General features: G+C 66.4%; 44 protein-coding genes and 3 pseudogenes (1 of these 47 running past the window's edge). 14 read left to right on the top strand and 33 right to left on the bottom strand.

What is annotated here, in order from left to right; genetic code table 11:
* Window positions 1–489: 489 nt before the first annotated feature.
* Window positions 490–1307, bottom strand: a protein-coding gene (locus FH609_RS24030; protein WP_405378942.1) for an IS5 family transposase whose coding sequence is annotated in 2 segments (ribosomal slippage) — window positions 490–965 and window positions 965–1307 — 819 coding nt in all. Because the reading frame shifts where the segments join, the coding sequence is not laid out codon by codon here.
* A 619-nt stretch (window positions 1308–1926) separates the two neighbouring features.
* Between FH609_RS24030 and FH609_RS24025 the strand changes: the two genes are divergently transcribed.
* Window positions 1927–2796: an IS5 family transposase gene (locus tag FH609_RS24025; protein ID WP_139667549.1), complete on the top strand. Its 870-nt coding sequence runs from the start codon at window positions 1927–1929 to the stop codon at window positions 2794–2796.
* A gap of 371 nt (window positions 2797–3167) precedes the next feature.
* Here the strand turns inward: FH609_RS24025 and galE are convergent, their stop codons facing one another.
* The 7 genes from galE to FH609_RS23990 form a co-directional block, all read right to left on the bottom strand.
* Entirely contained in the window at window positions 3168–4139 is a 972-nt protein-coding gene (gene galE / locus FH609_RS24020; RefSeq protein ID WP_139667548.1) for a UDP-glucose 4-epimerase GalE, read from the bottom strand.
* A gap of 148 nt (window positions 4140–4287) precedes the next feature.
* The gene (locus FH609_RS24015) at window positions 4288–6003 is read right to left on the bottom strand and encodes an ABC transporter ATP-binding protein (protein WP_226961903.1); all 1716 of its coding nucleotides are present in this window, start codon (window positions 6001–6003) and stop codon (window positions 4288–4290) included.
* A 71-nt stretch (window positions 6004–6074) separates the two neighbouring features.
* Window positions 6075–7835 carry an ABC transporter ATP-binding protein gene (locus FH609_RS24010; RefSeq protein ID WP_193317889.1) on the bottom strand — a complete coding sequence of 587 codons (1761 nt, stop codon included), beginning with the start codon at window positions 7833–7835 and terminating at the stop codon, window positions 6075–6077.
* Between the two features lie 692 nt (window positions 7836–8527).
* Window positions 8528–8743: a transposase gene (locus FH609_RS24005; protein ID WP_139667545.1), complete on the bottom strand. Its 216-nt coding sequence runs from the start codon at window positions 8741–8743 to the stop codon at window positions 8528–8530.
* Window positions 8744–9219: 476 nt separating this feature from the next.
* Window positions 9220–10029: a glycosyltransferase family 4 protein gene (locus FH609_RS32495; RefSeq protein ID WP_226961909.1), complete on the bottom strand. Its 810-nt coding sequence runs from the start codon at window positions 10027–10029 to the stop codon at window positions 9220–9222.
* A gap of 464 nt (window positions 10030–10493) precedes the next feature.
* Window positions 10494–11375 carry a glycosyltransferase family 8 protein gene (locus FH609_RS23995; protein WP_139667543.1) on the bottom strand — a complete coding sequence of 294 codons (882 nt, stop codon included), beginning with the start codon at window positions 11373–11375 and terminating at the stop codon, window positions 10494–10496.
* A gap of 82 nt (window positions 11376–11457) precedes the next feature.
* A complete protein-coding gene (locus FH609_RS23990; RefSeq protein ID WP_139667542.1) occupies window positions 11458–12450 on the bottom strand; it encodes a UDP-glucuronic acid decarboxylase family protein in 993 nt (330 codons plus the stop codon).
* A gap of 959 nt (window positions 12451–13409) precedes the next feature.
* Between FH609_RS23990 and FH609_RS23985 the strand changes: the two genes are divergently transcribed.
* The gene (locus FH609_RS23985) at window positions 13410–14186 is read left to right on the top strand and encodes a transposase (protein WP_139667541.1); all 777 of its coding nucleotides are present in this window, start codon (window positions 13410–13412) and stop codon (window positions 14184–14186) included.
* Window positions 14187–14320: 134 nt separating this feature from the next.
* Here the strand turns inward: FH609_RS23985 and FH609_RS23980 are convergent, their stop codons facing one another.
* From FH609_RS23980 to FH609_RS32325, 7 genes and pseudogenes are all read right to left on the bottom strand, one after another.
* Window positions 14321–15049 (bottom strand): class I SAM-dependent methyltransferase, encoded by a 729-nt coding sequence (locus FH609_RS23980; protein WP_264372765.1) that lies wholly within the window; start codon window positions 15047–15049, stop codon window positions 14321–14323.
* Window positions 15050–15174: 125 nt separating this feature from the next.
* On the bottom strand, window positions 15175–15855 hold the full coding sequence (locus FH609_RS23975; RefSeq protein ID WP_193317885.1) for an HAD family hydrolase: 681 nt from the start codon (window positions 15853–15855) through the stop codon (window positions 15175–15177).
* The gene (locus tag FH609_RS23970; protein WP_139667538.1) at window positions 15848–17008 is read right to left on the bottom strand and encodes a glycosyltransferase family 4 protein; all 1161 of its coding nucleotides are present in this window, start codon (window positions 17006–17008) and stop codon (window positions 15848–15850) included. The genes FH609_RS23975 and FH609_RS23970 overlap by 8 nt, the downstream gene beginning before the upstream one ends.
* 25 nt (window positions 17009–17033) lie before the next feature.
* Window positions 17034–18293 carry a galactosyltransferase-related protein gene (locus tag FH609_RS23965; protein ID WP_139667537.1) on the bottom strand — a complete coding sequence of 420 codons (1260 nt, stop codon included), beginning with the start codon at window positions 18291–18293 and terminating at the stop codon, window positions 17034–17036.
* Between the two features lie 3 nt (window positions 18294–18296).
* Window positions 18297–19139, bottom strand: a complete 843-nt coding sequence (locus tag FH609_RS23960; RefSeq protein ID WP_139667536.1) for a phytanoyl-CoA dioxygenase family protein — start codon at window positions 19137–19139, stop codon at window positions 18297–18299.
* A 271-nt stretch (window positions 19140–19410) separates the two neighbouring features.
* Window positions 19411–20082: an ROK family protein gene (locus FH609_RS23955; protein ID WP_193317884.1), complete on the bottom strand. Its 672-nt coding sequence runs from the start codon at window positions 20080–20082 to the stop codon at window positions 19411–19413.
* A 296-nt stretch (window positions 20083–20378) separates the two neighbouring features.
* Window positions 20379–20501: pseudogene (locus tag FH609_RS32325) on the bottom strand (IS5/IS1182 family transposase); the annotation flags it as partial.
* Between the two features lie 70 nt (window positions 20502–20571).
* Between FH609_RS32325 and FH609_RS23945 the strand changes: the two are divergent.
* From FH609_RS23945 to FH609_RS23935, 3 genes are all read left to right on the top strand, one after another.
* A complete protein-coding gene (locus FH609_RS23945) occupies window positions 20572–20790 on the top strand; it encodes a transposase (protein ID WP_193317883.1) in 219 nt (72 codons plus the stop codon).
* A gap of 86 nt (window positions 20791–20876) precedes the next feature.
* A complete protein-coding gene (locus FH609_RS23940; RefSeq protein WP_139667533.1) occupies window positions 20877–21278 on the top strand; it encodes an IS3 family transposase in 402 nt (133 codons plus the stop codon).
* Window positions 21209–21796: an IS3 family transposase gene (locus FH609_RS23935; RefSeq protein WP_226961908.1), complete on the top strand. Its 588-nt coding sequence runs from the start codon at window positions 21209–21211 to the stop codon at window positions 21794–21796. The genes FH609_RS23940 and FH609_RS23935 overlap by 70 nt, the downstream gene beginning before the upstream one ends.
* Window positions 21797–21826: 30 nt before the next feature.
* Here the strand turns inward: FH609_RS23935 and FH609_RS23930 are convergent.
* The 3 genes and pseudogenes from FH609_RS23930 to FH609_RS23920 all read right to left on the bottom strand — a co-directional run.
* Window positions 21827–22414: pseudogene (locus FH609_RS23930) on the bottom strand (IS5 family transposase); the annotation flags it as partial.
* A gap of 37 nt (window positions 22415–22451) precedes the next feature.
* On the bottom strand, window positions 22452–24125 hold the full coding sequence (locus FH609_RS23925; protein WP_139667531.1) for an XRE family transcriptional regulator: 1674 nt from the start codon (window positions 24123–24125) through the stop codon (window positions 22452–22454).
* A 571-nt stretch (window positions 24126–24696) separates the two neighbouring features.
* Window positions 24697–25428: a helix-turn-helix domain-containing protein gene (locus tag FH609_RS23920; protein ID WP_226961907.1), complete on the bottom strand. Its 732-nt coding sequence runs from the start codon at window positions 25426–25428 to the stop codon at window positions 24697–24699.
* A gap of 261 nt (window positions 25429–25689) precedes the next feature.
* On the opposite strand from FH609_RS23920, the gene FH609_RS23915 reads away from it, so the two are divergent.
* Window positions 25690–26124 carry a hypothetical protein gene (locus FH609_RS23915; protein WP_139667529.1) on the top strand — a complete coding sequence of 145 codons (435 nt, stop codon included), beginning with the start codon at window positions 25690–25692 and terminating at the stop codon, window positions 26122–26124.
* Between the two features lie 130 nt (window positions 26125–26254).
* Window positions 26255–27622 (top strand): glutamate--tRNA ligase, encoded by a 1368-nt coding sequence (gltX, locus tag FH609_RS23910; protein WP_264372764.1) that lies wholly within the window; start codon window positions 26255–26257, stop codon window positions 27620–27622.
* Here gltX and FH609_RS23905 read toward each other — a convergent pair whose 3' ends face one another.
* The 8 genes from FH609_RS23905 to FH609_RS23870 are packed head-to-tail and all read right to left on the bottom strand — an operon-like array spanning window position 27623 to window position 36289.
* Entirely contained in the window at window positions 27623–28609 is a 987-nt protein-coding gene (locus tag FH609_RS23905) for a glycosyltransferase (RefSeq protein WP_139667527.1), read from the bottom strand.
* Window positions 28606–29220: an HD domain-containing protein gene (locus FH609_RS23900; RefSeq protein ID WP_139667526.1), complete on the bottom strand. Its 615-nt coding sequence runs from the start codon at window positions 29218–29220 to the stop codon at window positions 28606–28608. Before FH609_RS23900 ends, FH609_RS23905 begins: the two co-directional genes overlap by 4 nt.
* Window positions 29217–30938, bottom strand: a complete 1722-nt coding sequence (locus FH609_RS23895; RefSeq protein ID WP_139667525.1) for a carbamoyltransferase C-terminal domain-containing protein — start codon at window positions 30936–30938, stop codon at window positions 29217–29219. The genes FH609_RS23900 and FH609_RS23895 overlap by 4 nt, the downstream gene beginning before the upstream one ends.
* A gap of 23 nt (window positions 30939–30961) precedes the next feature.
* Window positions 30962–31735: a radical SAM protein gene (locus FH609_RS23890; protein ID WP_139667524.1), complete on the bottom strand. Its 774-nt coding sequence runs from the start codon at window positions 31733–31735 to the stop codon at window positions 30962–30964.
* Window positions 31736–31750: 15 nt separating this feature from the next.
* Window positions 31751–32869 (bottom strand): hypothetical protein, encoded by a 1119-nt coding sequence (locus FH609_RS23885; RefSeq protein WP_139667523.1) that lies wholly within the window; start codon window positions 32867–32869, stop codon window positions 31751–31753.
* Window positions 32869–33978 (bottom strand): radical SAM protein, encoded by a 1110-nt coding sequence (locus FH609_RS23880; protein WP_139667522.1) that lies wholly within the window; start codon window positions 33976–33978, stop codon window positions 32869–32871. The genes FH609_RS23885 and FH609_RS23880 overlap by 1 nt, the downstream gene beginning before the upstream one ends.
* An 11-nt stretch (window positions 33979–33989) precedes the next feature.
* Complete coding sequence (locus tag FH609_RS23875; RefSeq protein ID WP_139667521.1) at window positions 33990–34979, bottom strand: D-2-hydroxyacid dehydrogenase; 990 nt, start codon at window positions 34977–34979, stop codon at window positions 33990–33992.
* Window positions 34976–36289 carry a glycosyltransferase family 4 protein gene (locus tag FH609_RS23870; RefSeq protein WP_139667520.1) on the bottom strand — a complete coding sequence of 438 codons (1314 nt, stop codon included), beginning with the start codon at window positions 36287–36289 and terminating at the stop codon, window positions 34976–34978. Before FH609_RS23870 ends, FH609_RS23875 begins: the two co-directional genes overlap by 4 nt.
* A 170-nt stretch (window positions 36290–36459) precedes the next feature.
* Here FH609_RS23870 and FH609_RS23865 point away from each other — a divergent pair, with 170 nt between their 5' ends.
* Window positions 36460–37428: a PepSY-associated TM helix domain-containing protein gene (locus FH609_RS23865; protein WP_139667519.1), complete on the top strand. Its 969-nt coding sequence runs from the start codon at window positions 36460–36462 to the stop codon at window positions 37426–37428.
* Window positions 37429–37489: 61 nt separating this feature from the next.
* Here FH609_RS23865 and FH609_RS23860 read toward each other — a convergent pair whose 3' ends face one another.
* Genes FH609_RS23860 through FH609_RS23850 form a run of 3 tightly spaced genes read right to left on the bottom strand, consistent with a single transcriptional unit; the run spans window position 37490 to window position 41082 of the window.
* Window positions 37490–38623: a bifunctional 2-methylcitrate synthase/citrate synthase gene (locus FH609_RS23860; RefSeq protein WP_139667518.1), complete on the bottom strand. Its 1134-nt coding sequence runs from the start codon at window positions 38621–38623 to the stop codon at window positions 37490–37492.
* A 21-nt stretch (window positions 38624–38644) separates the two neighbouring features.
* Window positions 38645–39550 (bottom strand): methylisocitrate lyase, encoded by a 906-nt coding sequence (prpB, locus tag FH609_RS23855; protein ID WP_139667517.1) that lies wholly within the window; start codon window positions 39548–39550, stop codon window positions 38645–38647.
* A complete protein-coding gene (locus tag FH609_RS23850) occupies window positions 39550–41082 on the bottom strand; it encodes an MmgE/PrpD family protein (protein ID WP_139667516.1) in 1533 nt (510 codons plus the stop codon). Before FH609_RS23850 ends, prpB begins: the two co-directional genes overlap by 1 nt.
* A gap of 217 nt (window positions 41083–41299) precedes the next feature.
* Between FH609_RS23850 and FH609_RS23845 the strand changes: the two genes are divergently transcribed.
* From FH609_RS23845 to FH609_RS23835, 3 genes are all read left to right on the top strand, one after another.
* Window positions 41300–42736 carry a short-chain fatty acyl-CoA regulator family protein gene (locus FH609_RS23845; protein ID WP_139667515.1) on the top strand — a complete coding sequence of 479 codons (1437 nt, stop codon included), beginning with the start codon at window positions 41300–41302 and terminating at the stop codon, window positions 42734–42736.
* Window positions 42737–43102: 366 nt separating this feature from the next.
* Entirely contained in the window at window positions 43103–44122 is a 1020-nt protein-coding gene (locus tag FH609_RS23840) for a glycoside hydrolase family 43 protein (protein WP_139667514.1), read from the top strand.
* A gap of 98 nt (window positions 44123–44220) precedes the next feature.
* Complete coding sequence (locus FH609_RS23835; RefSeq protein ID WP_139667513.1) at window positions 44221–45609, top strand: glycoside hydrolase family 43 protein; 1389 nt, start codon at window positions 44221–44223, stop codon at window positions 45607–45609.
* Between the two features lie 96 nt (window positions 45610–45705).
* On the opposite strand, the pseudogene FH609_RS23830 reads toward FH609_RS23835, so the two are convergent.
* Window positions 45706–47664, bottom strand: a pseudogene (locus FH609_RS23830) (heavy metal translocating P-type ATPase); the annotation flags it as partial.
* 92 nt (window positions 47665–47756) lie between these two features.
* Here FH609_RS23830 and FH609_RS23825 point away from each other — a divergent pair.
* A complete protein-coding gene (locus FH609_RS23825) occupies window positions 47757–48146 on the top strand; it encodes an ArsR/SmtB family transcription factor (protein ID WP_139667512.1) in 390 nt (129 codons plus the stop codon).
* A gap of 218 nt (window positions 48147–48364) precedes the next feature.
* On the opposite strand, the gene FH609_RS23820 is transcribed toward FH609_RS23825, so the two are convergent.
* Both FH609_RS23820 and FH609_RS23815 read right to left on the bottom strand, forming a co-directional pair.
* Window positions 48365–51679, bottom strand: a complete 3315-nt coding sequence (locus tag FH609_RS23820; RefSeq protein WP_193317882.1) for an NACHT domain-containing protein — start codon at window positions 51677–51679, stop codon at window positions 48365–48367.
* A 590-nt stretch (window positions 51680–52269) separates the two neighbouring features.
* On the bottom strand, window positions 52270–53346 hold the full coding sequence (locus FH609_RS23815) for a hypothetical protein (protein ID WP_139667510.1): 1077 nt from the start codon (window positions 53344–53346) through the stop codon (window positions 52270–52272).
* A gap of 306 nt (window positions 53347–53652) precedes the next feature.
* Between FH609_RS23815 and FH609_RS23810 the strand changes: the two genes are divergently transcribed.
* Together FH609_RS23810 and FH609_RS23805 are read left to right on the top strand one after the other, a co-directional pair.
* Window positions 53653–54981, top strand: coding sequence for a cytochrome P450 (locus tag FH609_RS23810; protein ID WP_139667509.1), 1329 nt, complete (start codon window positions 53653–53655; stop codon window positions 54979–54981).
* 82 nt (window positions 54982–55063) lie between these two features.
* Complete coding sequence (locus tag FH609_RS23805) at window positions 55064–56035, top strand: terpene synthase family protein (RefSeq protein ID WP_139667508.1); 972 nt, start codon at window positions 55064–55066, stop codon at window positions 56033–56035.
* 40 nt (window positions 56036–56075) lie between these two features.
* Here the strand turns inward: FH609_RS23805 and FH609_RS23800 are convergent, their stop codons facing one another.
* Window positions 56076–57671, bottom strand: partial view of a bifunctional nitrate reductase/sulfite reductase flavoprotein subunit alpha gene (locus tag FH609_RS23800; RefSeq protein ID WP_139667507.1) — the final stretch only. It continues 2634 nt past the right edge of the window; 1596 of the gene's 4230 nt are visible here — the last part of the coding sequence; its start codon lies beyond the right edge, outside the window — the gene reads right to left on this strand; its stop codon occupies window positions 56076–56078.

The raw sequence follows: 57671 nt of genomic DNA, 5'->3' as shown, positions 1-57671 counted from the left end.
GTCGGGGGAATGGCTCTCGCAGCTCGACAGAGATGAGGTCGGAAGAAGCCGCTGAAGCCCCGACATCCACGTCGATTCTCGACCATCATGTAGCCATGGAAGAACGGCGATCTCTTCAGAACAAGATGAGCGGCCAAATCGATGGACAGGCAGTTCAGGCCCAGACCATCCATGGCGGAGTGCGGATGTCGGGTCCTACCCATGTCGTGAACAGAATTAATGAAGTCCGTTCGTTGAACACCGCGAATACCTTGTATCGAGTACTCGCGTCCGTGGCGGGGTGTGCTGCCGCAGTCGGAGTCGACCAGGGTGGAACTCCTTTAGAAGGAGTTGCTGCGGTGTTCGATTACTTTGCCATCCCATCAGGGTGGACGACGCCGGTTGGGGAGTGGATTGCCGATCGCGCAGAATTCCTGGGGACGGTGGCTGCTTTCCTGCTCGTTATTGGGCTGTTCTCCCTGCCGGGGCCGCGCCAGCTTAGACCGTGTCCTACGTGGTGAGTCGGCGGAGGCGTTTGTAGCAGCACAGGGCTGCGGCGAGGCCGAGAAAGGCCAGGTAGTTGCGGGGGTGGCGTTCGCAGCGGGGTGACAGGCGGCGGTAGCCGGACAGCCAGGACATGGTCCGTTCGATCACCCATCTGTGTCGGCCGAGCCGCTGGCTGGACTCCACTCCCTTGCGGGCGACGCGGCAGGCGATGCGCCTGCCTCTCATCCATCTGCGCAGGTCGGGCTGGTCGTACGCCTTGTCGGCGTGGACCTTGCCCGGGCGGTAGTGCCGGCCGCGTTCGAGGTCGTGTCTCGATTGGAGACCGGCGAGGAGCGGCTTCAGGCCTTGGCTGTCGTGGACGTTGCCACCTGAGACAGCGACCACGACAGGCAGTCCGTTCGTATCGGACAGGATGTGCATCTTGGAACCGGGCTTACCCCGGTCCACGGGGCTCGCACCTGTGAGTTCGCCCCCTTTTTAGCCCGCACGTGAGCGGAGTCGAGAACCACCCGGGAGAGGTCGAGAAGCCCGCTGGCGGCGAGTTCGTCGAGCACCGCCCGGTGCAGGCGACCCCACACACCGGCCCGAGACCAGATCAGGAACCGGCGGTGCGCGGTGGACTTCGATATCCCGAAGCAGGGTGGCAGATGCCGCCAAGCGCACCCACTCGTCAACACGTAGACGATGGCCGCGAACACCGCCTCATCAGGCGCGTTCTGGGTCCCGCCGCCCTGCGGACGCACTCGCGAAGACGGCAGCAAGTCCCGTGCGATCTCCCACAAGCCGTCCGGAACGATCCATCCCCACCGCGAACTCCCCATGCCCAGCCAACGGCCGACTCACCACGTAGGACACGGTCTTAGAGGGGATCTCATGAGAACCCTGGAGTGGCGCGCGCCCTCAACGATGGTGCTTGGGCTCACCGTGATGATGCAGTGTGGATATCTATGGTCGTCAATCATCCCGATTCCCCTATGTGCGGCCATAAGAATCTGGATCGTCGGTTCGGCGACGGCTGATGACCCTGGCAGAGCCGAGCACGCATGGATCACGGTGTTCGCGATGGTTCTTGGTATTGCGTTCTTGCCGCTCTACCTGCTCGTCTGGTGCTATGCCGTGGACAGGCCTAAGACAATCCAACGGTCATGACATGTAGAGCGGGAGGCGGATTCCGCACCGGCTCCCGCTCTACACGAGTCTCAGCGGCTTAGAGGTCGTTTTCGCCTTTCGTGCCGTGCTATCTCCTGGTTTTTGGGGTCTGGGGACGTGGTGCTGCTGGGAGTGGTGGTGTGGGTCGGTCTTAGTGGTCGGGTGGGGTGACGGGTGAGGTGGGGGTCGGCTTGCGCCTGTCTCATCCCAAGGTGTCCGGAGCGAAGGCGTGACCCCGCGTCGGTGTCCGCACGCCTGGGCGCTCTCGCCCGCTGGCGGTATGTCGAGGTCATGGCTGAGCGTCGCCCGTATCCGAGTGATCTGTCCGATGCCCGTTGGGAGTTGATCGAACCGGTGCTGACCGCCTGGCGGGCCGAGCGGAGGCGGCACGCGCTGAACATCGGCCGCCCGCCCGAGCACGACCTACGCGAGATCATGAACGCGATCTTGTACGTGGACCGCACCGGAGTGCGGTGGCGCTACCTGCCGCACGACTTCCCGCACTGGAACACCGTCTACGGCTACTTCGCCAAGTGGGCGGACCAGGGTGTGTTCGCCCAGCTCAACGGCCTGCTCCGGCAACTGCTACGGGAGAAGGAAGGACGGGACGCCGAGCCGTCGGCCTGTGTGATCGACGCACAGAGCGTCAAGACCTCCACCAGCGTCCCCGTCGCCGGCCAGGGCATCGACGCCGGGAAGAAGATCGTCGGCAGGAAGCGGAACATCGTCACCGACACCCTCGGACTCCTCCTCGCCGTGCTGGTCACCGCAGCAAGCGTGCAGGACTCCACCGCCGGCGCCCGGCTCCTGAACCAGGTAGCCGCCGACCATCCCGGCATCCGCAAGGTGTGGGTCGACGGTGGCTATCGCCAGCACCTCGTCGAACACGCCGCTGTTCTCGGCATCGACATGGAAGTCACCGCTCGCGAACCCGGGACCAGGGGTTTCACTCCCATCCCGAAGCGGTGGGCGGCCGAACGGACCTATGGCTGGCTCATGCTGCACCGCCGCCTGGCCCGCGACTACGAAACCCTGCCCACCCGATCCGAAGCCGTGATCCACATTGCCATGACCGACCTCATGGCCCGCCGCCTCACCAGCGAGAACACCATCTCCTGGCGCGACCCGACACCACAGACCAAACAGCCGATCCCTGGATAAAAAACCGGGCGAAAACGACGTCTCACACCCGACCAACGACCCAGAACCCAATCCGTTTCGGAGCAATATCAAGGCATCCGCAAGACACACCTTCAGCACGGCCTGACCGGCATCGCGATCAACACCGAACGCCTTGCCTCACGCACAACTCGACACCCCCACCGCCCTCGCTCCCCCACGACCTTCCAGCAATACCTCAACACCAACGGCCTGAGTTGGGAAGGCTGGTGGCGACAAGGCAAATGAGGTCATGCTCAAGATCCCGACAGAGTCGCTCAGTGTCCGCGCTGCACGCGATGGCCGCCGGCTTCCTTCTCATCTCCCCTCAGCACACGCGAAATGGTCGAGACCTGCGGCGAGCTTCTGCCAACTCACAGAACCTTCCGATGGAAGTCCCAAGCGTCGGATATCATCTTGTTCAGATCCGGATACTGCGGTCGCCACCCCAACTCCTCCACAGCGCGAGCTGCTGAAGCCACGAGAATGGGTGGGTCACCACCACGCCGAGGACCCGTTACCTCCGGTATCGGCGAACCAGTAACCTCGCGAGCCGCTTCTATCACTTGACGAACGGAGAATCCGTTCCCGTTCCCGAGGTTATAAACTTTGTGCCCACCCGACACCAGAGAAGAAAGCGCCAGCGCGTGACCATTCGCGATGTCGGCAACATGCACATAGTCCCGAACGCAAGTGCCGTCGGGCGTGGGATAATCATTTCCGTGTACGGCTATACGCTCACGAACGCCCAAAGCAACCTGAAGCACTAATGGGATCAAATGGGATTCAGGGGAGTGACGTTCCCCGAGGTCGCGGTACGATCCGGCCACATTGAAGTACCTCAAAGAAACCGCAGCCAACCCATGGGCCTCGCACTCGTGATGGATCATGTGATCAACAGCTAACTTCGAAGCTCCATAAGCGTTGATGGGTCGTGTCGGACTATCCACAGAAAGGTGAGTTCCGGAGGCCTCACCGTAGACAGCGCAGCTGGAGGAGACCACGAGTCGCTTGACATTGGACCTTCGCATCGCTCGAAGTAAGTAGAAGGCCTCAATGACATTGTTCCGCCAGTATTTCTCTGGACGCAGCACCGACTCGGCGACTTCTGCGGAGGCGGCTAGATGGAAGACCGCGTCATACGACGAGTCCAGGACCTCGTGAACTTCCGCTACATCACAATCAACAAAAAGCGCATCAGAAGGAACAGACGCGCGGTGCCCCGTGGACAGATTGTCCACAACGGTTACGTCATACCCCTGGTCCAGCATCTGTCGGGCAACCACGGAACCGATGTAGCCAGCCCCGCCTGTAACTAGAATTTTTCCCATTCTTGACGATGTCATGTAAAATCCTCTTCCGCTGCGAAAATGCGATAGTGAATCCGAGGAGGGAGACAGCCGCCGTAGCACAGGGTGCGAATCCACACGGCGCGCACAATCGGCAGCCGGGAAAGTTCTCACCTGATTCACTTGTTACGAAACTCTCAAGGGTTCAGTCGTACTGGTCAGCTTGGAGACGGTACAACGAAGCATAGACACCATCTGCCGCGATGAGAGCAGCATGAGTCCCAGACTCGGCCACGGTATTGCCGGAAAGAACGATGATCAAGTCAGCCATCCTTACAGTGGAAAAACGGTGACTCACAAGAACTGTGACGGCCCCAGCACGTTCAGCCACTGTGCGGGCACTCTCTGCGTACTGCCTGAACAACTGGTATTCCGCTTGCGCGTCCAGTGCGGATGTCGGCTCGTCCAGAATTAGGAGCACCGGATGGCGACGCATCATGGTTCGTCCTAGAGCCATTTTTTGCCACTGTCCCCCAGAAAGCTCCGTACCATCCGAGAAAGATCGGCCGAGCCGAGTACCCAGTCCGTCAGGCAACTGGTCCACGATATCCGATGCCCGAGTACGATCGAGTGCCTCTTCGACGGCGCGCCGATCATCTAGCCGTGGCAGATCACCAACGCCGACAGTCCGGCCAGCGGTCAGCTCAAAGCGGGAGAAGTCCTGAAAACCAACCGAGATGGCGCTGTGCCATTCGAGCACATCCAATCGATGGATATCAGTGCCGTCCACCTCGATAACACCAGTACTCGGCGCATAGAAACGGCACAGCAGCTTGACGAGCGTCGACTTACCTGCACCGTTCTCTCCCACGATCCCAACCATCGCCCCTGCGGGAAGATGAAGATTCACATCACGCAGAACAGGAACGTCAGAGCCCTCATAATGGAATGACACATCCCGCAGCCGAAATCCGTCAATCAGCCTACTTGGCGCCTCGATAGTTGAGCAGCTCGATGGGCGCTGCCCCACCAACGCGCGTATCCAACGCAGATCAGCCAGTGTCTCCGCGAGACGCTGAAACTCTCGAAGAAGTGTGACGCCAGTCGTGGCCTGTTGATTCACCTGTGCGGCGAGCACGATGACCAGTACGACGTCGCCTACACTCGCTTCATCTTGCACCGCAGCCCGCACGACCAGCAGCGTTCCAGCAATGTAGGCCACAGCAAAGATCAGCTGCCCCGCGACGCGCAGCACCGTCGCACGGAGTTCAGCGAGCCAAAGGCCGCGCGTGATCTCACGCCAGCTCTCGGCATGCCGACTTTGCAACATGGAACGTAGCCCGAGGACGCGCAATTCCTTAGCTGAAGAGACACCCCTTGCCAAATCGATAATATGCTGGGCAGCGCGCGTGTGATGGGCCATCCTGTGACGACAGGAGCTGATGATCCTTTCTGCCTGCCTACCCAACAGGACAGGAGGAAACACAGCAAAAGGCAAGAAAAGCAGCCACGGATTGGTATCGACAAGCAGAGCAGTCGTACACACAACACCAATCGCAAGACTGATACTGTGCCACAGGGCCACCATGCTATTACTTGAAATTCTGTTGAGTTCCTGGTGTAGAACCGTGATGCGATCACTGTACTCGGCATTCTCATGATGAGCAATCCCGGCTGATCCGTTGGAGAGGTCGATCAGCTCCCGATCCAGACTCAAGAACGCCTGGGCACCAAGCTCGAAATAAAGCACGTGAGCAAAATGATTGCCGGTCAAACCGACGATGACAAGAAGTGAAACCAGCAGTCCTAGCTGTAATACCTCCGAGGCATGCGCTTCACTGACTGCTTCCGTGAGAGAACCGAGCACCAATGCGGTGACCGGAGCCGCAGCAGCCTCGGCGAGCATCAGCAAGAGCGCCACAACCAACTTCCGCCGGTCCGTTGTCCAGCAGAGTCGCGCTAACTCTCGAATTGCTTGCAATGTGTCTCGCATCATTGAGCTCCACCGAATCGTGCTGAATCTATTTCACCCTCAGCTGTCAGGCCTCGCGCAAAGCGCTCGGCTTGAAGATTGAATAGTCTTGCGTAGTCACCACCCATTGACATGAGTTCATCATGTGTCCCTTGCTCAACCACATGACCACCATCGATCACCACAATGCGATCCGCCCTACGAACACTCGAGAATCGATGACTGATCAACACAGAAGTGACGCCACGTGTCATCTCTACGAAGGAGTCAAAAAAGGCCGACTCTGCTCGAACATCCAGAGCGGATGTCGGTTCATCAAGAATGAGAAGCTGGGCTCCCTTGTCTAGTGCGTAGAGTGAGCGAGCAATCGCAATTCGCTGCCACTGCCCTCCTGAAAGCTCAACACCGCTCTCGTAGGACCGGGAGAGAACTGTGTCAAATCCATGAGGTAGAGCATCCAGAAAGTCCAGCAAGCCAACGCGTTGGATGGCGTCGCGAACTGCTGCCATGTCTTTTTCTTTGTGCACAGCACCAAAAGCTACGTTGTCCGCCACTGACATCTGATAGCGAACGAAATCTTGGAAGACAACACTGACCAGCCGCCGCCGGGTGTCTATGTCGAGGGCTCGCATATCAGTGCCGTCCAGCGTGATTCGACCAGCTATCGGCTCGTATAGACCGGTAAGGATCTTCACAAGGGTAGTTTTGCCGGCCCCGTTGAGTCCAACCACTGCAGTACACACCCCAGCCGGCAACTCAAGGTTCAGGTGGTCGAGGACGAGACGGTTAGATCCTGGATAGGAAAAGCTGACGTTCTCGAAGCATACGTTGCGTCGCAGGTTTGGGGTCGTATTCATGGCCTGACGGGAAGAAACGGATGAGACAGAACGCTCTACCTCCGCAATGCGCCTTTCGAACGTCTCTAAAGCTTCAAAGGCTCGTATGCCTACCAACGTTTGCGTGTCGGCCTCAGGGTATTGACTTCCCAAGAGAACCGCACCCGCAGCTGCCTGAAGTCCGATGGCTAGCTCAGCAAGTGAGATTCGCCCCTCCACGGCATCATTGGCGAGGAATACGTAAACCAGGGAAGTGCTTGCCAGGCCAACTGCCGTGTATCCCAGGTATGGCCAGAGATATACACGTCGTCGTTCTCGTACGACTTGGCGCTCAGCAGCAGAATAGCTCGCAGCATACTGCTCAGAAAACCACGCGGTTAACCCAAATATTCGCAGTTCCTTCGCGTCGCGAGGTCCCATGGCCACTTCCCTCAGGTAACGCGTGCGACGGAACACAGGGTTCACCTTGTCGAAAATTCTGATGAATATACGCAACCCGCCCCGCTGTCCAATCCGGAAGGTGATCACGGCGCTGCCAAGAGCCACCGCCAACCACAAGTGCGAAACCATGGTGATCAAGGCGAGCAATCCTATTAGCCTCAGGTAACGCGCAACCAGGGCAAGCATGCCAGCGCATGCCGCACCGGGGGTATCCATCCTCCTTTCGAAATATCGACTCACCTCGTCAAGAGCATCGAGTGCCGCTGGATCTTCGATTGGCCCAATACCCTCGCTCCGCAGGGCGACCGCAATGAGATTAGACTGCAGATGTCCATCGATTCTTCGGCTCATGAGCTCGCCCAACAGGGTTTGGACAGGCGTGAGTACCTCCTGAAGAATGAAGATGGCTGCCGCCAGAAGGAAGAACCGTGTCAAGGTATTCGTTGCGGACGAATCCCCTCCTCCAGCGACGGCATCCGGAACTTTTCCGATAACGGTGCTCATAGCGACGATGAATGCTACCGGGAGAAGCCCTAGGAGGATATTCACGGCCAGAAGGGCGAACGCTAGCTTGAGTCCGCCTTGCGGGATACATCGAATGACTCTTAGCCGTCCCAGTACAGCTTCTCGCCACCAGCGACTTATCTGTTTGCGAGGACCCGAGACAGCGAGAGATAGGCTGCTAGCCTCCTCAGTAGGGCCTGAGCCGCTCCTTCTGCTGAAAGGTTTTCTCGACCACCACATAGTGCCCTCCAGACCCGAAATTGAACGGAAGTCGCTGGCGGCCCCGCTTAAGGATCGTTACGCGATCATGGTGTGTGGTGTTTCAGGCGGCGCCAGCAGATGAGTCTGTTGGCGAGGGAAGCGAATGCGTTGTGCGGGAGAATGCGACGTTTCCGCGGTTCACGGGGACCGCAGTCGCTGACGTACCTCTGGTCGCCCAGGTAGGCGTGGCCGCTTGCGGGGGCGTCTCACCCGGCCGACGACGGGCGGGATACTGTAACGGCCAGGCGAGGGTCTGCGTGACGTCGTTGACGTTGGTGCAGTGGTGTCACATCCAGCGGTGTGCCCGTCCCCTCGCAGACGAGATAGTGCTTGCCACCGGTTCCGCCGCGGGGGACCGGCAACGGGCTGGTCGTCTCGCCCGTCTTCTCGCCTTCGCGGGGGACGTCCATGCGAGTAGGCGTCAAGGCGGTCTACGCGGCCACGTTCAGCTTGGCCAGCAGGATGCGGAGCAGCGTGTCCAGAACGCCGGCCTCGTGCCACAGGGCCACGACACGCTGGCAGGTCTGCCCCGAGCCGAAGTCGACTTGCAGGGGCAGTCGCCGCCAGGGGATCTCGGCGCACGAAACGAACAGGATGTCCTGCGTGCACCCACGATCGTCCACTGCGCGTGGAGGGCCCGTTGACAGCTCGGGCTACTTCGGCAGCAGCGGCTCGATCACCGCCCACAGCGCGTCGTCCAGGATCCATGGCCCGTTCTCACACCCTCACGAGCAACTAAATCCTCGTACCGGACACGGCCACCAGCACTGCACCACAAGATCGTGTTACGAGCTTTTGGAGTGCAACTGTCTCTCAGCGCCACCCCAGGTTCGAGCCGCAGGCTTTCACCGATGGTGATCACGCGTGGCGGCTGCGGCAGGTGACGCGAATGCCGGTCCAGCACCCAAGCTGGCAGCTGAAGTGACCGAAGAGATGAGCGGGCCCCTCGCTGACTTGTGCTCGAGCCCGGCTGATCGAGGGATTTCGAGAAACTCCACACATTCCTATCCATGCCGTCCTCTCATCGGTACTGGCCTGAACCGTCCACTTCTGTCCTGCATCCCAACCGCCTAGCAAGCAGGTGCGCGTCCGGCGTCAGCCGGCCTGGAAGCCATCGCACAGGTCAACTCGACCTTCTCTTGGAATCGCTCAGAACCCCCTCCACAGCTGAGACGAGGGCGTCCGTCGCACTCTTTGGTTGATAGTTTTTCTCATAGAGACTCAGCGCGGTCTTCGCCAGGTGCGTTCGCCGGTTAGTATCCAGGAGTAGTCGGACACATGCATCTGCGAAAGGTCCTGCGACGTCAGCGAGCTCCAGGTGCTCTCCCGCCACCACATCGAGTCCTTCTGCCCCGACGGACGTGGAAACGACGGCAACTCCGTGAGCGAAGGCCTCAAGGATCTTTATTCGGGTACCCGCACCGACTCTCAGAGGGACACAGACGACGTCTGCCTGTCGAACGACGAGCCCCATGTCCTCCACATCGTCGGTTACTTCAACGCCTGGGTGCCTAGCCAGTGCTCGTACACGATCCGAGCAACGGCCGGCAAGGACGACGCGAAGGTTCGGAACCTTTTCACGCACGAGCGGAGCGATATCCTCAACCAACCATCGAGCCGCGTCGACGTTGGGAGGGTATGTGAGGAAACCCTGAAAAAGAAGCACGGATGACCTCGGTCCCCCGGAACGGGGGGACGGAGAACCAGAAGGCGGAGCATAGGTGTTCGGGACCAGAGCCACTCTGGCCTTTCCGAAGCGAGTTCGGTCTCGGACGTTCGACAACACCAGTAAGTTCGCTCCACGCGATACTCGCCGATGCGCTGAACGCCACCATGCGATTTCACGCTCGATGCGCAGCCGCGAGACCGGCGACAGCGGTTCGGCACGTTCATTCTGCCGTACTTCGACCCAACGCCTGAGTAGGACATCCATGCAGTCGTCAACGTCCACGATGGAGGGGACGTCTATAGCACCATGACCTCTGAGCCAGTTGAACTCTCGGTTGTACCAGATCACATCGTAGGATGTGCCAGCTACCCATCGCCTTAGTTCGGCAACCATGGTACGCCGGGTGCGAAGAACCCGTCCGCCTGGCCGACCCAGCATTCCTTCGAGAAGTCCCTGTTTCAAGGAAAACCACGTCGCCGATTCGGGGACACAATGAAAGCGAGAAAGCACGGTGCCTGGCGGGGGTGCGCTGGGCTCTCCCACACCTGACATTACAAAGAGATCCACGGGCCCCAGAGTATTTAGTCCGCGCGTGACAGTGTTGAGGCGCTGGGCACCACCGCTGGGACTCACCCACGGCCATAAGTCACTCACTATAAGTGTGCGCATCAAAAACCTCCGACCTTGATATCACGAAGCCGTATTCAGCGGTCTCCCGGTTGACGTCTTCATGCGCTGGGACGCCACCCGGCCCAGTTTGTTCTGTCTAGATGATGAAAAAACAGATCGGGCCGGAGGTTCCTCTCTTCGTAGTAGCCCAAATCGTTCCAAGGCTTCTTAGCGCCGTTGTAGTGACGCACACGCGGGTGGCGCCAGATCTCAGAGCTCCCCGAGTTTCGCAGCTCTTTCCTCTCTGTTTCGTACCAGCAGTTCATGACATTCCACTGTGGATCTACTGGGTAGAAATTTCCGTTGACGACAGCATTCAAGGCATCCTGGTCCGCGAGCAGCATCTCGCTCCTATTCGCGGCGATGTACTCGAAGGATCTTTCCGAGACCCTATGCCTTTCCCACTCTTCCCTGTCGATCACCAATACACCTGCGTTGAAGTACCGAGCCTCGCCGTCCAGTCCCAAACTGCGCCATCCAGGTATCCCGTGATCACTCGAGATGAGTGGAGTATAGGGATCCTGGACCGCGCCGAATGGAAGGTTACCCAAAGGATGTGCCCAAAGCTCAGCCAAGGAGGCAACCGTTATGGTGTCCGTATCGAAATAGATGATCCGCTTCCAGTCGGAAGGAAGCAACTGGGGAATCAGGAGACGGGCATAGGTGGCAACGGTCAGATGCTTGTTTGCCCTGGAATGGGTAGGCAAACCGCGCAGTTCGTTTTCGTCGACTTCCAGCCAGACAATCTTCACAAGGGGATCACCCCAGGAAGCAAGCAGTTTTTCCTTCGATTCGGCTGAAATGCCGCAGGAGAGCACGGCTACCTCTACGCTGCTCCCGGGATCTTCGCCAGCATTATCGATAACGGAACGTACGCATGCCCCCATTGGCATCGCATAATTCTCATCTGCCGACACTACGAAACGCATAACCTCAGACATTCCGACCTCTCCTCTTCTGTCGTCACTACTCACCAGTGCTGCAATCTCTCACCCTGTACCGCTCTCCACTCTCGCCGATGGCTCAATCGAGTTGCCGGGCAGTCGCCTGAAACCATGCAATGGTATATGCGAGCCCAGTTTCGAGACTCACGGAAGGACACCATCCCAGTATCTCTCCAGCCAGCGATATATCGGGCTTACGCTGTGTTGGGTCATCCGTCGGACGTTCCACGAACTTCATCGACGAGGGAGAGTTACACATATCAATCACTGTTCGAGCCAGATCGACAATTGACCTCTCATCCGGATTCCCGAGGTTTATTGGACCAGAGTGTTTACTGACTGCTGCAGCAAGAATGCCCGTGACCATATCATCGATGTAACAGAACGACCTCGTCTGGCGACCGTTCCCGGCCACCGTGACATCCTCTCCGGCCAGAGCTTGCGCAATGAAATTCGGTATCGCCCGGCCATCGTTCACCCTCATCCTCGGTCCATAGGTGTTGAAGATGCGAACAATCGCAGTGTCCACGCCGTGAGTCGTGCGATATGCCATCGTCAGCGCCTCAGCAAAACGCTTCGCCTCGTCGTAAACACTTCTGGGCCCAATGGGATTGACATGACCCCAGTATGATTCGGGTTGAGGATGCTCCAGGGGATCCCCGTAGACCTCAGAAGTCGAGGCGAGCAAGAAGCGAGCACCATTCGCTCTCGCCAGCGAGATCAGGTTGAGTGTCACATGACTACCGGCTCTTAATGTCTCGATAGGCAGGCGCATATAGTCCTCCGGCGAGGCAGGGGAAGCGACATGGAAGACGGCATCGAGATCCTTCTCGGTCTTCAACTCATGTTCAGCGTCCTGGATGACCAGACTGAAACGGGAATCGTGCTGGAGATGAGAAATATTCGCATAGGAGCCCGTGCTCAGGTTATCCACACAGATGACCTCCACACCGTCTCGCAGTAGCGCGTCGCACAGATGCGAGCCGATGAAGCCTGCTCCCCCGGCGACAAGAACCCGGCGCAGGCGACTACACACTGCCTTCTTCAACAACTCGCCGTAAGACTCTGGCATAGTTTGTTACCTTTCTTGATCGCGGGTTCGTTCCTGGTCGTTCGCAGAATCGAAGGAATCCAGGGACATCAGGTGTGGCGGCCATAGTTCTGCCGCAGGTAGCTCAGAGTGACTGGCCGCCCGGTGCCCGCGACGACTCGGTCATGGATCGGGATATGCGAAGTAGACCGTTGTGTAACGACACGCCGGCGATTTCATCTGCTGGGACCATGGACAAATCGTCGACGGAGACGCACTACTGCCCCACATCCCCGCTCCACGGTCCACCACCCTCCGGCTCGTCGGACTTCTTGGAGCTGACTGCGTGGCGTTCTCGGTGGCGGGCAGCAGTCATCGGCTTGAATGGCGTAGGCAAAGCGGCCGGTTGCCCGCGGGCAGGCGACAAGGAGACTGCAGCGAGGTCTCGATGGCGACGGGGATCGGCGTGTCCGGCTCGTCCCCGTGTAGGTCGGCAGCTCGAGGAGCGCGTTCAGATCGAGGTCATCGGTGGTCCTGGCCTTGGCGACGATGACTCCCTCTCCGTCGGCCAAGGCCATGTCGTGTTGATAACTGGCCCAGATGCCGCAGGTGACGGCCATTGCCTCGCTTACGTCCTCTCCGTCGGAGGTTGCCTGGTCGCACTCGTGCAGGAGGGCGGCCCTCTCCTGGGAGGGCTCAGCGCGCCGGCATCCGATTGGCCGTTCATCACCCCAGCGGCTGGCAGGGCTCTTCCTCCGCGGGGAAGCCCCGATGGCTCCCGGCTTGTGGAGAAACGACTTCTGCCGACGACTCGGCCCGCGATCACTGATCGTCGGCCACCCCAGGCCGGCGGAGCTCCTGGTGCCAACCACCAGGTACGGAAACAGGCGGGACGGTGCCGGGCCCCTCTGGTCAGAGAACTCCGAAGTCTGGGCCCGCATCAGAGCTCCGCATCGTCCCTGCGTGCCCACGAGACCCACATACGCCGCGACCTGCACCCGTTGCGGGCGGGAGGCGACATCGCGATCGACCTGCGCATCCCGACCCCCCGCCGCTACGACCTGACTGCCGACCGCATCCGCGCCAGGAACCGACGTCGCGTCCAGGTACTGAAGTGCCTTCCCGCCCTGGAACGTGCCTGCCGCTACAGCACCTCCGAGACCGCACTGGTCCTGCTCACGAAGTATCCGACGCCCGCTGCCCCGCGCCGCACGGGACGCAACCACCTGGCCAACTGCTTGAAGAACCGCAAGATCCGTAACTTGGAGAACGTCCCGGCCACTGCGATCGAGGCTGTCGAAGCTCGTTACACCACCATCCCCAGAAAGAAGCTGGCCGCCGCCATGGGTAGCATGACGGTGAGGAAGGCGATGGCCGTCGACGAGCAGAGCGCCAATATCGACAGCCTCGTCAGGGGCCGGTCTCGCAAGCACCGACACGCCGAAGTGACTACCAGTCTGCCCGGCATCGGCCCCGCGCTCGGCACCGAGTTCGTCGGCCTGACGGGCGGCGACATGAGCCTGTTCACCACCGACGACAGGCTTGCCGGCGTCGCGGACCCGGCGCCGGTGCCCATGGAGTCCGGACGTGTCACCGGCACCCTTGACCGCCCTCGGCATGACAGCTGCCGCTTGCTGCGGCTCCTCTGGCTCTCTCCTAAGTCCACCGCTCGTCCCCGCCCGGTCTCCAGGACGTTCCACGACCGTGAGGGCGTGGAAGACAAGGGCCTCAGGCAAGCCATCTCCGCCCTCTCCAGAAGGCGCCTGAACGTCGTGTAGGCGCTCATACGGGACGGCCGGGCGTTCGCCACCAGCCCTCGGGCCCTCGAAGCCGCAGCAGCATGACGCACTCACTAAGCGCCGCCAGTCCCACTTGACACGGCCATTGGGAATCCTCTCATGCATCACTTTTCTCAGTCATGGAATTGAGGTGATCCGCGCTTCCTCGAGATCACGATATCCTGGAAGTCGGTGAATGTAGACCCACCTCTCCATGATCCCCAGTGAATCTCTGCGATGAACAAACCGGCTTGACGATGCATGGAATGCACATCTGTTTCCTCGTAGTTCACTACATGCTCATCGCAATCGGCATGCTGCACCCGATAGCCGTCGCGCTGGTGCGGGAAATCGTATCGGGGCGGTGCAATCAGTTCCTCCTTCTCCTTCACTTCTTCTGGATTGAGGAAGAAGGTGCAGAATGCAATACCGCCGGGCATCAGCACTCGTTGAAACTCTGCTAGGTAATGGCCCACATCCCGCGGGAGCATGTGAGTGAAAACCGAATTCGCCATCACTATATCGAATGACATATCTGGCGCCGGCAGGGAAAAGCCGCCTGCCTCCGCCGAGTTGCCCGGTGTGTAGTAGCCATTCTTCACGTCTATGTGCTCAAACCGCAGCCTCTTATCACGGGATGTGAGATTCTGCGTGCACCAGTCAACTGCTTCTCTTCGAGGTTCGAGTCCAACATACTCTCCGTCCTGGAAGTAGTCGATAAATGGCCAAGCCTTTCTCCCTAAGCCGGAGCCGACGTCAAGAAGCCGACTGTTCGGAGTCAGTCCAGCCATTCTGGTCAGGTGATCGAGATAGGCTAAACCGTTTCGTCGGTAGACCCATCGGCTGGGAACACCTTCGTACATCACGGAACGAGGAGGGCAGGGCAGTTGCGGGTATCGCAAGAGAACGTATACATCGGCAACCTTGAGGAGAGCCCTAGTCAGACCAGTGGGCCTGCTGCTTTCCAATGAACGGGCAAAGAGTCGCATCAAGGCCTCCTGGTATCGTCGATTGCAGGACGAGACCCCGCCTTTTCTGCGTATCCGGATTCCTTGCTGTCAAGGACACGGAGCCTGTACAGTTCTTCTCTGAGGCTTTTCGCGGTAGTGAAGATCACTCCACGAACACCCATTCGCTGAGCGCTTTCGACATTCTCGGCCCTGTCATCGATAAGCAGGAGCTGCTCTCTCGCGACACCCGTCCTACGATGAGCTATAGCGAGTAGTTTCGGATCCGGCTTGGCGACGCCGTGCTCTCCAGATGTCACCGTGCTCTCGAAGTTCTCGAAGATGGGATAACGTGCCCGTAGTTTGGGCATCGCCCACACTGGGCTGTTGGTCACCAGGTGAAGAGGGAGACCGGCACGAGTAAGGTCCGAGACAATCTCCATGATTCCTGGAACTAAGTTCGGGACCATCTCTATCCATCGAGAATAGTATGCCTCGATGGCTAGGCGAAAGTCCGGATACCGTCGCACTTTCTCGTCTATCGCTCCGGCCACGTCCGCGCCGAGATTTAGTTCATGGTTCCACTGATAGTTGCAGCAGTCAGTGAGGAATCGGTTCCGCTCGTCAGCGCTGGGGATGACAGTACGATAGAGGTGCTCCGGATTCCAGTCGACCAGAACACCACCCACATCAAACAGGACGCAACGTATTCGTTCATACATGGAGCGGCTCCGGTGTGGGCTGGAGTGCCTCGTAGTAGAGCGCCAACGTCTCATCGATCATGCGTTCTGAGCTGAAATACCGACTCACCGTTCTCGGCCCTTCAGAGGCGAACCGATGACGCAATTCTGGCTCAGACAAGAGGACACGCAGTGACTCACTCATCGACTCCACGTCTCCAGACGGAAACAGCAGTCCATTCGTGCCGTCCTGAATGATCTCCCGGAAGGCGGGGATTGCAGACGCGGCAGTCGGTAAACCCGCTGCCAACGCTTCCAGCACTGCCAGCCCCAAGCCCTCCTCATAACTAGGCTGCACATAGACGTCAGACCGTTCCATCAGTGCAGGTACGTCCTCGTAACGTACACTCTGATCAATGGCAACCACATCAGTAAGCCCAAGCTGATCTATACTCGTCTGCAATTTCTCGGCATAAATCAGCGAGGCTGAGCTGCAAGTACCTGCGATCGTCATGGTGAACTCCACACCCTGGTTCTTCAGGTGAGATGCCGCCTCGACCAGTTCCATGAGTCCCTTACGCGCTTTCAAGCGCGCGAGGCATAGCACATGCGGTACCGATCCCTTACGAATCTCGGATTCGCGTATCCTCGGGAATCGGTCAACTTCCACACCATGATAGATGGTTCGAACTCTTTCAGGCGGTGCCCCGAACAAGAAAGCCTTGTCCTGGTAGACTCGGCTGCCGGCGATGATGAACCGGATGGGAAGGTGCTGGTAAACGAATCGGCACCGCCCACGCCCGAAGCCTTCTTCCTGCGGCCTCATTTCATGAAAAGTTGCAAGCAAGGGAACTTCGTATTCCGAAGCGAGCATCGAACCGACTATGGCACCCTCTTGGCCATTGGCATGTACCACATCAGGCGCATCTTCGGACGCGAGGATCTTTTCCATCTCGTCAAGCAGAGAGAACTGCATTTGCTGCCACCTGACCTTGTCCGGCCTCTCAAACGCCTCGACAAACTCGGTGAGCCGATGGACATCAGCTTCCGGCTCGGCATCAGTGACCCTCGTTCCATCGGTGACGACACGGACCACATTTCCGCGGTTACGGAGCCCATCGACCAGAGTGCGGGCATAGGTCTCGGCGCCACCGATCACAGGTGGGAATGTGGAGCACACAAATAGGATCTTCATGAAGTTACCCCCTCGGTGGCTGTGCTCAAGTGGTCTCGCCAGACCTATTTTTGTGTCCCTCTATGTCGTTCTGCGGATCTCTGTACTTCCCAAGGTCACCGATCCTCGTTTCTGACCAGTCTTCTCGACCAAGAAGCCATTCGTTCGAGCGCCTGCCCTCGACCTCCATACGAGGTCGTCCATGATTGAGGTGAAGCAGAGAACCCGACCCTGTTCGTGTCTCAGTGAAAGCTGAAACACGATAGAAGAAGTCGTTATCCTCGTCACCCCACCCTTGGTAGCGTTCGTCGAATCCATGGATCTGGTGGAAGACATCGGTCTTGACGAGGATCGAACCCCCTCTTGCCGGGATCCGGTATCCGAAGAATCGGCTCCTGTCTGGTGGCACACCACCTGCGGAGAATCGCTGCCTCAAAGCGATTTCGGTGGATACGTCGTCAAGGTACAGAACGCTGCTGTGCGGTAGATAGGCGCCAAGTTTCTGCCTGTCCAAGTCACTGATGACCTGTTCCAGATATCCGTGTTCCAATAGAACATCGGCATCGAGGAAGCAGAGATAGCGATCTTTTTTGCCAGCGCCGTGGACGGCTCCTACATTATGCGCCCAGCTACGGTTGTAGGGCCCCCAAGAAGGGGCATGTAAATACTGGTCACACAGATCACTGATATGAGACTGATTGCGCGGCTCCCCATCAGCCTCGACGCACACTATGCGATACCGGTCTCTCGCCAAAGATTGATCGTTGAGGGCGAGCAGCGATGCCGTCAAGTTGCGCAACCGTCCGGGCTCCCCTGCGGCAGCGCGAAAATCGATAACAGCGCATACATCTCGGGAGCCCGATCGGGATACTGGACGTGCGAGGTGGGACACCTGGTGAGGGCTCCACTTCGCGACGGTGTCACCCGAGCGGTACGCGGATCCCATCCACATGTCGAGTCGATTTCGCTGATTGAATACCTTTGAGGCTTCGACCAGTGCCATGAACCTTCCGTCATCCCCCGGAAGTACCTCCATGATGGTTCCGGCAAGCCTACGTTGCAAACCCACGTCACGCGGCGCCGTCTTCAAATCGTACAGGGCTTCTTCCAGCCTTTGATTCTGATACGTCGCCAACTGACGGATGAGTCGAGTAGCTAGTCGTTCAGAGCGTTTCCATAACGGTGCGCTAGTTCTGGCAAGAGGATCCGAGAGCAATACCGCTGCCTTAATGATGTTGCCGGCCACTACCACTCTCTCGGCGCTTTGTCCGTCCGAACCTTCGGGGGGATCCCACAGCGACTCCATCGGTCACGCTCCCCAGGGTTCAACGCCCAGAAGCTTCTTGCCGAGTTGGCTCATAACAGCAATCTGTCGATCGTTGTATCGAGTGGGGCCGATCACATCGGCTATGCCATATGGGTTGTCGAATCGGACCCACCGCAGAAATTGCACAACCCGCGCAGTCACGTTGCGGTTGTGGGTGGCAGCGTGAGGCGTGAGGTAGTGGAGAAGGATGAAATCTCCCGGTTCACCTGTCACTTCGACCGGATCCGGATACCCCTGCAGGTCGCCCCAATCCCGATACTTGTGTCGACCTAGGGCGTCCGCTGCGGCTTCCGCAGCTACGCGTCGATGGCCGCCAGGGACCACTGCGATCCCTCCCCCTCCGGACTCGACCTTACTGAAATAGAAGCAGCCGCCTATCTCCATTTCTGCCTGATCGAGCCGAAATGTATCAACACTCTTCGGAACGCTATTATCGATGTGTAGGCGCTGGCTTGTTTGGACCCTTGGCACCTCGAAGCTGCGTACCCCCGGCGAGCCTCCCCAGTCATGCCGCAGCGTGATACCAAGAGACCCATCGAAGGCTCTCAGACGCTCTGTGCCGAGAATCGTGGACGCAACGTTATAGAGTGTCTCGTTCTGGAACACAGGGATGAAGAACTCGTCATCGAACGTCTGATTACCATCCTCATGTAACGGCTTCAGCCGTCCATACCTCGACTCCCATTGCGCCGGGATCGCCAGGTCCGCCGGGACCATTTTAAGAATCTTCTGCCTGTAGCGATCCGCTTCCTCAGGATCGATGGCCTGCTTGATGACCGTGAAGCCGTCACGCTCAAAATTCGCCTTCATCTCCTGCAGGTTCACGCTTACCTCGCATGCATTTTGTGAAACGCCGGCTTAGTTTCGGCATTGATTGTGCGCCTCTGCTCAGGGGCGCACTGTTGCTCGTGATAGAGATCTGGAGAGTGGCGCGCCGGGCAGCTATTCCCAACAGTTATCGGCGTGAGACCTTGCCGCTGTGGAACAGCTCAGCTATCTCGGCCGCACTGCCGTCCTTTACATGCCGAGCGAGAAGAGTCGGTTCCGGCCGCGCCAATGATTTAGACGGCAGTTCCGAAAACGTGCAGAGTGGGCCTTAGGTGTCTTGCCTGGCAGGAGCCTCTGCCCGCCGAACCTCTGTCAGGCGTTCGAACAGCCCAACATAAGCGGCTGATTTTGCTGCCTTCGGTGCCGCCGAGGCTTCCACGGCAAAGACACCGTCCAACTGCTCCCTCAGGGCTCCTACGAGGTCCGGGTGTGAGCGCCGGACCAATCCACCTGCGAGCACCACAACCGTGTGCGGCGGGATCCGCGCGCCGTTGATGCCGGTCGCGAGCTGCTCAACGATTCGACGCTTGTCATGCTGGCTGAGATCGGTCGGCAGATACTGGCCTCCAATTTGGGCGTTCAAACACCCCTTGCGACAACCGTCACAGAGCGAATCTCCGAAGCCAAGTTGATGGCTGAGATCAACAGGCACGACCTCACCGTCAATGATCATGGCCCCACCCAAGCCGGTGCCAATCCCTGCGTACAGGAGACTGTTCGGTCGCTCTTCTCTGAGTAGCCATTCGCCCAGCGCAGCAGCCTCGGCATCGTTCATGGAGACGTCAGGACGGCGTCTATAGCCCAGCTCCCGCCACGCGTCGATGTCGTCCCATCCCACCTGGGTGGCGCCCCACACACGCCCGTCGATGACCAGGCCCGGCGAGGTGAAGGCGTAACCCTCACCAGATGCCTCTGGCACAGGGCCGTCGACGAAGGTCACCACCCCTGCCTCAAAGATGGCGCTCTGCACTGAGGACCCACCGACTTCGACAACATGCACAGCGGTCCCGGGTGTCGCGCAGTACGACGTCAATGTCTGGGCGAGGAGGGAAGGAAGCGTCATACTTACCTCTCTGGGCGACTCCGGGTCCGGCGACGTTCACGGCTGTACGTATGTCTGAACCATTAGAATGCTTTCCACCCGCGCCTCAGAGCGAACAGTGATCCTGCTCACAGCAGACCCCCGCGCCCCGTGCCTCTCAGAGCGTGTTTGAGACGTCGCTTTCGCCCGGTTTTTTATCCAGGTATCGGCTGTTTGGTCTGTGGTGTCGGGTCGCGCCAGGAGATGGTGTTCTCGCTGGTGAGGCGGCGGGCCATGAGGCCGGTCATGGCAATGTGGATCACGGCTTCGGATCGGGTGTGAGGTTCCCCCGAGCTGCGGGGATGGGTGACAGAGGGTCAGATGGGTTTCATGAGAGGAGCCCAGACGATGCCTGCGCCGAGGAAGTATCCGCTGGAGTTGCGTGAGCGTGCGGTACGGATGTACCGGGCCGCCGAGCCGAAGCCTGTGATCCGCCACATGGCCGAGGAACTCGGCGTGCACCACGAAGCCCTGCGTAACTGGATCCGCCAGGCCGAGGCTGGTGCCGGCGAGCGGGGCGACCTGCTCACCACCGCCGAGCGTGAGGAGCTTGCCGCGCTGCGCTAGGAGAATGCCCAGCTCAAGCGTGCGAATGAGGTCCTGCGGACGGCCTCGGCTTTTTTCGCGGCCCAGCTCGACCCGACCCGGCCCAGGTGACGGCGCTCATCAACGAGCACCCGCATCTGGGGGTCGAGCCCGTACTCCGGGAACTGAACATCCCCTCCTCCACCTACTACCGGTGGCGCCAGGCCGAGAAGGAACCGTGCGAACGGCGCCGCCGGGACGCCGAGCTGACGGACAGGATCCGGCAGGTCCACGACGAGTCCGGCGGGATCTACGGCTCACCCCGCGTGCACGCCGTCCTCAAGCGTGAGGGCGTCCACGTCGGCCGCAAGCGCGTCGAACGGCTCATGCGCCAGGCCGGCCTGGCCGGGATCAGCCCCGGCGGAGCAAGGGCTTCACCCGACGTGACCAGGACGCCGATCTGGCCCCTGACCTGGTACAACGCGGCTTCACCTCGAACGGGCCAAACCGGCTGTGGGTCACCGACTTGACCATGATCCCCACCGGGGAGGGGCCGTTGTGGCTCTCCGCGATCCGCGATGCGTTCTCCCGCCGGGTCGTGGCCTGGAAGACCTCCGCCCGCGCGGACGCCGACCTGGTCCTGGCCTCGCTGGAGTACGCCCTGGCCAGCCGCGAAGTCACCCCCGGTGAGCTCATCCACCACGCCGACCACGGCTGCCAGTACACGTCCGTGAAGCTCACAACACGCCTGGTCAGGGCTGGTATCCAGGCATCCATGGGCTCGGTCGGCGACTCGTACGACAACGCCCTAGCGGAGAACCTGGGGATGCTCATCAAGACCGAGTGCATCCGCGGACGCGTCTTCGCCACACGTGCCGAGGCGAACCTCGCGCTCTTCGAGTACATCGACGGCTTCTACAACCCCCGCCGCATCCAGAAACGCCTCGGCTACCTCAGCCCGATCGAATACGAGGAGAAGCACTACGCCAACCAGGCAACGACCGAACAAGTGAACCTGAAACCACGTCAACCCACTCTGACCAGCTAGTCAGCCACACCCGCACAGCGGGGGAACCTCAAGGTCAGGATGGTCGTACGCTTTGTCGGCGCGAACCTTGCCAGGGCGGTAGTGGCGGGCCGCGGTCGGGGTCGTGTCTCGATTGGAGGCCGGCGAGCAGGGGCTTCAGGCCCTGGCTGTCGTGGACGTTGCCACCTGAGACAGCGACCACGACAGGCAGCCCACTCGCATCGGACAGGATGTGCATCTTGGAATCGGGCTTGCCACCGTCCACGGGGCTCGGACCTGTGTGTTCGCCCCTTTTTTTGCCCTCACGTGGGCTGTGTCGAGGATGACGCGGGACAGGTCGAGAAGCCCGGCGGCGGCGAGTTCGTCGAGCACCGCCCGGTGAAGCCGGACCCACACCCCGGCCCTGGACCAATTCAGGAACCGACGGTGCGCGGTGGACTTCGATATCCCGAAGCACGGCGGCAGATGCCGCCAGGCGCAGCCGCTGGTCAGTACGCAGACGATGGCCGCGAGCACCGCCTCATCAGGCGTGTTCCACGTCCCGCCACCCTGGGGACGCACCCGCGAAGGCGGCAATAACGGCCGCGCGATCTCCCACAACCCGTCCGGAACGATCCACCCCCACCGCGAACTCCCCATGCCCCCACAACGGCCGACTCACCACATAGCACACGGTCTAAGCCCAATCGCCATCCGCCACGTGCGCGTGGGAGGCGTCCTGCTGGCGGGTGGTCCCCGCTTCGGCAACAGCATCTCCCGCCCGCGTTGCCCGCCGTTCGATCTCCCAAGTCGCCCGCCACTCGCTCGTCGGCCGGCGGTGCCTCGAACAGAACCAGAGCCGCAGCTCCCATGCTCCCGGCAGTCGATGATCCACCGCGAGCCGGGCCACGGTCGTGAAGTTCTCCGACTCCCGCTGGAACCACAGAGCCGCCTCTGCCGGGTTGCCGAACCTCTTGGGTTCGAGCGGTGGGCAGCTGGCCAACGACGGAAGTTGTCGGTTGCCGCCCATGACGTGGAGGGCCGCGTCCGCCGTGTGCACGTACCACTCCACCAGACGGCGCACCGCCCCGGCCCGCTCGGGCGCGGGGTCTTCCTCCTCCGCCAGCCGGGCCGCGTACACGCGCAGCAGGTCGTGGACCCCCCACCCGTCCCACGCGGTCTCCTCAGCCAGGTGCATACTCGCCAGCTGTTCGAGGAGCCCTCGTGCCACCCAGCTGGGGCGGTCCACCAGGGCGGCAGCCGCTTCAACCGCGATGTCGCTGCCGGGAAACAAGCCCAACAGCCGGAACGTCCTTCGCGCTTCGGGATCAAGATCGCGGTAGGAGCAGGAGAACGCTGACCGCACCGCCAACTCGTCCGCCGCCAAGACGTCCAGCCGTGCGCTATCCCGGATCAGGTCCGACGCCAGTTCGGCGACCCGGTGACGCGGAGACGCGACCACCCGCTCCGCCGCGATCCGCAGCGCGAGCGGCAGATGCCCGCACCGCTGCGCCAGGAGGCGCACGGACTCCGGCTCCAGGCGCGCCCGTTCCCCGATCGTCGCGGTCAACAGCTCGATCGAGCCCTCTGGAAGCATGGGCCCCAGCGCGATCCGCACCGCACCGTCGTTGACCGTCAACCCGCGCAGCCGCCGGCGGCTGGTGACCACGACTGCGCAACCGGCCGCTCCCAACAGCAGCGGCGCAACCTGCTCGTAGGTGCCCGCGTTGTCCACGACCACCAGCAACCGGCGGCCATCAGCAAGGCTGCGCATGAGCCCGGCACGTTGAGCGGTACTCGCCGGAATGCTCCCTGCCGCTACCCCGAGGGCGAGCAGGAACCCCTCCAAGACCTCTCCAGGATCGGCCCGCTCGCCGGACAGAGCGAACCCCTTCAAGTCCGCGAAAAGCACCCCGCCGTCAAAGCGGTGGCTCACCTGGTGGGCCCAGCGCACCGCCAGGGCGGTCTTCCCCGCTCCCGGAAGGCCATCGATCAGGACGGTCATCACCGTCCCGGCCCGAGCGGCCAACTCCAGAAGTTGATCAAGCTCTGCCAACTCGTGAGTTCGCCCGACGAAGGTGGCACCGGCACCTGCCGGAAGCTGTGCGGGACGTGGAAGCCGCTCCAGTCCGACGTCACGCTCTCCCACCACAGCCAAGGCGACCAACTCACCGCCGGCTCCCAGCACTTCGTCGCAGGCACGGGCAAGGCCCATCGTCGGTTCGCTGAAGCCGTTCTCGATCCTGCTCAACCACCCCGGGCTGACGTGCACCGCCGCAGCCAGTCGACGCTGAGACAGACCGCGTGCTTCCCGCCACCGCCGCACGCTTGGCCCAAATGTTGCCGTTCCACCGTCGCTCGAAAGTTGCATGATTCCCAGCGCTTCCGCTCAAGCGCTCTCCGCGCCCGCATCGTTAACGTCAGAACACGATCGTTGAACCCACCAAGCGACGCGCCTGAATGCCGTCTGGGTACCGAGACCTGCTCGACCTCCCCATTCCGCAGTCGCCGCATGGGAGTTGAAAGGCGATCACGCCTTCCTCCGGCTGGTCACCCGGGCGCCACGGCGACTACTACCCGACTCATACCCCACCTCGGTTCCCGCAGAGAAGAACAAGGCGACTCTATAAACGACCATCTGCCTCATCAATACCTGCCATAAACGGTCGGCTGAACCCCGCCCCCGGCCCCAGGAGGCCAACTTCGAACCCGAGCACGCTAGTTCGGCGTGGCATCCACATCGCGCGGTTCGACCTTCGACTTCAAGTTCACCGTGGCGAAAAGCCGCCTGGCAGGTTCCCGCCACACCGAAGTCGGCACGTGCGTGCCGGTTTCCAGCCGGAACCGGCACGCACGTGCCGACTTCCATCTTTCGCCCAGGGTCCGGGTTTCCAGAGCAGCGCAAGCCAGTAGGTTCTCTGGGGCGCTCCTCTAACGGGTATCTACGTCGAACGTGACACCAGCGGCGTGATCATCGCGAGACGAGCCGACGTGTCGGCCAGGGGACGAAGAACATGGGCGAAGACCTGGACCGGGCCCGTGTCCGTCTGAAGCGTGAGCTGAAAGGGCCCACGAGGAACATCGAACGCCATGGCTCCGCTTACCTCTTCCCCCTCCAGGTCTTCGAGCTGCTGCCCCAGCGCCGCCATAGGCCCTGCGGGATGGTGCTCTCGCGCGAAACGCAAGGTTGATTTCAACCGGGCGACCTGGTCCCCCCACGCACCTCCGAAGACACGACGAGCGTCCGGTTCGCTCACCAACCACGCGGCGAGGTTCATCCCGGGCTCCCACATACCCGGAAAACGCTCCTCCATCGCCGGGTTGACCGCGAGCACATCCCAGACTCCGTTCGTCAACACGGCGGGAATATCGAGATATCCCACGAGCAGGCGGAGCCCCTGGTACGTCGCCTCATCACCATCTGAGGAATCATGTCCCGGGACCGGGAGCAACCGCATCGTCTGAAGGAACAGGGCGGCCCGCGCTGTCTCATCCAGGAGTAGCGCATTCGCCAGACGCTCCAGCGTCACGCGTTCCAGGCGAACCGTCTCGCCGTGCTCAAACTTCCGGTACCAGCGCTCACTCACGCCAGCGCGCCCGGCTACCTCCGCTTGTGGCAAAGCCCGGCGTCTTCCCTCACGCTGTCCGGCAGAAAGACGCCAGCGCCTCAACATACTCGTCAGATCAGATTGCGGCCCGTCCCGACCGTGCTTTCTTTCCGCACGCGATTCGCCCACAACGGCATCGTCGGCAGATGGAGTGTGCTCTCGCCAGGTGGGAAAGGCCGTTCAGGTGGCTGCTTCTAGGTCGTCGAGCAACACGCTCGTGGCAGGAGTCGCCTTCTGAGTGCAGTCTGTGGGCCGATCCGGTGACCGGTATGGGCATCGAGGGGTGTCGGGCTGAACAACGCCGGGGTGAACGATAGCCATGCGTTTATGGATCTCCACGACCTCTGCTTCCGGCACGAACTCGACCAGCGGCTGTTCGACCTCTATGCCGCGCCCGATGCCGACAAGAACCGTCGGAGAACCATCCCTCGGGATGCGGAGGCAGCTCGCGCTCTGCTGGGTACGGTCAGCACGCTGACGGGCCACGCACCTTTCGCGAAGATCGCCCGCTGCGCCCTCGCGGCCCACGAGCGCTACCTACGGGAGGACGGGCTCAGCTTCGCCCTGTGCCGGGACAGCGCCCTGCGGGAGTTCTGCGGCGAGGGGGAGGACATCCGGTTCCTGGGCTGGGCCGCCCTCATTCTGGAGACCGTCCGCGTCCAGCTGGGAGACGATGCATTCGGTCCCTTCCTCCGTTGCGTCATCGAAGCCGAGAGCGCCTCGGCTGCCCAGCACGCGGAACGAGGCAGGGTCTGCGTGTAGCCGCCGGGACCGCCGGCCGCCCCCTCCCGCCGTCTCGCGCTGGGTGTCTGGGCACATGCTCAGCGTCGGTACCCTGGGGCGCATGTCTACCGTTCCCGTTCGCGTTCGTTTCGCCCCGTCTCCGACCGGCATGTTCCATGTCGGTGGTGCTCGGTCCGCTCTCTACAACTGGGCGGTGGCGCGACAGTCCGGGGGCACGTTCGTGCTGCGGATCGAGGACACCGACGCGGCGCGGAACAAGCCGGAGTGGATCGACGGGATCGTCAGCGCGCTCGCGGCGATCGGCATCCACGCCGAGGACCCGGCGTTCGAGGGGCCGTACTTCCAGTCGCGGAACGCCGACCGGCACCGGGAGGCGGCGCAGCAGCTCTTCGCTGCGGGACGGGCGTACTACTGCGACTGCACGCGGGAGCGGTTGAAGGAGCGCACCGGCTCGGAGCACCTCGGGTACGACGGGTTCTGCCGGGACCGGGAGTTGGCCTACGAGGAGGGGCGGGCGCTGCGGTTCCGGACGCCGGACGAGGGCGAGACGGTCGTGGTCGATCTGGTCCGGGGGAAGCCGGCGTTTCCGAACGGCACGATCGAGGACTTCGTCATCGCGCGGGGCGACGGGTCCCCCGTCTTCCTGCTGGCGAACGTGGTGGACGACCTGGACGAGGGGATCACGCGGGTCATCCGGGGCGAGGAACACCTGTCGAACACGCCCAAGCAGCAGCTGCTGTGGGAGGCGCTCGGCGCGCGGCCGCCGGTGTGGGCGCATCTGCCGGTGATCGTGAACGAGAAACGGCAGAAGCTGTCCAAGCGTCGCGACAAGGTCGCGCTGGAGGACTACCTCGCCGAAGGCTTCCTGCCCGACGCGTTGGTCAACTACCTGATGCTGCTGGGCTGGGGGCCGGGCGAGGACCGGGAGATCCTGCCGTATGAGGAGTTGGAGCGGCTCTTCCGGATCGAGGACGTCAACACCGCGCCGGCCTTCTTCGACGTGAAGAAGCTGACCGCGTTCAACGGCGATTACATCCGCGCCCTGTCGGCAGAGGAGTTCGTCGCCGCCTGCGCGCCGTGGCTCGTCGCGCCGAAGGCGCCATGGCCGGCGGAGGCGTTCGACCAAGCGGTCTTCGAGGCGGCGGCGCCGCTGGCGCAGACCCGGCTTGCGCTGCTGTCGGAGATCACCGCGTATGTGGACTTCCTGTTCCTCGACGAGCCGGTGGAGGACGAGGCATCGTGGAACAAGGCGATGAAGCCCGGCGCCGGCGACATCCTGACCGACACCCGGGCCGAGTTGGCCAACGTCGAGGGCTGGACGGCCGAGGAGTTGAAGGCCGTTCTGCTGGCCGTTGGTGAGCGGCACGGTCTGAAGCTGGGCAAGGCGCAGGCACCCGTGCGGGTCGCGGTCACCGGCCGGACGGTCGGGCTCCCGCTGTTCGAGTCCATGGAGTTGCTCGGCCGGGAGCGGGTGTTGGCCCGCCTGGACGCGGCGGCAGAGAAGTTGGGCGCGTAGTCAGGGGACCTCGGTGAGGAGGTCACCCCAGGCCCTGGTGAAGTAGTCGAGGTCGTACCGGGCCAGGGCCTCGTATGCCGCCTTGGTCTCGGTCTGGCGGGCCGCCGCGCGTTCCCGGACCTGCGTCGGGAGGTGACCGAGGTCCGGGGCCGGCTGGCCGGCAAGTGCGGCGAGGTTGCCCAGGCCAGCTACCGGGCGGATGAGGCAGGGCAGGCCGAGCAGGAGGGCCTCGGCCGCGCAGCGGCTCCATCCCTCCCGCATCTGGGGGAGGAAGACGCCCACGTCGCAGGCGCGGAGCAGGCGCAGGTACCGCTCACGTTCGACGTCGTAGTGCGCGCCGTCGAAGCGGATGGTGTTGCTGCCGCTGGTGATCACGCGCATCCCGGGGGCGTTGGACAGGGCTGCCGAGACCTCCTCGGTGCCTTTCCAGTGCACGGCCTTGCCGGCGTAGACGGCGATGGTGTTCGGGGCCAGGTCGAACTCCGCCCGGCAGTCGGCTCGATCGAAGCCGCGTGCCCGCTCGATCTCGGTCAGGTCGAAGGCGTTGTGGATGACTCGGACGTTGGGGACGCCCCGGGTCCGGAGGAAGTCGGCCCAGTAGGGGGCGACGCAGACCACGGCGGCGCACTGGGGCAGCAGCCGGAAGAGGCGCTCCCACAGCAAGGCCTCGACGGGGGCGGAGTCGTGTTGGAGCGGTTCGTAGTGGTGCAGGAGAAAGACGGTGCGGGCGCGCATCTCGGGGGTGAACAGCAGCAGGCTGAGGTCGTCCCAGACGAAGGATCCGGTGGCGCCGCGCAGTTCTTGGACGGCCGGGGCCAGGCGGGTGAGGTGGCGGAGCTTGCGCCAGCGGCGGACGCGGTAGGTGCGCTTGTGGTCGGGGATGGTGCGCCACTCCACGTTGTCGGCCGTCACCTCGTGAAGCATCCGCAGGTAGACCCGGCCGCCGGTGTGGCCGACCGGCTCCATCGAGTAGATGACTCGCTTCACGGCCGTGCCTTCCGTTGCTGTCGGACGTACTCGGCGTGGAGCCGCGCGCGCATGGTTGCCAGCTCGGGAGTGAGGTGGCGGGCGGTGTCGGCGAGGGGGAGGTGGAAGTCGTGCAGGTTCCGGAGGAATCGGCGGCGCCGGTCGGGGTTCGGCGATGCGCCGAGGTCGCGCAGGTTGTGGAGGCGGTCGGCGAGCCGGACCAGGAGGTCTTCGGGCGGCAGCGCGGCCTGCTTGGCACGCCAACGGGCGTCGTCGTCGAGGGACTTGGGGCGCTGTTCGAGTCGGTGGTCGGCCGTGATGGCCCGCAGACGGGTGGTGAAGGGGCGGCCGAGTTGGTGGCTGATCTCCGTCTCCGCCTCGGGGGCCACTTCCAGGGCGTCGTGGAGGAGGGCGAGGAGCAGGGTCTCGGGGCAGGCGAGGCCGATCTCCGTTCTCAGGAGGGTGACGACGGCGAGCGGGTGGTGGAGGTAGGGGGTGCCCTGGTCGCGGGTGTGGCCGTCGTAGACCGCGCGGGCGAGGCCGCCGGCGACGCGGGCGCGGGACTGCTCGTCCGGGTTCCAGGCGGCGGCGCCGAGCGCGGTCAGGATGTGGTCCGGGTCGATGGGGTTCATCTCCGTCTCATCTCGTACGGGGTTGCGAGGGGGTTGGGCACGTGGTCGGCGAGCAGCAGGGTGTTGCCGACGGTGAGGGCGTCGAGGCCGAGTTCGGCCGCCGCTGCGGCTGCCTGCTCGGCGGTCCGCAGGATCGGGGTGCCCTTGCGGTTGAGGGAGGTGTTGAGCAGCAGCGGCAGGCCGGTGCGTTCGCAGAACCGTTCGAGGAGTTCGCGCAGGCCCTCGTGGTCGGCGGTGACGGACTGGACCCGGGCGGTGCCATCGTGGTGAGTGACCGCAGCGACACGGTCGGCTCGGCACCGGCGGACGTGAGCGACGCGGTTCATGAACGGGTCGCCCTCCGACAGGAACCAGTCGGTGGTGTGCTCGGCGAGGACGGCGGGGGCGAACGGCCGGTAGGGGGCTCGTTTCTTGATCGCGTTGAGCCGGTCCCGGGTGGCGGCGTGGCCGGGGTGGGCGAGGATCGAGCGATGGCCGAGGGCCCGGGGGCCGAACTCCAGCGGCCCGCGTGCCCAGCCGACGATGCGGTGCTGCGCGAGCAACTCCGCCACGGTGGGCACCAGTTCCGGACCGAGGTCAGGCAGGACGCGGTAGCCGGGCGGCACCGCCGTCCCCGGCAGCGGGCCCGGGAGCGGGCCCCAGGCCGCGTCGGTCGGCACCGGCAGGCACTCCTGCCCGAGTTGGTAGTGCCAGCCGTAGAGTGCGGCGCCCACGGCGGTGCCGGCGTCGTGCGGGGCGGGCGCGACGAAGAGCGCATCGAAGCCGCTGTCGGCGGCCAGCCGGCCGTTGAGGTGGGAGTTCAGGGCGCAGCCGCCGGAGAACACCAACGCCGGGGCGTGGGTGAGCCGTTGTAGGTGGCGCGCTACGTGGACGACCGCTTCGGCGAAGACCTGCTGGGCGGCGGCGGCCAGGTCGGCCCGCTCGTCCTCCGGCTGCTCTCGGACGTTGGCGAGGGCCCAGGCGCGGCCGTCGAGCAGCAACGGCGTGCCGCTGTCCGCCGAGCCCCAGGGGTGGGCGATGTGGACCGCGCCGTCGTCGCCGAGCCGGACCAGTTCGCGAATCCTCGGTCCGTAGCGCTCGAGGTCGCCGAAGGCCGCGAGCGCCATCATGCTGCCCTCGGGCTCGTCGCCGGGCGGGATCACCCGTCGGGCCAGGTTCCGGTAGAAGTGCCCGAGGGAGGAGTGGACGCGTCGGGGACCGGTGGGGCCGGGGACGACGGCCGGCGTGCTCTGGTGGAGGCGGTCGATGTGATCGGGCCGCAGGTCGTACCCGGTGATGCGTTCCCGGCCCGGGCCGAAGTCGGAGCCGAGGGAGGAGCCGCCGGCGTCGATGACGAGGCCGGCCGCGTGTTCGTGCCCGGAGAGCAGGTAGCCGGAGAGCACGTGGGCGGTGTGGTGGGAGAGCAGGCGGAGGCGCTGGCCGAGCGGGGCGGGCAACAGGGCGGCGAGTTCGTCCCGTTCCTCGGACAGCCAGGAGCCGGCGGCCGGGTTGGGGCGCATGGAGGCCGCCCACACGAGGTCCACCTCCGAGGAGTCGAGGCCGGCGGCTTCCAGGCACCACCGGAGCGCGTGCGTCGGGGCGCTGAGCGTGCCCTTGCGGGTGGCGTGGTGATGCTTGATGCCGCTCCAGCGTTCCTCTTCAGCCGCGTAGAGGCGGCCGTCTACTACCAGAGCGGCGGCGGTGTCGTGGTGGAAGTTGACTCCGAGAACGGCGGGCATGGCCGGTACCTCCGGGTGTGGGGTCAGGTGGCGAGCGCGGGGACGACGGTTGAGCCCGAGTCGGTGTACTCGTGGCAGCGCAGGCAGAACCGGAAGTGGTGGCCTCGCGGCGCGAACACCTTGGCGGCGAAGTCCTCGTCCCAGATGCTGAACTCGCTGTCGTCCTTCGCCATGGCGTTGAAGCAGCGGTAGCAGGAGCCGTCCATCTCGATCATCAGGTGCTGGTCGAGGTAGCGGTCGCAGAGGCCGCGCAACTCGTTCGCGGGCTGGCCGACATCGACGTGGTGGACGTGGTTGGTGACGTGGATGGCGCCGGTGCTGGCGCAGAGGCCGGCGAGCTGGTCGAGCCGGGTGGAACTGATGCCTTCCAGGACGCTGTTGACGACGACCGTCTTGCCGGTCTCGCGCAGCCGGGGGACGACGGCGTGGACCTCGTCGTAGTTCTGGTGCTCGTCGTCGCAGCCGATGAGGATCTGGTCGTAGGAGCGGAGGGTGGCCTCCATGATCCGCTGGTTGCGGGCCAGGGTGATGGCGTTGGTGCCCAGGACCATGACCCTGCCGGGCAGCCGGGTGCGGGCGAGCGTGCTGAGGGCGGGGAAGTCCCGGTGCACGGTGGGCTCGCCGCCGTTGATGTGCAGCTGCTGGAACGGGATGGTCTCCAGCCGGTCAAGGACCGTGGTGAACAGCTCCTGGGACATGTTCTCGCCCTGGGCGCCGTCGGCGAAGATGCAGAAGTCGCAGGAGCGGTTGCACTTCGTCGTGATCTTGATCTTCGCGGTCTTCAGGATGCGGGGCATGGCGAACTCCTCGGGTCAGGGGTGAACGTGACCGGGGGTGAGGCTAAGGAAGTCCTGGATGGTGGACTGCTGGCGGTGCCATTGGGCGAGGGCCGCGCGCAGGGTGGCGGCGGTGGTCGGCCCCGTCGGGATCAGGGCCGCCATCCGGGCGGCCAGCCGTTGGGCGGGGGTGGTCTCGTTCGCCGCGAGCGCGGTCAACGTCCGTGCGGCGGTGCGGAGTTCCTTCGCCTCTCGGCGGATCAGGTACTCCGTCGCCACGCCGGACGGCGGGGTGAGGTAGTACAGCCAGCGGGCGACGCGTACGCGGAGCATCCCGGCGGTCATCACCCAGTCGGTGCGCACGTGCTGCTCGTTCCGCCCCTCGGGCGGGCCCGGCGCGTCGGGCACGCGACGCATGGCCGCCTCCAGGGCGACGTGGGCGGCGCGGAGCAGGTGGCGCGGACTTCGGCGCCCGGCGTCGGGGCGTTGCTCGGCGTGCTGGAGGAAGAGTTCCGCGTACCGGTCCAGCCCGTCCGGCCGCCACTGGGTGAGGGCGGCCGTCTTGCCGGGGCAGCGGGTGCGGGTCGCCAGGGCGGTGGCGGCGAACCAGCAGGGGGCGAGGTAGTGCCAGGCCACGCAGTGGCGCCGGTACCCGTCGAGGTCCCCGGTCACGTTGTCGGTGCTGTCGGCCGCCAGTTGGTATCGGCCGCCCAGCCGGGAGTGGAGGATTCCCCGATAGAACCGCTCGTCGATCTCGCACCAGGGCGCCATCTGTGCGCGGGACGTCCAGCGTTGGAAGTCTCGGGCGGTTCCGCTGATGAGTGACCAGGTCGCCAGCTCGGGCGCGGCGACGTGCCGCCCCTCCGCTTCGTTGACGGTGAACGCGAAGCCGGGCGGATGTTCCAGGAGGCGCCGATGGGACACCTCTCGACTGACGGCGGCGTGCGCGGCGGCCAGCCGGTGGTTCCAGTCCTGCCAGTCGTCGGGGGGCTGAGGGAGGAGGACGCGGACGTCGATGTCGGAGAACGGGGCCAGCAGGTCGGCCGGCTGCCACTTGTGGGTGAGCATCGCGGCACCGACGCCGTGGGCGTTCAGTTCGCGTTCGTACAGCTCACCGAGCCTCCGGTAGGAGGGTCGTGTCTCGGCCGCCACCATCACCGCTCCCCGGTGGAGGCGCGCGAGCACGAGGGTCCGGCCGCGTCGGTGGGGAGGACGGGGAGCAGGGGCAGGACCGGGGTTCCCTCGGGGCGTTCCATCCGGTCCCAGCGCAGGTCGTAGTCCACGTAGTGGAAGCCCTGCCAGGCGTCGTTGGTGTCGCGGTCGAGCATGGCCTGGAAGAGGTGGGCGAAGGCGTCGCCGAGGGTGCCTTCGGCGAGGTGGGGCTTGAGGGGGATGTCGCGGTTGTGGAGGATGCAGGGTCGTGCCACGCCGGTGGGGGTGATCTTGATGCGGTTGGCGTCGGAGCAGGTGGCGCAGCTGGAGTTGGAGATGAAGCCGATCGATCCGGCCCAGCCGGCGGGGCGGAGGTACCGTCCCGGGCTGCGGACGCCCAGCAGGGTCCTGGGGACTTCTCCGGCGCCCGAGAACCACTCCTGGAGACGCTCGCGGACCTCGGCCTCGCTGATGAACTCGGCGTCGAAGAGGGCCTGCGCCGGGCCGATGTTCTGCAGCTCGATCAGGCGGACGGCGATGGGCAGCTCCCGGGCGAGCTGGGCCACGGCGAACGCGTCGTCGAGATAGGTGCGTTGGAGCACGCAGTTGATCTTGACGCGGAGGCCGAGGGCGAGGGCGGTGTCGAGGGTGCGCCGGGTGGTGCCAGGGTCGCCGCCGCCCATGATCGCGGCCGACCTGGCCGGGTCGAGGCTGTGGAGGCTGAGGTTGAGGTAGGTCAGGCCGGCGGCGTGGAGCTGCTCGACGCTGAGCCCTCGGCGCAGGTTGCCGTGGCTGGTGATGCCGATGGCGGCGCCGGGTCCGAGGCCTTCGGCCAGGCCGGCGATGACGTCGAGGATGTCGGCCCTGAGGGTCGGCTCCCCACCGGAGCAGTGCGCCTTCCTGATCCCCCAGGCGCCGGCCTCGGCGGCGATGGCCGCGTAGTCGCGGGCGGTCAGCGGGCGGTCCTTGTGGCCGTAGTCCGGCATACAACGGGGCTTGCAGAAGACGCAATCCAGGTTGCACAGCGAGTTCAGGGTGAGCGCCAGGTAGGGGTGGTTGCGGCCGGTCGCCGCGAACGCGGCGACCAGGCCTCGCTGGGGTTCGTCGAGCATGAAGCTGCCTCCTATGAAGGAGCGGGGGAAGTCGGCGCCTCGGCCAGGCCGTTGAGCACCCGGCTGGTGAGGTAGCGGTGCAGGTTGTCGGCGAAGAACGCGACGGCCGCGTCCATGTAGGCGCGCCTGAAGACGGAACTCTTCGGCGTGAGCACGACCCGGGGATGGAGCCTCAGCGGGTGACGGGCCGGCAGCGGCTTCGGTTCGTAGACATCCAGGCCCGCGCCGCGCAGGTGGCCGGCGTCGAGGGCGGCGAGGAGCGCCTGCTGGTCAACGGTCACCGCACGGCCGAGGTTGAGGAAGACAGACCCCGGCTTGAACGCCGGGAAGAGGTCGTGGTCGAAGAAGCGGTCCGTGGCTCGGGTGGCCGGCAGCAGATCGACCACCACATCGGCGACGGCGACGGCCTGACGCACCTGTGGCGGGCGCGTCCAGGTGATTCCGCCGCTGGTCGCGGCCGGCGGCGTCCGGCGCACCCCGATGACGCTCATGCCGAAGGCGTGTGCGGCGCGGGCGAGGTGTTCGCCGACGGCGCCGCAGCCGACGATGGTCATCGTCGCCCCCGCCAGGTCGAAGAACTCCTCGGCCAGCTCGTCCTTCCACCACGCCCGGTTCCGTTGGACGCGCTGGCTCTGGAAGAGCCCTCGGGAGAAGCCCAGGACCAACCCCATGGCGTGCTCCGCCATGGGGCGGCCGTGGAACCCGTACGAGCGGGTCAGCGCCACGCCCGCCGCGTGCGCCTCGGTGACGGGCAGGTGATCGGTGCCGGCGGCCGGGGAGGCGATCCAGCGCAGCCGGGGTGCGTTGACCAGCCAGGAGGGCTCGAACCGCCACCCGAAGTAGACGTCGGCCTCGGCCAGGTGACGTGGCGCCCGCTCCTCGTTCACCACGCGGAACGCGACGTGGGGGAAGGCGGCCCGCAGAGAGCGTTCATGCGCGGTGGAGAACCGCCAGAAGGTGTGGCGCGACTCCAGGTTGACCAGCACCACCGTCTGGTTCACCGCTCCGCGCCCACCGTCGTCGGCCCGGCCGCCAGGGCCCACGGCGCGACGCGGCCCAGCGCCGACCGGATGTTGGCCTCGTAGTCGTGGCGGGTGCGCACCAGGACCGTGCCGTTCCTCCGGAGTTTCGTGCGCTCCTGCGGCCGGACGGTCAGGGCGCGGTGCAGGGCTGCGGCCAAGGACCTCGGGTTGCGTGGTGCGGCGGTGAAGCCGGTTCGTCCATCGACCACGGTCTGGGCCAGCCCCCCGGCACTGGTCGCGACGACCGGGCCCGCGCCGGCCGCGAACGCTTCCAGGGGAATGCGCCCGAAGGGCTCCTCGCGCGAGGGAACGACGACGGCGCGCAGGGCCGGGCTGTGCAGCCAGGCCCGAATGGCGGGGCTGAAGTGGCTGATCAGGTTCGCGTTCAGGTCGTAGGCGCGGATGCGCGCCGCCAAAGCCTGCTGGTAAGGCGTCAGGCTTTCGTGACGGTCCGAGGTCACCGCCGCGAGCAGAAGGTGGGGAACGCGCCTCCCCTGCCGCTTCAGGATGTGAAGCGCCTCCAGGAGGTCTTCGAAGCCTTTGGTGGGCACGGCGCGGCCCATGGCGAGGAGGAAGCCGGACTCGGCGCCGGCGGGTAGGGGCGGCAGGTTTCGCGGCCTGGTCGTCTCCTCGTGAACCAGCCCGTTCGGGATGTTCACGACGTTCGCCCGGGGCACGGAGTAGTGGGTGGTGAGGTGATCTCCCATGTGCGTGGAGATGGCCCCGACCCACCCGCCTCGGGCGGTCGCCTCCCGCAGGGCAGCGCCCTCCCAACCGATCCGAGCAGCGTCCCCGCTCCCGTCCAGCAGTCCAGTGGAGCGGGGCACGAGCAGGAGGTCCATGGCTGGCGAGATGTGGGAGGCGAGGCCGAGCAGTGGAGTGTCGAGCCCGATCAGGAGGCATCGGCCCACGCGGCCGGCAACGCGTCGAACCTCCTCCCCCGCCAGGGCGCACAGCGCGCTCGTGCCCTGAACCGAGCCCGGCGGAGCATGGACCTCGGGGAGCGTCACGACCTCGGCCGAGACCCGCCGCAGCAACTCGCGGACCTCGCGGGTCCACCGTTGATCGTGTGCACCGGCTCCCTCGGGGACGCCCGGGGTGATCACCGTCAGCCGCCCAGCCGGCAGGAGACGGCTCAGAGCCGTGAGGAAGGCCCGGTTGCTGAAGCCGGTCCCCGAGGCCGCACCGTGGAAACCCTCGTGGAGGGCCACGGCGACCCGGGGCTGGCCGGCGGCTCTCGACGCATCGGAACGCGAGGTCCGCGAAGCCACCTGCGCGGAACGAACCATCGCCTACCTCCTGGGAGAACGAGAGCGGGGATCGCTCCCAGGACACCGGAGGGGACCAGTCGCGCGGGACCCGATCAACGGGTCAACTCGGTCAACTTCTCCCGGGCACCGGTGAATTGACCGCAGCGGAGCGTCACCATGGAGCGGCGGGGTGAGGGGGGCGGCGCCGCATCCGCCGCACCCTGCTGCCCGAGCGCGGGCTCAAGGGTCGGCGTGCCACGCTGACCTGGCACGGCGCCATCGGGCTGTGGGTCGCCCTCGTCCTGTGCTTCCTCTCCGTCACCGGGCTGACCTGGTCCAGGTACGCCGGCGAGAACATCACCCAACTCCGTGCCGAACTGTCCTGGGAGACCCCGGCCGTCGACACCTCCCCACCCGGCGCCGGCGGGGACTCGGGCCACTCCACCCACGGCGCACACGCCGACGGCGACGACGAACACGGCGAGCACGGGGAACACGGCGGGCACGGGGAGCACGGCGGGCACGGGGAGCACGGCGGGCACGGCGACGGCGCGGCGGAGGCCGACGGGATCACCGCCGGCCAGGCCCTGGAGAGCGGCCGGGCCGCCGGGCTGCGTGACCCCGTCGAGATCGTCTACCCGACCGAGCCCGGCGGCGCCTTCGCCGTCAAGGAGATCCAGGCCCAGTGGCCCACCCGCGCCGACGCCGTGGCCGTCGCCCCCACCACCGGCGAGATCACCGACACCGTCCGCTTCGAGGACTACGGCCTGGCCGCCAAGCTCGCCCGCTGGGGCATCGACGGCCACATGGGGCTCCTCTTCGGCCTCCCCAACCAACTGGTGCTGATCGGCGTCGCGCTCTCCCTGATGACCCTGATCGTGCTCGGCTACCGCATGTGGTGGCTGCGCCGCCCCACCCGGGGCGGCGGCCTGGCCTGGGGGCGACCGCCGCGACGCGGGACCTGGCGCCGGGCACCGTGGCCGACGCTGGTCCCGCTTCTCGCGGTGGCCGCCGTGATCGGCTGGTACGTCCCCCTCCTCGGCCTCTCGCTCCTGGCGTTCCTGGCTGTCGACGCCGCGCTCGGCGCCCGGCACCGGCGACGCGCAGCGGCCGGCACCACCACACCGGCCGGGAGCGCCGAACCGGCCGCCACGGGAGGGGAACGCCCCGACGCCTGAACCCCGGCGGACCACGACGTCGTCCGGCGCGGATGGGCCGCCGCGTCTCACCCGCCGCGTCTCACCCGCCGGGGACCGGCCTCGGGCGGGGCCCGTCGTAGGAGGCCAGCGGGCGGATCAGGGCGTTGTGGGCGAGCTGTTCGGTGATGTGCGCGGTCCAGCCGGTGACGCGGCTCATCACGAAGATCGGGGTGAACGTCGGGATGTCGAAGCCCATCAGGTGGTAGGCGAGGCCGGCCGGGTAGTCGAGGTTCGGGTGGATGCCCCTGCGGCTGATCATGGCGTGCCGCAGCGCGGCGTGCAGGGTGGCCAGCCGGGTCGTCTCGGGGTCGGTGGCGCGGGCCACCAGGCGGTCGAGCGCCTCCTGCATGATCGGCACCCGGGAGTCGCCGTCGCGGTAGACGCGGTGCCCGAAGCCCATGATCCTCCGCCGGTTGGCGAGGGCAGCGTCCAGCCACTCCTCGACCCGCCGGGCGTCGCCGATCTCCCGCAGCATGTGCAGCACGGCCTCGTTGGCGCCGCCGTGCAGCGGTCCCTTGAGGGCGCCGACGGCGGCGGTGACGGCGCTGTAGAGGTCGGAGAGGGTGGAGGTGACGACGCGGGCGGTGAACGTCGAGGCGTTGAAGCTGTGTTCGGCGTACAGGACCAGGGAGATCTCGAAGCAGCGGACAACCTCCGGGTCCGGCACGCTGCCGAAGCACATGTGGAAGAAGTTCTCCGCGTACCCGAGGCCGGGGTCCGGGGGGATCGGGGCGAGGCCCCGGCGGCGGCGCTGGTCCGCCGCCACGACGCCGGGCAGCCTGGCCAGCAGGGTGAGGGACTTGGCCCGGTTGGCGGCGGGGCTGCCGTCGTCCTCGGTGGGGTCCTCGGCGCCGAGGAAGCTGACGGCGGTGCGCAGCACGTCCATCGGGTGGCAGGTCTCGGGCAGTCGGGCGAGCAGTTCCAGGGTGGTGCGGTCCAGCGGGCGCAGGGCGCGTTCGCGGGCCTGGAACTCGCTCAGCTGGGCGGGGGTGGGCAGTTCGCCGTGCCAGAGGAGGTGGGCGACCTCCTCGAAGGAGCGGCGGGCCGCCAGCTCCTGAACCGGGTAGCCGCAGTAGGTGAGGGAGTTGGTCTCCTGGATCACGGTGGAGATCCCGGTGGTGTCGACGACGACACCGGCGAGGCCGCGGCGGATCTCCGGCGTGGCGGTGGTCATGGGCGGGTGCCTTTCGTCGCGTCAGGTGCCGGGCGGCAGGGTGAAGGTGTGGACGGAGGAGTCGAAGGTCGCGTAGGCGTCGTAGCCGAGCAGTTCGTAGAGCCGGGAGCGGGTCTGCATCCGGGGCAGCAGGGACTCCTGGGTGCCCTCCCTGGCGAGGGTGCGCAGCCCGTCCTCGACCGCGCCCAGGGCGAGGCGCAGCAGCGTCACGGGGTAGAGGGCGATGTTGTAGCCGAGGCTCTCCAGGGTGGCCACGTCCAGCAGAGGTGTCCTGCCGAACTCGGTGAGGTTGGCGAGCAGCGGCACGTCGATCGCCGCGCGGAACGCCTCGTACTCGGAAGGGTCGGCGAGGGCCTCGGGGAAGATCGCGTCGGCGCCGGCGTCGACATAGGCCCGCGCGCGGTCGATCGCCGCCCGCAGCCCCTCGACGGAACGGGCGTCGGTGCGGGCCATCAGCACGAAGTCGGGGTCGCGGCGGGCGTCGACGGCCGCCCTGAGCCGGCGGACCATCTCCGCGCGGGGCGTGATGGTCTTGCCGTCGAGGTGGCCGCAGCGCTTGGGGTTGACCTGGTCCTCCAGGTGCAGGCCGGCCAGGCCGGCGTCCTCCATCAGCTGCACCGTGCGGGCGGCGTTCAGCGGCTCTCCGAAGCCGGTGTCCGCGTCGACGAGGACCGGCAGGTCGGTGACCCGCGTCGTCTGCTGGGCCCGGCCGGCGACCTCGACGGAGGTGGTCAGGCCGATGTCGGGCAGGCCCAGGTCGGCGGCGAGTACGGCGCCGGAGAGGTAGACCGCGTCGAAGCCGGTGTCCTGGATGAGCCGCGCGGACAGCGGGTTGATCGCGCCGGGCACGCGCAACAGCCGGCCGGAGGCGAGCTGTTCGCGGAACGCGCGGCGGCGCTCGGCGGGCGTGGTGCGGGTGTGCGGCATCAGAACAGGCCCTTCGGGAACTGGGCGTCGCGCGCGGCGACGGCGTCGGTGTCCACGGTGGGGAAGAGCCCGTCGAGTTCGGCGGCGGTCAACTCGGCCAGGTTTCCGGCGGTGTTCAGGAACGCGTCCTGGTCGGCCGGGGCGACGACGCCCGCCGCGAGGGTGCGGAACTTGGCCTGGTAGGCGGGCCGGTCGAACGGTCGGGCGCCGGCCGGGTGGGCGTCGGCGACCGCGAGTTCGTCCTCGATGACCGCGCCGTCGTCGAGGGTGACCACCGCGCGGCCGCCGAACGCGCGGCGCTCCGGGTCGGGGTCGTGGTAGCGGCGGGTCCACTCCGGGTCCTCGACGGTGGTGATCTTCCGCCACAGCTCCACGGTCGCCGGGCGGCCGGCGCGCTCGCGGGCGTAGGAGCACTCGTGGTGCCAACCCCCGTCCTCCAGGGCGACGGCCAGGATGTAGGGCACCGAGTGGTCGAGGGTCTCCCGGCTGGCCGTGGGGTCGTACTTCTGCGGGTCGTTGGCGCCGGAGCCGATCACCCGGTGGGTGTGGTGGCTGGTGTGCAGGACGATGGAACGCACCCGGTCCAGTGGGCCGGTCCGCTCGCGCAGCCGGCGGGCCAGGTCGATGACCGCCTGGGCCTGGTACTCGGCGGAGTGTTCCTTGGTGTAGGTGTCGAGGATCGCGCGGCGCGGTTCGCCCGGTTCCGGCAGCGACACCCGGTAGTCGGACGCGGGCCCGTCCAACATCCAGGCCAGGAAGCCGTCCTCGCCCTCGTAGATCGGGGAGGGCGAGGTCTCGCCGCGCATCGCCCGGTCCACCGCCTCGATCGCGGCCTTGCCGGCGAAGGCCGGGGCGAACGCCTTCCAGCTGGAGATCTCGCCCTTGCGGGACTGGCGGGTTGCGGTGGTGGTGTGGACGGCCTGCTGGACCGCCTGGTAGACGGTCTCGGTCGGCAGCCGCAGCAGCGCGCCGAGGCCGCAGGCGGCGGCCGCGCCGAGGTGGGCGACGTGGTCGACGCGGTGCTCGTGCAGGCAGATGCCGCGCACCAGCGCCACATGGATCTCGTACGCGGCGACGATGCCCCGCAGCAGGTCGGCCCCGGTGCGGCCGGCGTGCTGGGCGACGGCGAGCAGCGGCGGGATGCTGTCGCCCGGGTGGGAGTAGTCGGCGGCGAGGTAGGTGTCGTGGAAGTCCAACTCCCGCACCGCCGTGCCGTTGGCCCACGCCGCCCACTCCGGCGAGACCCTGGCGTCGGCGCCGAAGACGGAGGCGCCGCGCGCGGCGGCCGGGTGGGCGGCGGCCGGGTGGGCGGCGGCCTGGGCGCGGGCGACGGCGACCGGGCGGCGTGGCAGGGCGGCGACGGCGACCGACGCGTTGTCGATCACCCGGTTGACGGCCATCGCGGCGCTGTCGGCGTCCAGTTCGCGGGGCTCCTCGGTGTTCGTCGCCACGGAGGCGAGCCGCCAGGCGAGCTGCTCCTCGCGCGGGAGCCGGCTGGTGCTGGGGTGGACGCGGACACGGTGCTCGATCACGGGACTCCTCGCGGTTGCGGAACGGTGCTTCCGGTGCCGTCATGATCGACACTGGCCCATCGGGCGACCGCCACGCCACCGAGCCAACCTGTGGAATCCGTACAGCGTCACGCTGCGAACCCGCGAATACTGCGAACGAAGCGAATGCTACGTTCGCAATTGGCTCCCTAGAAGCCGCGAGGAGCCGCGAGGAGCCGCGAGAGGGGAGGTGGGCGCCATGGCGGGACGCGCGGCGGGCCCGAAGGTCTACGCCCACGCCAAGCTGCGCCGGCTGCGCCGCGAGCGCGGCATGAACCAGGTCGAGCTGGCGGGCGCCCTCGGCATCTCCACCAGCTACGCCAACCAACTCGAACAGAGCCAGCGCCCGTTGACGGCCTCCGTGCTGCTGCGGATCGCCGAGGTCTTCGGCGTGGACGCCGCGTTCTTCTCCGACGCGGACGAGGACCGGCTCGCCGCCGACCTGCGGGACGCGCTCGCCGACGAGGCGTGCGGCGTGCCGCTGCCGGCGGCCGAGGAGATCAGCGAGGCCGCCCGGGACCACCCGGAGGTGGCCCGCGCGCTGGTCGCCCTGCACCGCCGCTACCGCGACGCGGCCGAGCAGGCCGCCGCGCTCGGCTCCCCCGGCGGGACGCCCCTGCCACCGGCCGAGCCGCACGACGAGGTGCGGGACTTCTTCTACGCCCACCACAACCACTTCGAACCGCTGGACGCCGAGGCCGAACGGACCGCCGACGCGCTGGACCTCCGACCGGGCAGGGCGGCCGACCCGCTCACGGCGCTGCTCGCCGAGCGCCACCGCGTCCGCGTCGTCCAGGCCGTCCCCGGCCGCGCGGGCGACGCCCGACGCTTCGTTCCCGACGCCGGGCTGCTGTTCCTCTCGCCCTGGCTCAGCGACGGTCAGCGCGCCTTCCAACTCGCCACCCAGCTGGCCCTGTTGGACCACGGCCCGCTCCTGGACCAACTCGCCGCCGGCGCCACGGGGCTGACCTCGCCTGAGTCGTTGGCGCTGGCCCGCATCGGCCTGGCGAACTACTTCGCCGGCGCCCTGCTGATGCCGTACCCGGCCTTCCACTCCGTCGCCGAGGAGGTGCGCTACGACATCGAGCTGCTCTCGGCGCGCTTCGGCGTCGGCTTCGAGACCGTCTGCCACCGGTTGAGCACCCTGCAACGCACCGGGCGGCGGGGCGTCCCGTTCTCGTTCCTGCGGGTCGACCGGGCCGGCAACATCTCCAAGCGCCAGTCGGCGAGCGACTTCCACTTCTCCCGGCTCGGCGGCACCTGCCCGCTGTGGACGGTCTACGAGGCGTTCTCCGCACCCGGCCGCATCCTCACCCAGGTCGCCGAGATGCCGGACGGCAAGCGGTACTTCTGGGTCGCGCGGACCATCACCCGGGGCGGCTTCGGGCACCACGCCCCGCGCGCCGAGTTCGCCGTCGCCCTGGGCTGCGAGCTGCGTCACGCGCACCGGCTCGTCTACGCCGAGGGCGTCGCCCTGGACGACCCGCGCGCCGCCACCCCGATCGGCCTCGGCTGCCGCATCTGCGAGCGCCGGGACTGCGCCCAACGCGCCCGCCCACCGGCCGGCGGACGGCTGACCATCGACCCGGACCGGCGCACCTACGTGCCCTATCCGGTGGAGCGCACCGACCGGTGACGGCGTTCCGGTCGGTGCGCCACGTCGCCGGCGAGGGCGTCGGCGTCCTCGCCTCCGGGCAACACGGTCCGGGCGGCGGCCGGCAACTCCTCGACCACCGACAGGCGTTGACGACCCGTGAGGGCGGCGCTACGGTGCCACCGATATAGCGAACATCGTTCGATATATCGACCACCACGCCCCGACGGGCCGGCGAAGCAACACGCTCTCACCTCGAACACCACCGCCGACCGCGCGGGTGGGATCACCCCCGTCGTCCCCGCGCTCGAAGGCGTCCCGCCGCATCCGGTCCCGCCCGCGCCAACGAAACCAGCACCAACGAAAACCCGCGCCATCGGAACCCGCGCCAACGGAAAGGGCACACCCATGAGAACCGGCCTCCTCCGCCTGTCCGTGCCGCTGTTCGCGCTCGCGCTGCTGCTCACCTCCGTCCAGATGGCGGGCGGGCAGCGGGCCGCGTCGGCGCAGGAGCCGTACACCGGCTACCTGATGGCGCACTTCACCGGCGAGCACCCCGACGGGGAGCAGCTCCACCTCTCCCACAGCGACGACGGCCTGCACTGGACGGACCTCAACGGCGGTCAGCCCGTGCTGCGTTCGACGGTGGGCACGCGCGGGGTGCGCGACCCCGCGCTCGTTCGCTCACCCGAGGGCGACCGCTACTGGATCGTCGCCACCGACCTGCACATCGGCAGCGGCACCTCCTGGGACGACGCCATGAACCGTGGCAGCACCTCCCTCGTGGTGTGGGAGTCGAAGGACCTGGTCACCTGGTCCGAGCCGCGCCTGCTGGACGTCGCCGGCGCGATCGCCGACGCCGGCAACGCGTGGGCGCCCGAGGCGATCTTCGATCCCGACACCGGCGACTTCCTCGTCTACTGGGCGACCAACTCGACCGTCGACGAGGTGCGCAAGCACCGCATCTGGTACGCGCGCACCCGCGACTTCGTCACCGCCTCCGAGCCGCGGGTCTACATCGACCGCCCCGGCGACCAGGGCATCATCGACACCCAGATCATCGAGGTACCCGACGGCACCGGAGGCTGGCGCTACTACCGCGCCTCCGGCGACGGCCAACTCACCGTCGAGGCCGCCGACTCCCTCCTCGGCACCTGGACCCGCCTCGGCGACCTCTCCCACCTGGGTCTGACGGGGAGCGATGTCGAGGGCCCGATGTGGGCGAAGTTCAACGACCGGAACGAGTGGGCCCTCTGGCTCGACCAGTACGCGACCGGCCGTGGGTACCTGCCGTTGGTCTCCCCGGACCTGGGCGACACCCACAACTTCCAGCGCACCGACGGACACGACCTGGGCGACACCCGCAAGCGCCACGGCTCGATCCTCAACCTGACCTCCGCCGAGGAGCAGCGGCTCCTCAGGCGCTGACCGGGCCGAAGCCGAGCCGCGGCGTCGGCCGCCCCGGCCCACCGGCGCCGGAGACGGCCCGTCCGCCCGACCACCCTCCCGCCCCCAAGGAGCCCGCCATGCCAACGCGCCGAACCCTCCTGGCCACCGCGCTGGCCGCCAGCGCCGCCTCCGTGCTGCCGGCCGGGGCCGTCCAGGCGCGGACGTCCTCCGCCGCCGCCACGGCCTACGCCATGGCCTACTTCAAGGAGTCACCGAACGAGACGGACGACAGCTACGCCCTCCACCTGGCGGTCAGCACGGACGGCCTGAACTGGACGCCGCTGAACCAGAACGACCCGGTGGCCACCCCGACGGCCGGCACCCAGGGGCTGCGCGACCCGTTCCTCCAGCGCAGGCAGGACGGCACGTTCGCCGTGCTGGCCACCGACCTGAAGGGGCGCGTGTTCGACCAGAACAACCAGTACATCCACGTCTGGGACTCGGCCGACCTCACCTCGTTCACCGGGTACCGCCGGGTGCACCTGCACGACCTGGCCACCCACGCCTGGGCACCCACCTCCTTCTGGGACCCGGCCCGAGGCGCGTACGCCGTGGTCTACTCGGCCCACAACGGCACCCGGGACGTCTTCCTGGTCAACTACACGACGGACTTTGTCACGATGGGACCGCCCGAGGTCTACTTCGATCCCGGATTCGGCGTGCTCGACGGCTATGTGCTGCCCCGCGCCGGCGCGTTCTACCTGGCCTACAAGAACCTCGACACCGGCTACCTCCACGTGGCCAGGTCACCCGACGGTGCGCCGAACACCTACACGACCCTGACGGGCGGCCTGCGGCAGGGCCAGGCCATCGAGGCGCCCATCCTGGTCGCGTCGCCCACGGACGAGACGTTCTGGCTGTGGGGCGACTCCTTCTCCCCCAGCAACGCCGTCTTCTACGCCTGGGGGTCGGCCGACCTCGACGGCGACACGTGGTCGCCGCTGAACCAACGCGACTACACCGCGCCGATCAGTGCCAAGCACGCCGGGATCACGCCGATCACCGAGGCCGAGTACGGCACCCTGGTGGCGCGGTGGGGTGAACCACGGTGGCGACGGCTCAAGTCCTACAACCACCCGGACCGCTATGTGCGGCACGCGAACCACGTCGCCCGACTCGATCCGTTCCCCCTGGAGCCGCCGGCCGACCAGCAGTGGCGCCTGGTGCCCGGGCTCGCCGACCCCGGGGGCACCTCGTTCGAGTCGGTGAACCTCCCGGGCAGCTACCTCCGGCACGTCGACTTCGCACTGCGCCTGGCCCCGCAGGACGGGACCGCGCTCTTCGCCGAGGACGCCACCTTCCACGCCGAGCCGGGCCTGGCCGACTCGGCGTGGGTTTCCTTCCGGTCCCACAACCACCCGGACCGCTACGTGCGGCACCAGGGCTTCCTCCTCCGCCTCGACCCGATCGACCCCGCGGCACCGCAGGCGGCACGCGAGGACGCCACGTTCCGGATCACCCCCTGATCCGGGCCCACCGGGTCGCCGCGACGGGAGTCGGGGGACGGCGCGGCGGGGGCGGCGCGGCGAGGGCGCCGGCTCACGGGGTGTCCTGGGTGGGGCGGGGGCGGCGGACTCGCGGAGCAGGCGCAGGCCGTTGAGGGCGACGATGACGGTGGAGCCCTCGTGTCCTGCGACACCCAGCGGCAGCGGGAGCGTGCCGGTCAGGTCCCAGACGACGAGGACGGCGATGAACGTTCCGGCGATGGCCAGGTTCTGGATCACCAGGCGGCGGGCGGCGCGGGAGAGTTGGACGACGGCCGGGATGGTGGCGAGTTCGTCGCGGACGACGACGGCATCGGCGGTCTCCAGGGCGAGGTCAGAGCCGGCCCGTCCCATGGCAATGCCCACGTGGGCGGCGGCCATGGCGGGGGCGTCGTTGACGCCGTCGCCGACCACGAGCACGCGGCGGCCGGCGGCCTGCCACGCTTGGACGACGGCGACCTTGTCCTGGGGCAGCAGCCCCGCGCGGACCTCGGTGATGCCGACCTCGGCGGCCAGGCGGCGGGCGGCGCGCTCGTTGTCGCCGGTGAGCAGGACGGGGGCGCGGCCGGTGAGTTCGGTCAGCGCCGCGACGGTCGCCCGCGCGTCCGGCCGCAGCCGGTCGGCGATGCCGAGCACACCCACCGGCGTTCCCTCGGCCAGGACGGTCACGGCGGTGCGGCCGGCTTCCTCCAGCTCGGCCACGGCCGTTCGGTGCGGGGAGCCGGGAGCGTCGGTGAGGAGGCGGTCGGAGGCGCCGACGGTGACGGTCCGGCCGTCAACGGTGGCGGTGACGCCCCGGCCGGGCGTGGAGGTGAAGTCCTCGGCGCTCGCGATGGGCAGGTCGCGTGCGCGGGCGGCGGCGACGACCGCGCGGGCGAGCGGGTGTTCGCTGGGGAGTTCGGCGGAGGCGGCGAGGGCCAGGAGCGCGGCGTCGTCCAGCCTGCTGCCCGGCAGCGGGCGGATGTCGGTGACGTGGGGTGAGCCTTCGGTGAGGGTGCCAGTCTTGTCCAGGGCGACGGTGTCGATCTCGCCGAGGCGTTCCATGACGACGGCGGACTTCGCGAGCACGCCCCGGCGCCCGGCGTTGGCGATCGCGGACAGCAGCGGCGGCATGGTGGAGAGCACCACCGCACAGGGCGAGGCGACGATCATGAACGTCATGGCCCGCAGCAGGGCCGGCTGGAGCGCTTCGCTGAAGGCGAGCGGGACGCCGAAGACGGCGAGCGTCGCGACGACCATGCCGACCGAGTAGCGCTGCTCGATCCTCTCGATGAACAGCTGGGTCGGCGCCTTGGTCTCGGACGCCTCCTCGACCATCCGCACGATCCGGGCGATCACCGAGTCCGACGGGTTCCGCCCGACGCGCACGCGCAGCGCTCGGGTGCCGTTGACGGTCCCGGCGAACACCTCGTCACCGACCTGTCTGGGCACCGGCAGCGGCTCGCCGGTGATGGTGGCCTGGTCGACGTCGCTGGCCCCGTCCACCACCCGACCGTCCGCGCCGACGCGCTCACCGGGGCGGACCAGGATCGTGTCCCCGACCGCCAGGTCCTCGGTGTCCACCGTCTCCTCGCCTCCGCCGGGCAACAGGCGGCTCGCGGTGGTGGGCGCGAGATCGAGCAGTCCGCGCACGGAGTCCGCAGTCCGCGCGGTGGCGACGGCCTCCAGCGCGCCGGAGGTGGCGAAGATGACGATCAGCAACGCGCCGTCCAGCACTTGGCCGATCGCGGCGGCCCCGAGCGCGGCCACCACCATCAGCAGGTCCACGTCCAGCGTCCTGTCCCTCAGGGCCTTCAGCCCCTCCCAGCCGGGCTCCCACCCGCCGGTGACATACGTCGCGGCGAACAGCGCGCTCCACACCCATCCCGGGCCGTCCAGCAGGTGGAAGGGCAGGGCGAGCAGGAACAGCACGAGCGCCGCCAGCGCCCACCGGGCCTCCGGCAGGGCCAGCAGGCGCGTGCGGCGCCGCGACAGAACCTGGTGCGGGCCGCCGGCCGGGAGCGCGGGCGGCTGGTCGAGAACGGAGGACGAGGTCATGGCAGAACGACCCTTCACGGGGCGAGGGCAACCACCTCACCATACAGGAATATATGAACAGGTCTTCAAGTATAGGCGGTAGGATGGGGCGCATGGGCCACCGAAGCGTCACCACCGGCAGCGCCAGCACCCGCGAACGTCTCGACGCGGTCGGCACCACCGACGTCGCCGCCACCCTCCAGGCCCTGGCCACCCCCTCCCGGCTCTACATCCTCGCCCGCCTCCAGGAGGGGCCCTGCTCCGTCGGGGACCTCGCCGAGGCCGTCGGCATGGAGAACTCGGCCTGCTCCCACCAACTGCGCCTGCTGCGCAACCTCGGCCTCGTCACCGGCGAACGAAAGGGCCGCAGCATCGTCTACTCCCTCTACGACAACCACGTCGCCGAACTCCTCGACCAAGCCCTCTACCACGTCGAGCACCTGCGCCTGGGCCTGCACGACGCCCCGGCCCACGGAGCCGACCGAACCACCGCCACACGCTGAATCACGGTCCCGCCGGCCCTCCACCGCGCCGACCTCGCCCCGAACCGTTCACGCCCCATCACCCCACGGCGAGCCGTGTCTGCCGGCACAGGGCGTGGGAGTGACGGTCCTCGGACACGGAATTCATCCCCGAGTTGCTTCTCGGGCTGGTAGGTCAGGGTCAGGCCCAGACTGCGGTAGACGTCGACCTTCGCCTCCGGAGTCGCCGTGGCGAAAGCTCAGCCCTCTTGGGCAGATGACTCAGAGTCTCGCCACTGCGGCTCCGGCAACCTTCTCAGTGGATTGCTGTCGCCTTCGGAGCTCTGTGGAGCCCGGACCGATGCAGCGGCCTCGGTCAATTGGTCATCGGCGATGGTGCGCACCAGCAAGGGCGCCAGTTGCACGACCTTGCTCAACGACTCGGCCCAGCCCGTCGTGCCGAGAACCTTCGCCAGCAGCCGTCTCATCTGCCGTTCGTCCACATGCTGGGCCAGCTCCATGAAAGCTTTCGTCTGTTGCTGGGGATCGGTGATCCTCCCAGCCACTTCCTCTGCCCGCTCATGGAACCCGAGCAGGGTGAGAATCCTGGTCGACTCGGTCAGTACACGAGACCGCTCGTTCACGTCGCGCATAGGGCCAGACAGGGCCTCGACATCTGCTAGCAGTCCGAGACAACGTCGCCGATCGTCAATCGCAGCCCAGGCATCGGCGACTTTGACGAGTGCCATGGCCCGCCGGTAGGGCTCGTGAAACTTCTGTGCAAGCGAACCAGCCCAGTCGAAGTCGCCGACGGAGATGCCCAGGTCGATCAACCCCTCCTGCGCTTGCACCCGTTCGCTCGCCGGTGCGATTCCGCCGGCGAGGGACTCCACCTGTCGCCCAAGGGCCCTGGCCCGATCGGCGTCCCCCGCCACCGTCATGGCGCGAGCGAGATTGAGGAGGGCCCGACTCTGGTGGCGGACATCGTCGGTGCTGTTGTTCAGCCGAGCTTCCGTAGCTTCTGCGATGTTACGTGCGCTATTGTCTGTTCCCAGCAGAGCATCGAGGTGAGCGATGCCCACGGTGGCCTCGATGCGCTCCTGTGGCTCGTGGAGCATGGCACTGACCTCCTTCACCTGTGCTCTGAGCTTGCGCACATGCTCAGATGCTCCCTTGGCAGCGGCCCTCTGGGTCAATTCGAGAAGGATATGGAGCCGCCTGGCCGGAGTGACAATTCGCGCCGCGAAGGCCTCAGCAAGAGCGGGTTCATCCATTTCCACCGCAGCAACCCTCACAAAGTGGACGAGCGCCCCCTCCGTGAGGAGTGAGATCATGGATCCGGGCAACTCCGCCACGCATTCTGGGATGCTGATGGCTTTACCTTTAACCAGATGGAGCAGTGCGCAGACGCGCCGCTCCGGGACCGTGATGCTCCGTGTCAGGTGGCGAGCAAGCTCGGGATCTCCAGCAGCCAATACCGCAGCAACGACCCGGACAAGAGCGTTGTATCGTTTGACGGATGTGTCCAGCCCTTGGGCCAGTCTGGTGGCGTCTTGCGCCAGGTCCCTGGCGAGTTCGAACTGTCCGGCAGTGGCTGCCGTGCAGGCTAGTGAGGCCAACGAACGGATACGTGACTCTGGTTGAGGTAGGGCGTAGGTAAGGGTCGTGGCTTCATCCGAGAGCGCCCCGTACCGTGCCTGGTCTTCCGCCAGAGTGGCCGCCAGCGCCAGATCGTTCAAAGCCCTCGCCCTGTAGGACAGGTCCGGGATCGTGCGCACGAGGTTGAGGGCTCTGACATCTTCCCCAAGGTCTACAAGGGAGTTAGCCACACTTCTCATCGCTGCTGCACGATGCATGGGCCGGGATACGCTCAATGCTGCCCGTTCGGCGTTCTCCACGAGTTGTGCGACACGGGCCGGTTCACCTGCGGCGGCCAGCGCCCGAATCATATCTGACAGAGCACTGACCCGTTGGCGTGGGTCTCTCACCAAGAGGGTTACTTCCTCGGCTCCTTTCAGATCACCGGCCGCGCACAGGGCCTTGCCCACATCGGCCAGAGCACGAGCCCGCAGACCTGTTTGCACAGCTGTCTCCGCGAGAGCACGGGCCCGACCGAAGTCTCCGCCGAGGAGAAACGTCTCCAACAGCGACAGGAAAGCTCGTCTGTGGCGGTCCGGCGTAACGATGCCGTTCAACACGGCGTCTGCTCGTTCCGGTTCGCCCAGGGCCGCCCAGAGCGCTGGCAGGGCGATGGGTACGTTGTCGTTCCTGGCCTCCAGCGCGTCGCGGCGCACCGCCAGCCGGGCCATGGCGAGCAAGTCCGGGTCTTGCTGCTCCAAGAGCAGCTCCTGCACAGCCCTGACTTCTCCGAATGCGGCGCCATCACCACCCGTCACCCGAAGCACGCGGTGGTGGCGGGTGGCGTCCGTGGCAATCGCCACCAGCCGTGGCAAATCTCCTGCGATACGCAGGGCACGGAAGTAGCCGTGGAGCAGGTATTCCGAAGTGTGGGCGGGCCAGCCCTGGTCCCGGTAGTGATCCGCCCACCGGTGGAGGCGCTCACGGTAGTCGTCCATGAGACGGCCTCCCAACACGTGTAGAGCAGTGCTGCGAAGCTCCTCATGGCCGAGGACATACACCTCCTCCTTGTTCCATGGGCTCAGCAGCGACGCAAAGGTCCGCCCGGAGGCGGTACGGATCTTGCGCTCGAGCGCGTAGGTGGATTCGCCAGTGAGCTCGGCCAGGTCCCGCTCACTCAGGCCACCTTCGGCCACAGTGATGAGGCCAAGGATGTCCCGCCCCAGACCGGATGTGTCCGCCAGGCGCTGGACCTCCCGTTCTGCGTCGGCCCTGACCGCTTCGGCGTGAGGTGACGTCGAGAGGTCCCGCACGATGCTCGGATCACGCAGCGGGTGGTTGTCCGGCACGTCAGTGGGTACCGGCGGGTGAGGCCGGCTCGTGACGACGACGCGGAGTCCCGGTTGGGGCCGCGCGGGGAGCAGCGCCGCGATGCTGTGGGATTCCGGGTGACCAGTCACACCTTGGTCCTCGTCCAGACCGTCGACGATCAGCACAAGCCTGGTGCCATTCTCCCGGCACACCTGGACCGCCTCATCGATCAGCCTCAGCAGATGGCCCTCGCGTGTGGCATCGGTGATCTGGGCGGGCATGGGCTGGCCGAGGAGGGCCGCCAACTGCTCCGTGACCACATCACAGAACCCGATGCGGTCGTTTTGACCGGCGAATCTGCCCGTGACAAAGAATGGGACGACCCGCACACCCTCCGGCGGACGCAGTGCGAATGACGAGAGTAGCGCGGACTTGCCGGCCCAGGCCGGACCCCGAAGCCACAGGTACGGGGCCTCTTCCGGAGAGGTGCAGAAGGCGACCAGTGCCGCCAACTCCTCCGTGCGGCCCCGGAGTTGAGGCGGTGCGAAGCGCTGGATCTGCTCCCGATACCCAGTCCGCGTGACGCTGTACTGACCGGTCATGTTGACACTGCCATTCACGATCAGAGCGCCGGAGACCGCCATGCCGCCGATGGCTGTCGCATGCCCCGTACCGGTCGCTTCCACATCCGTTCGTCGCCCCCACACGGACCCCCTGCTGGCCAACAGCGACATCCTTGTCTGTATCGCCTGGTTCAGTCACCGAACGGACCGGTGCGGTGACCCCGTCGCGAAGATGATCTCAAAGTTGGTGGCGGCACTGGCGGTTTGATCGTTATCGGAGGATTAGGTTAGTCGAGCATGAGATCTCGATCGGGTCGGTTTCATTCATGATCGAGACGGCCCCCGAACCGGTAAAGGGTCAGGATCTGGAGAGGACTCCGTGCATGGGGATCGCATGGCCGGCCAGGTCGTAGTAGATGGGGCGGCGTCGAGGCCAGCGGGCCTCAACGGCTAAGGGGTAGGTGCTGGTCCGCCAGCCTGGGGTCGCGCTGGTCTCCAGAATGAGGATGTCGCCGGCGTGAGTGAGCTCGGCTCCACACACGTACTGGAGGCGCAGGGCTAACCGGCTTACCCCCCGTAGTGAACGGCCTGTAGCAAGCCAGGATCTGGTTCGGCCTAGCTGATCAGCACCGAACACACCGCCGAAGGCGACCGTCCCGAGGGGACGGCTTTCGGGGCGCTCCTCGTTCCGGAGTATCGGCGTGAGGCCGGACCTACCGGTACTCCGCCTTGCGTGACAGCTGCCACACGTAGTACCACTCCCGTCCGTCAGCGACCTGGAAGCGGTTCTCCTGGCGCTGTTTGAGAAAGTCGAAGAGTGCCGGGCCAGCGCCAGCCAACCCCGCCACTGTCAGCGCCTGCTCGAACAGCTCCGGCGCGACAGCGATAAGCGCGGCGCTTGTCACACCGAAGCCGAACCCGGCGCTTTGCAGATTGTTTCTGGCGTCGGCACGCTTGATCTGATCGACCACCGCGCGGACCTGATCATCGATCTCCACGGACAGCCGGGCCAGAATCCTGTCGGTCTCATCGGAGTTCAGCGCATCCTCGATCTCGAGGAACCTGCCTCGCAGGAAGTTCCTGAATCCCCGGTAGGAGTCGAACTCGCTGACCGTGATGTCGGAGAAGTCCCTGAGCGAGACGGCGTCGACGAACGGCAGATCGATCTCCAGCACCAACTTGACCATCCGCCCCTTCACTCCGGAGAGAGACGCGTCCACGGCCTGCACGATGTGGCGATCCTTGACGACGAAGTCAACAGGTCCCACCTTCTCCCTGGGGGCGAAATCGTCAACAGCACTCGTGCTGCGCACGCGTGGGAAGTACCACGCCAGGCCGGACTCGAGCAGCGGCCGTGACGAGGTGATCCACTCCGCCAGGGACTCCACGTCGGAGCAGTTGATGCTGATCTCGTCGGTGATCGACGAGGGCGGCAGATCAAAGTGCGGCCTGCTGATCCCGCCATCGAAGAACCTGTTTCTCCGCACGACATGGAACTGTTCCGGATCGCTGTGCTGAAGGAGCAGGGTGTCGCTGATCAGGGCCGCCCTCTTGGTGATGGCCTGACGCTCGTGGTCCGAAGTCGCCAACGAGATACTGAATTTCGAGCGCCCGGAATCGTTGAGAACCTGCTCGACGAGATACGGATGCTCCACGTAATAGTCTGCGTAACGTTCGACGACTTCCGTCGGTGACGGCCGTTCGGGAAGGGTCGCGAAGAACTCCCGCATCTGTATTGCGACGGGCTTACTCTGTTCCGGCGTCCGCCGCTTCCTCCGTCGAAACTTCATGCCTGCCATGATGCCGCACCGAGGCCACCGAACGCCGGGAGGGCAGGGAATCCGGTGCGACGAGCGCCGGCAGGAAGTCGCCCTGAGGCTCCTTGCCCCGCGTCGGCTGATCCGGAGGGCCCTCACCAACTGACCCGGGGGCGGCGCGGCGGCGGTCGGGTGGGGTGGTGTTCCGGGGGGTCGGGAGGCGCTCTACCCGGCGGCTGGCGGTCCCGGTAGCGTGGATGTGCGATTGCGGCCCGTGCGGGCCGGGGTGGCCGGGATTGGCACGTTTCCTGTCGACGCGACTCGGGATGGTGTTTCACCATGCGCATTCCCACGGCACCGGGCAGGTTTCCCGTGGTCGGGCACGCGCCGGGGTTTCTTCGGGAACCGGTGCGTTTCATGGAGTCGCTCGCTCCGGTCGGGCCCATGGTGCGCATGTATTTCGGCTCGCGGCCTTTCCTTTATGTGAGCGATCCGGAGCTGGTGTACGAGGTGCTCCAGGTGCGGAACGAGGAGTTCGAGAAGGGCGCCCTGTTCGAGAAGATGAAGCCGCTCGCCGGTGAGGGCGTCGGGCTGACGTCGGGTGACGACCACCGTATGCAGCGCCGGATGTTGCGCCCGGCCCTGCAACCCGGCCAGTTGGGGCGCTATGCCGAGGTGATGCACGACATCGCGCACCGTCAGGTCGACTCCTGGACGCCGGGCCGGACCCTCCGGGTGGACCGCGTCATGGTCGACTACACGATCCGCGTCATCGTCGGCACGCTGCTGCCCGCCCAGGAGCACCCCGAGGTGGCGGACCGCGTGCGGGAGACGGTGCCCGAGGTGCTGTACGGGCTGATCCGGTACCTGGTGCTGCCCGAGCTCCTGTTCCGGCTGCCGCTGCCCGCGAACCGGCGGGCGCGTGCCGCCGTCGAGCGGCTGAAGGGGGCGATCGACGGTCTCGTCGCGTCCTACTGCGCGGACCCGCCCGCCCCGAGCGACCGGTTCGACCTGCTCAGCCACCTGATCGACTACCGGATTCCGGAGACGGGCGAACGGGTCTCGCGGACGTTGATGCGGGATGAGGTGATGTCGCTGATGATCGCCGGGCACGAGACGACGTCGTCCGCGTTGACCAGCGTCTTCTGGCTGCTGGACCAGCATCCCGAGCTGCGGGAACGGCTGCACGGGGAGGTGGATGCCCTCGGCGAAGGGCCCGTGCGGCAGGAGACGTTGGAGCGGGCGCCGTTCACCCGGTCGTTCGTGCGGGAGGTGTTGCGGCTCTACAACCCCACCTGGCTGCTGCCGCGCCGGGCGCTGCGGGACGTGCGGCTGGGGGACGTCGTGGTCCCGGCCGGGACCGAGCTGGTCATCGCGCCGATGGCCCTGCACCGTCGGCCGGACGTCTTCCCGCGACCGCACGTGTTCGCTCCTGACCGCTGGTCCGACGGGAGCACGAAGCACCTGCCGAAGGGCTCCTACATCCCGTTCGGTCTGGGTCCGCACGTGTGCATGGGCGCGCAGTTCGCGGAGGTGGAGATCCTCACCTTTCTGCTGGCCGCCTGCCGCCGCTGGAAACTCGTGCGGAACCCGCCGGTTCCCGCCCGGTTCCGCTACGGCCTGATCGCCCGGATTCCGGAACTGCACTGCACGGTTACACCGCGTTGATTCCGGGCGGATTTCCGCCCCCTCGACGAGGCCAACTCCGGCTTCCCGAAAGGGATGCCCAGGATTCTGGAGGAGTTTCCCGATGCGACCCGCCCTGACCCCGCACGCACAGCGGTTCGTTCCCGGCGCGCCGGACCCCGGGGCGATGGCCACGGCGACGTCCTGGACGCGCCGTTTCGGCGCCGACAACCCGCGCGTTCTGCGGTATATGACGTTCTATCCCTGGGTCCATCCCGACATCGTTCCGGAACGGCAGTCGATCCTCGCGAAGATCTATGCCTTCTACCGTTTCTACGACGATTTCAACGACTCGCTCCGCAGCGATCTGGGCACCAGTCGCACGATCGCCCACCAGATGATCCGCATTCTCGACGGGGAGAAGCCGTCGTCCGACGCCGCCGTTCTGTGGATGTTCCACAGTCTGTGGCGGGAACACGAGGAGCTGTGCCCGCCCGAGTTCCTGGCGCGCACATCGAGCCACTGGCGGCACTACTTCGCCACGCAGAGCGCCTACCACGCGATGAGCAAGCCGGAGTACCCCTGGAACCTGGCGGACTATCTGAGCCTGCGGATCGACAACGGCGGTCTGCATGTGGCGGTCTCGCAGGGAGAGCTGGCCAACACCCGTTATGTTCCGGCCCATATCTACCGGATGTCCTCCCTGGTCACCATGCGGCGGCTGACCTACTACTGCGTCATCCTGACGAACGACCTCTACTCGGCGCTCCGGGACCGGGAGGTCGGCGACCACCGCAACCCGGTCGCCCAGCACATGCGCCACGAGCGGGTCGGTCAGGAGGAGGCGTTCGCGCACTTCCAGGGCCTGCTCTTCGACTACAGCGACCGGCTCCACCACCTGCCGGCGGCCGTCGAACGCGAGATGGACCTGCTGGAGCTGACGCCGCGCGAGCGGTCCGTGGCGCGCGCCGCGGCGCGGAACTGCCTGAACCACAGCGACGGTTACGAGGCCTGGGCCAGCCGCAACGAGCCGCAGCTCGGCACGCCGGAGGGCGACCCGGGCATCGCCCTGCGGCCGCTGCGGGAGGCGTCCTGAGGAACCGGGAAACGGCCGGCCGGCGCCCGGGGCGCCCGGCTCAGTAGACGTCGCGGACGTAGCGGCGTTCGGTGGCCAGGCGGCGGACGTAGGTGGCGGCCTCGTCGGGGGTGAGGTTGCCGTGGGTGGCGACGACGTCCCGCAGGGCCCGGTCGACGTCCCTGGCCATGCGGCCCGCGTCGCCGCAGACCAGGAAGTGCGCGCCGTCCTGGAGCCAGCGCCAGAGGCGGGCGCCGTTCTCCCGCATCCGGTCCTGGACGTAGACCTTGTTGCGCTGGTCGCGTGAGAAGGCGAGGTCGAGGCGGTCCAGGTGGCCGGAGGCCAGGTGGGCCTCCAGTTCCTCGCGGTGGTAGAAGTCGGTGGCCCGGCGCTGTTCGCCGAAGAAGAGCCAGTTGGGGCCGGTGTGGCCGCGTGCCGCGCGGTCCTGGAGGAAGCCGACGAACGGCGCCACGCCGGTGCCTGGCCCGACCATGATCAGCGGGGTGGCGGGGTCGGCCGGCGGCCGGAAGCGCGGGGCGGGCTGGACGAAGACCCGCACCGGCCCGTCGTGGGCGCCGTCGGCGAGGTAGGTGGAGCACACGCCGCCGCGCTTGCGGCCCAGGTCGTTGGTGTAGCGGACGACGGAGACGGTGAGGTGGACGGCCCCGGGGTGCGCCAGCGGGCTGGAGGAGATGGAGTAGAGGCGCGGCTGGAGCGGCCGCAGGGCGCCGGCCCACTCGTCGGCGCTGGCGCTGACCGGGAACGCGGCGACGACGTCGGCGGCCTGCCGGCCCCAACTCCACCTGGCCAGCGCGTCCTTGTTGTCGGGCCGCAGCAGCCGGCGCAGCTCGCGGCTGCCGGTGCGGTCGGCCACGAACCGGAGCAGGTCGGTGGTGAGGCGGGTGATGTCGAGGCGGCCGCGCAGCGCCTCGCGGAACGGGAGCGGCGCCGCGTCGCCGAGGTCGACGGGCTCGTCGGCGCCGAGTCCGGTGAGGGTCAGCCACTCCTCGACGAGGGGTTCGCCGTTGACGGGCCAGACGCCGAGGGAGTCGCCGGCCTCGTAGGCCAGCTCGCCGTCGCGGGTGTCGAGGGCGAAGTGGCGCACCTCCTTCTGTGAACCGGGCAGGCTCAGCAGCCGGTTGCCGACGAGGGCGGTGGCGAACGGGGACGCCTTGGTGTAACGGGCGGGGGTCGGGGTGGTGGCGGGCTCGCGCTTTGCCTCGGGCGTCGGCGCCTCGGGCGCTGAAGGCGCGGGCGGCGGGGGCGCGGGGGGCGGGGGTGTGTCGAGGGCGGCGAGCACGGACGCGAGCCAGCGTTCGGCGGCCTCCCCGAAGTCGGGCTCGCAGTCCGTGCGCGGGACCAGCCGGGTGGCGCCGAGCGCGCTCAACCGTTCGTCGAGGCGGCGGCCGTGGCCGCAGAAGTCGTCGTAGCTGGAGTCGCCCAGCGCGAGCACCGCGTACCGCACGCCGGTCAGGCGGGCGGCGTCGGGCGCCGCGAGCGCCCGCCAGAAGTCGGCGCCGTTGTCCGGGGCTTCGCCGTCGCCGAAGGTGCTGGTGACGACCAACAGGTCGGTGCCGTCGGCGAGTTGGTCCGGGGAGGCGTCGGCCATGGCGAGGAGGTCGGGGGCGTGGCCCGCCTCCGCCAGCCGCCCGGCGGC

The sequence above is a fragment of the Streptomyces sp. 3MP-14 genome, from assembly GCF_006334905.2.
GTDB classification, from domain to species: domain Bacteria; phylum Actinomycetota; class Actinomycetes; order Streptomycetales; family Streptomycetaceae; genus Streptomyces; species Streptomyces triticirhizae.
The sequence above is the reverse complement of the archived record's forward strand: the minus strand, read 5'-3'. Positions and strand labels throughout refer to the sequence as shown.

Excerpts from the sequence above, each read along its gene's own strand:
- FH609_RS24025 (WP_139667549.1), top strand. The coding sequence starts at position 1,927 with ATGGCTGAGCGTCGCCCGTATCCGAGTGATCTGTCCGATGCCCGTTGG.
- galE (WP_139667548.1), bottom strand. The coding sequence starts at position 4,139 with ATGACATCGTCAAGAATGGGAAAAATTCTAGTTACAGGCGGGGCTGGC.
- FH609_RS24010 (WP_193317889.1), bottom strand. The coding sequence starts at position 7,835 with ATGAGCACCGTTATCGGAAAAGTTCCGGATGCCGTCGCTGGAGGAGGG.
- FH609_RS32495 (WP_226961909.1), bottom strand. The coding sequence starts at position 10,029 with ATGGATGTCCTACTCAGGCGTTGGGTCGAAGTACGGCAGAATGAACGT.
- FH609_RS23995 (WP_139667543.1), bottom strand. The coding sequence starts at position 11,375 with ATGTCTGAGGTTATGCGTTTCGTAGTGTCGGCAGATGAGAATTATGCG.
- FH609_RS23990 (WP_139667542.1), bottom strand. The coding sequence starts at position 12,450 with ATGCCAGAGTCTTACGGCGAGTTGTTGAAGAAGGCAGTGTGTAGTCGC.
- FH609_RS23980 (WP_264372765.1), bottom strand. The coding sequence starts at position 15,049 with ATGTACGAAGGTGTTCCCAGCCGATGGGTCTACCGACGAAACGGTTTA.
- FH609_RS23975 (WP_193317885.1), bottom strand. The coding sequence starts at position 15,855 with ATGTATGAACGAATACGTTGCGTCCTGTTTGATGTGGGTGGTGTTCTG.
- FH609_RS23970 (WP_139667538.1), bottom strand. The coding sequence starts at position 17,008 with ATGAAGATCCTATTTGTGTGCTCCACATTCCCACCTGTGATCGGTGGC.
- FH609_RS23965 (WP_139667537.1), bottom strand. The coding sequence starts at position 18,293 with ATGGAGTCGCTGTGGGATCCCCCCGAAGGTTCGGACGGACAAAGCGCC.
- FH609_RS23945 (WP_193317883.1), top strand. The coding sequence starts at position 20,572 with ATGCCTGCGCCGAGGAAGTATCCGCTGGAGTTGCGTGAGCGTGCGGTA.
- FH609_RS23925 (WP_139667531.1), bottom strand. The coding sequence starts at position 24,125 with ATGCAACTTTCGAGCGACGGTGGAACGGCAACATTTGGGCCAAGCGTG.
- FH609_RS23920 (WP_226961907.1), bottom strand. The coding sequence starts at position 25,428 with ATGTTGAGGCGCTGGCGTCTTTCTGCCGGACAGCGTGAGGGAAGACGC.
- FH609_RS23915 (WP_139667529.1), top strand. The coding sequence starts at position 25,690 with ATGGATCTCCACGACCTCTGCTTCCGGCACGAACTCGACCAGCGGCTG.
- gltX (WP_264372764.1), top strand. The coding sequence starts at position 26,255 with ATGTTCCATGTCGGTGGTGCTCGGTCCGCTCTCTACAACTGGGCGGTG.
- FH609_RS23900 (WP_139667526.1), bottom strand. The coding sequence starts at position 29,220 with ATGAACCCCATCGACCCGGACCACATCCTGACCGCGCTCGGCGCCGCC.
- FH609_RS23895 (WP_139667525.1), bottom strand. The coding sequence starts at position 30,938 with ATGCCCGCCGTTCTCGGAGTCAACTTCCACCACGACACCGCCGCCGCT.
- FH609_RS23890 (WP_139667524.1), bottom strand. The coding sequence starts at position 31,735 with ATGCCCCGCATCCTGAAGACCGCGAAGATCAAGATCACGACGAAGTGC.
- FH609_RS23885 (WP_139667523.1), bottom strand. The coding sequence starts at position 32,869 with ATGGTGGCGGCCGAGACACGACCCTCCTACCGGAGGCTCGGTGAGCTG.
- FH609_RS23880 (WP_139667522.1), bottom strand. The coding sequence starts at position 33,978 with ATGCTCGACGAACCCCAGCGAGGCCTGGTCGCCGCGTTCGCGGCGACC.
- FH609_RS23870 (WP_139667520.1), bottom strand. The coding sequence starts at position 36,289 with ATGGTTCGTTCCGCGCAGGTGGCTTCGCGGACCTCGCGTTCCGATGCG.
- FH609_RS23860 (WP_139667518.1), bottom strand. The coding sequence starts at position 38,623 with ATGACCACCGCCACGCCGGAGATCCGCCGCGGCCTCGCCGGTGTCGTC.
- prpB (WP_139667517.1), bottom strand. The coding sequence starts at position 39,550 with ATGCCGCACACCCGCACCACGCCCGCCGAGCGCCGCCGCGCGTTCCGC.
- FH609_RS23845 (WP_139667515.1), top strand. The coding sequence starts at position 41,300 with ATGGCGGGACGCGCGGCGGGCCCGAAGGTCTACGCCCACGCCAAGCTG.
- FH609_RS23840 (WP_139667514.1), top strand. The coding sequence starts at position 43,103 with ATGAGAACCGGCCTCCTCCGCCTGTCCGTGCCGCTGTTCGCGCTCGCG.
- FH609_RS23835 (WP_139667513.1), top strand. The coding sequence starts at position 44,221 with ATGCCAACGCGCCGAACCCTCCTGGCCACCGCGCTGGCCGCCAGCGCC.
- FH609_RS23825 (WP_139667512.1), top strand. The coding sequence starts at position 47,757 with ATGGGCCACCGAAGCGTCACCACCGGCAGCGCCAGCACCCGCGAACGT.
- FH609_RS23815 (WP_139667510.1), bottom strand. The coding sequence starts at position 53,346 with ATGAAGTTTCGACGGAGGAAGCGGCGGACGCCGGAACAGAGTAAGCCC.
- FH609_RS23810 (WP_139667509.1), top strand. The coding sequence starts at position 53,653 with ATGCGCATTCCCACGGCACCGGGCAGGTTTCCCGTGGTCGGGCACGCG.
- FH609_RS23805 (WP_139667508.1), top strand. The coding sequence starts at position 55,064 with ATGCGACCCGCCCTGACCCCGCACGCACAGCGGTTCGTTCCCGGCGCG.